52 protein-coding genes and 12 pseudogenes (1 of these 64 running past the window's edge) are annotated in these 57,671 nt (G+C 39.9%); 41 read left to right on the plus strand and 23 right to left on the minus strand.

The window, feature by feature from the left end:
• The 4 genes from HLH14_RS13430 to HLH14_RS13445 form a co-directional block, all read left to right on the plus strand.
• Nucleotides 1-345 (plus strand): FAD-binding protein (locus tag HLH14_RS13430; RefSeq protein WP_214645763.1); only part of this gene is annotated, 345 nt, incomplete at its 5' end.
• Nucleotides 346-437: 92 nt separating this feature from the next.
• Entirely contained in the window at nucleotides 438-1,592 is a 1,155-nt protein-coding gene (locus HLH14_RS13435; RefSeq protein ID WP_067723177.1) for an acyl-CoA dehydrogenase family protein, read from the plus strand.
• A 31-nt stretch (nucleotides 1,593-1,623) separates the two neighbouring features.
• Nucleotides 1,624-2,823 carry an acyl-CoA dehydrogenase gene (locus HLH14_RS13440; protein ID WP_067723176.1) on the plus strand — a complete coding sequence of 400 codons (1,200 nt, stop codon included), beginning with the start codon at nucleotides 1,624-1,626 and terminating at the stop codon, nucleotides 2,821-2,823.
• Between the two features lie 382 nt (nucleotides 2,824-3,205).
• Complete coding sequence (locus tag HLH14_RS13445) at nucleotides 3,206-4,267, plus strand: RNA-guided endonuclease InsQ/TnpB family protein (RefSeq protein WP_171533251.1); 1,062 nt, start codon at nucleotides 3,206-3,208, stop codon at nucleotides 4,265-4,267.
• 153 nt (nucleotides 4,268-4,420) lie between these two features.
• Here the strand turns inward: HLH14_RS13445 and HLH14_RS13450 are convergent, their stop codons facing one another.
• Nucleotides 4,421-4,903 (minus strand): MarR family winged helix-turn-helix transcriptional regulator, encoded by a 483-nt coding sequence (locus HLH14_RS13450; RefSeq protein ID WP_067723172.1) that lies wholly within the window; start codon nucleotides 4,901-4,903, stop codon nucleotides 4,421-4,423.
• A gap of 594 nt (nucleotides 4,904-5,497) precedes the next feature.
• Here HLH14_RS13450 and HLH14_RS13455 point away from each other — a divergent pair.
• The 5 genes from HLH14_RS13455 to HLH14_RS13475 all read left to right on the plus strand — a co-directional run bounded on the left by HLH14_RS13455 (nucleotide 5,498) and on the right by HLH14_RS13475 (nucleotide 11,557).
• A complete protein-coding gene (locus HLH14_RS13455; protein WP_067723170.1) occupies nucleotides 5,498-6,265 on the plus strand; it encodes a glucose 1-dehydrogenase in 768 nt (255 codons plus the stop codon).
• 62 nt (nucleotides 6,266-6,327) lie between these two features.
• The gene (badI, locus tag HLH14_RS13460) at nucleotides 6,328-7,110 is read left to right on the plus strand and encodes a 2-ketocyclohexanecarboxyl-CoA hydrolase (protein WP_067723168.1); all 783 of its coding nucleotides are present in this window, start codon (nucleotides 6,328-6,330) and stop codon (nucleotides 7,108-7,110) included.
• Between the two features lie 11 nt (nucleotides 7,111-7,121).
• The gene (gene aliB / locus HLH14_RS13465; RefSeq protein WP_067723166.1) at nucleotides 7,122-8,279 is read left to right on the plus strand and encodes a cyclohexanecarboxyl-CoA dehydrogenase; all 1,158 of its coding nucleotides are present in this window, start codon (nucleotides 7,122-7,124) and stop codon (nucleotides 8,277-8,279) included.
• 151 nt (nucleotides 8,280-8,430) lie between these two features.
• Nucleotides 8,431-10,080: a cyclohexanecarboxylate-CoA ligase gene (aliA, locus tag HLH14_RS13470; protein ID WP_171533252.1), complete on the plus strand. Its 1,650-nt coding sequence runs from the start codon at nucleotides 8,431-8,433 to the stop codon at nucleotides 10,078-10,080.
• A 139-nt stretch (nucleotides 10,081-10,219) separates the two neighbouring features.
• Complete coding sequence (locus HLH14_RS13475; protein WP_086194088.1) at nucleotides 10,220-11,557, plus strand: DcaP family trimeric outer membrane transporter; 1,338 nt, start codon at nucleotides 10,220-10,222, stop codon at nucleotides 11,555-11,557.
• Nucleotides 11,558-11,708: 151 nt separating this feature from the next.
• On the opposite strand, the pseudogene HLH14_RS16330 reads toward HLH14_RS13475, so the two are convergent.
• Both HLH14_RS16330 and HLH14_RS13480 read right to left on the minus strand, forming a co-directional pair.
• Nucleotides 11,709-11,780: pseudogene (locus HLH14_RS16330) on the minus strand (hypothetical protein); the annotation flags it as partial.
• Between the two features lie 46 nt (nucleotides 11,781-11,826).
• Nucleotides 11,827-12,049: pseudogene (locus HLH14_RS13480) on the minus strand (transposase domain-containing protein); the annotation flags it as partial.
• Nucleotides 12,050-12,667: 618 nt separating this feature from the next.
• On the opposite strand from HLH14_RS13480, the gene HLH14_RS13485 reads away from it, so the two are divergent.
• The 5 genes and pseudogenes from HLH14_RS13485 to HLH14_RS13505 all read left to right on the plus strand — a co-directional run.
• A complete protein-coding gene (locus HLH14_RS13485; RefSeq protein ID WP_171533253.1) occupies nucleotides 12,668-14,518 on the plus strand; it encodes a choice-of-anchor I family protein in 1,851 nt (616 codons plus the stop codon).
• A gap of 463 nt (nucleotides 14,519-14,981) precedes the next feature.
• Nucleotides 14,982-16,208 carry an efflux RND transporter periplasmic adaptor subunit gene (locus HLH14_RS13490; protein ID WP_171533254.1) on the plus strand — a complete coding sequence of 409 codons (1,227 nt, stop codon included), beginning with the start codon at nucleotides 14,982-14,984 and terminating at the stop codon, nucleotides 16,206-16,208.
• Nucleotides 16,205-17,428, plus strand: coding sequence for an ABC transporter permease (locus HLH14_RS13495; RefSeq protein ID WP_131271672.1), 1,224 nt, complete (start codon nucleotides 16,205-16,207; stop codon nucleotides 17,426-17,428). Before HLH14_RS13490 ends, HLH14_RS13495 begins: the two co-directional genes overlap by 4 nt.
• Nucleotides 17,421-18,176 (plus strand): ABC transporter ATP-binding protein, encoded by a 756-nt coding sequence (locus HLH14_RS13500; RefSeq protein ID WP_067723160.1) that lies wholly within the window; start codon nucleotides 17,421-17,423, stop codon nucleotides 18,174-18,176. Before HLH14_RS13495 ends, HLH14_RS13500 begins: the two co-directional genes overlap by 8 nt.
• A gap of 294 nt (nucleotides 18,177-18,470) precedes the next feature.
• Nucleotides 18,471-18,596 (plus strand): annotated as a pseudogene (locus HLH14_RS13505) (IS5/IS1182 family transposase); the annotation flags it as partial.
• Nucleotides 18,597-18,711: 115 nt separating this feature from the next.
• Here HLH14_RS13505 and HLH14_RS13510 read toward each other — a convergent pair.
• The 3 genes and pseudogenes from HLH14_RS13510 to HLH14_RS13520 all read right to left on the minus strand — a co-directional run.
• Nucleotides 18,712-20,346, minus strand: a complete 1,635-nt coding sequence (locus HLH14_RS13510; protein WP_171533255.1) for a SulP family inorganic anion transporter — start codon at nucleotides 20,344-20,346, stop codon at nucleotides 18,712-18,714.
• Nucleotides 20,343-20,759: a hypothetical protein gene (locus HLH14_RS13515; RefSeq protein ID WP_171533256.1), complete on the minus strand. Its 417-nt coding sequence runs from the start codon at nucleotides 20,757-20,759 to the stop codon at nucleotides 20,343-20,345. The genes HLH14_RS13510 and HLH14_RS13515 overlap by 4 nt, the downstream gene beginning before the upstream one ends.
• A 386-nt stretch (nucleotides 20,760-21,145) precedes the next feature.
• Nucleotides 21,146-21,241, minus strand: a pseudogene (locus HLH14_RS13520) (transposase domain-containing protein); the annotation flags it as partial.
• A gap of 179 nt (nucleotides 21,242-21,420) precedes the next feature.
• Between HLH14_RS13520 and HLH14_RS13525 the strand changes: the two are divergent.
• Complete coding sequence (locus HLH14_RS13525; RefSeq protein ID WP_067723151.1) at nucleotides 21,421-21,927, plus strand: cytochrome b; 507 nt, start codon at nucleotides 21,421-21,423, stop codon at nucleotides 21,925-21,927.
• A 153-nt stretch (nucleotides 21,928-22,080) separates the two neighbouring features.
• Here HLH14_RS13525 and HLH14_RS13530 read toward each other — a convergent pair whose 3' ends face one another.
• A complete protein-coding gene (locus HLH14_RS13530) occupies nucleotides 22,081-22,782 on the minus strand; it encodes a VIT1/CCC1 transporter family protein (protein WP_067723150.1) in 702 nt (233 codons plus the stop codon).
• Between the two features lie 247 nt (nucleotides 22,783-23,029).
• Between HLH14_RS13530 and HLH14_RS16290 the strand changes: the two are divergent.
• Nucleotides 23,030-23,113: pseudogene (locus tag HLH14_RS16290) on the plus strand (hypothetical protein); the annotation flags it as partial.
• Between the two features lie 14 nt (nucleotides 23,114-23,127).
• Here the strand turns inward: HLH14_RS16290 and HLH14_RS13535 are convergent.
• Both HLH14_RS13535 and HLH14_RS13540 read right to left on the minus strand, forming a co-directional pair.
• Nucleotides 23,128-23,878, minus strand: a pseudogene (locus tag HLH14_RS13535) (IS5 family transposase).
• A gap of 777 nt (nucleotides 23,879-24,655) precedes the next feature.
• On the minus strand, nucleotides 24,656-24,829 hold the full coding sequence (locus HLH14_RS13540; RefSeq protein ID WP_171533249.1) for a hypothetical protein: 174 nt from the start codon (nucleotides 24,827-24,829) through the stop codon (nucleotides 24,656-24,658).
• Nucleotides 24,830-25,289: 460 nt separating this feature from the next.
• Here HLH14_RS13540 and HLH14_RS13545 point away from each other — a divergent pair, with 460 nt between their 5' ends.
• Both HLH14_RS13545 and HLH14_RS13550 read left to right on the plus strand, forming a co-directional pair.
• A complete protein-coding gene (locus HLH14_RS13545; RefSeq protein WP_214645438.1) occupies nucleotides 25,290-25,913 on the plus strand; it encodes an SOUL family heme-binding protein in 624 nt (207 codons plus the stop codon).
• Nucleotides 25,914-26,125: 212 nt separating this feature from the next.
• Nucleotides 26,126-27,265, plus strand: coding sequence for a catalase family protein (locus tag HLH14_RS13550; RefSeq protein ID WP_171533257.1), 1,140 nt, complete (start codon nucleotides 26,126-26,128; stop codon nucleotides 27,263-27,265).
• Nucleotides 27,266-27,498: 233 nt separating this feature from the next.
• On the opposite strand, the gene uraH is transcribed toward HLH14_RS13550, so the two are convergent.
• A complete protein-coding gene (uraH, locus tag HLH14_RS13555) occupies nucleotides 27,499-27,897 on the minus strand; it encodes a hydroxyisourate hydrolase (protein WP_044109712.1) in 399 nt (132 codons plus the stop codon).
• A 26-nt stretch (nucleotides 27,898-27,923) separates the two neighbouring features.
• The gene (locus HLH14_RS13560) at nucleotides 27,924-28,400 is read right to left on the minus strand and encodes a GlcG/HbpS family heme-binding protein (RefSeq protein WP_235942470.1); all 477 of its coding nucleotides are present in this window, start codon (nucleotides 28,398-28,400) and stop codon (nucleotides 27,924-27,926) included.
• Between the two features lie 121 nt (nucleotides 28,401-28,521).
• Here HLH14_RS13560 and HLH14_RS13565 point away from each other — a divergent pair, with 121 nt between their 5' ends.
• The gene (locus HLH14_RS13565; protein ID WP_131271960.1) at nucleotides 28,522-29,193 is read left to right on the plus strand and encodes a heavy metal response regulator transcription factor; all 672 of its coding nucleotides are present in this window, start codon (nucleotides 28,522-28,524) and stop codon (nucleotides 29,191-29,193) included.
• The gene (locus HLH14_RS13570; protein ID WP_067723135.1) at nucleotides 29,190-30,569 is read left to right on the plus strand and encodes a heavy metal sensor histidine kinase; all 1,380 of its coding nucleotides are present in this window, start codon (nucleotides 29,190-29,192) and stop codon (nucleotides 30,567-30,569) included. Before HLH14_RS13565 ends, HLH14_RS13570 begins: the two co-directional genes overlap by 4 nt.
• Before the next feature lie 427 nt (nucleotides 30,570-30,996).
• On the opposite strand, the gene HLH14_RS13575 is transcribed toward HLH14_RS13570, so the two are convergent.
• Both HLH14_RS13575 and HLH14_RS13580 read right to left on the minus strand, forming a co-directional pair.
• Nucleotides 30,997-31,971 carry a sensor domain-containing diguanylate cyclase gene (locus HLH14_RS13575; RefSeq protein ID WP_171533258.1) on the minus strand — a complete coding sequence of 325 codons (975 nt, stop codon included), beginning with the start codon at nucleotides 31,969-31,971 and terminating at the stop codon, nucleotides 30,997-30,999.
• Nucleotides 31,972-32,389: 418 nt separating this feature from the next.
• Nucleotides 32,390-32,704, minus strand: a complete 315-nt coding sequence (locus HLH14_RS13580; protein WP_131271959.1) for a transposase family protein — start codon at nucleotides 32,702-32,704, stop codon at nucleotides 32,390-32,392.
• A 439-nt stretch (nucleotides 32,705-33,143) separates the two neighbouring features.
• Here HLH14_RS13580 and HLH14_RS13585 point away from each other — a divergent pair, with 439 nt between their 5' ends.
• The 5 genes and pseudogenes from HLH14_RS13585 (at nucleotide 33,144) to HLH14_RS13605 (ending at nucleotide 35,633) form a co-directional block, all read left to right on the plus strand.
• On the plus strand, nucleotides 33,144-33,452 hold the full coding sequence (locus HLH14_RS13585) for a monooxygenase (protein ID WP_171533259.1): 309 nt from the start codon (nucleotides 33,144-33,146) through the stop codon (nucleotides 33,450-33,452).
• A 225-nt stretch (nucleotides 33,453-33,677) separates the two neighbouring features.
• On the plus strand, nucleotides 33,678-33,827 hold the full coding sequence (locus HLH14_RS13590) for a hypothetical protein (RefSeq protein WP_171533260.1): 150 nt from the start codon (nucleotides 33,678-33,680) through the stop codon (nucleotides 33,825-33,827).
• A 140-nt stretch (nucleotides 33,828-33,967) separates the two neighbouring features.
• Nucleotides 33,968-34,358 (plus strand): annotated as a pseudogene (locus tag HLH14_RS13595) (RNA-guided endonuclease InsQ/TnpB family protein); the annotation flags it as partial.
• Between the two features lie 25 nt (nucleotides 34,359-34,383).
• Nucleotides 34,384-35,124: pseudogene (locus tag HLH14_RS13600) on the plus strand (IS982 family transposase); the annotation flags it as partial.
• A gap of 257 nt (nucleotides 35,125-35,381) precedes the next feature.
• The gene (locus HLH14_RS13605) at nucleotides 35,382-35,633 is read left to right on the plus strand and encodes a TIGR03643 family protein (RefSeq protein WP_265733067.1); all 252 of its coding nucleotides are present in this window, start codon (nucleotides 35,382-35,384) and stop codon (nucleotides 35,631-35,633) included.
• Between the two features lie 10 nt (nucleotides 35,634-35,643).
• Here the strand turns inward: HLH14_RS13605 and HLH14_RS13610 are convergent, their stop codons facing one another.
• Nucleotides 35,644-35,745 (minus strand): DUF2256 domain-containing protein, encoded by a 102-nt coding sequence (locus tag HLH14_RS13610; protein ID WP_081406193.1) that lies wholly within the window; start codon nucleotides 35,743-35,745, stop codon nucleotides 35,644-35,646.
• Between the two features lie 45 nt (nucleotides 35,746-35,790).
• A complete protein-coding gene (locus HLH14_RS13615; protein WP_171533261.1) occupies nucleotides 35,791-37,314 on the minus strand; it encodes a cryptochrome/photolyase family protein in 1,524 nt (507 codons plus the stop codon).
• Nucleotides 37,315-37,698: 384 nt separating this feature from the next.
• Between HLH14_RS13615 and nudC the strand changes: the two genes are divergently transcribed.
• Entirely contained in the window at nucleotides 37,699-38,466 is a 768-nt protein-coding gene (nudC, locus tag HLH14_RS13620) for an NAD(+) diphosphatase (protein WP_171533262.1), read from the plus strand.
• Between the two features lie 113 nt (nucleotides 38,467-38,579).
• On the opposite strand, the gene HLH14_RS13625 is transcribed toward nudC, so the two are convergent.
• The 3 genes and pseudogenes from HLH14_RS13625 to HLH14_RS16295 form a co-directional block, all read right to left on the minus strand.
• The gene (locus HLH14_RS13625; RefSeq protein WP_067723124.1) at nucleotides 38,580-38,780 is read right to left on the minus strand and encodes a hypothetical protein; all 201 of its coding nucleotides are present in this window, start codon (nucleotides 38,778-38,780) and stop codon (nucleotides 38,580-38,582) included.
• A 109-nt stretch (nucleotides 38,781-38,889) separates the two neighbouring features.
• Nucleotides 38,890-39,105, minus strand: a complete 216-nt coding sequence (locus HLH14_RS13630) for a cold-shock protein (protein WP_004649268.1) — start codon at nucleotides 39,103-39,105, stop codon at nucleotides 38,890-38,892.
• Nucleotides 39,106-39,485: 380 nt separating this feature from the next.
• Nucleotides 39,486-39,818 (minus strand): annotated as a pseudogene (locus tag HLH14_RS16295) (hypothetical protein); the annotation flags it as partial.
• Nucleotides 39,819-39,912: 94 nt separating this feature from the next.
• Here HLH14_RS16295 and HLH14_RS16065 point away from each other — a divergent pair.
• Nucleotides 39,913-40,062, plus strand: coding sequence for a hypothetical protein (locus tag HLH14_RS16065; protein WP_228139707.1), 150 nt, complete (start codon nucleotides 39,913-39,915; stop codon nucleotides 40,060-40,062).
• 273 nt (nucleotides 40,063-40,335) lie between these two features.
• On the opposite strand, the pseudogene HLH14_RS16300 reads toward HLH14_RS16065, so the two are convergent.
• Nucleotides 40,336-40,598 (minus strand): annotated as a pseudogene (locus HLH14_RS16300) (DUF4236 domain-containing protein); the annotation flags it as partial.
• 88 nt (nucleotides 40,599-40,686) lie between these two features.
• The gene (locus HLH14_RS13640; RefSeq protein WP_067723122.1) at nucleotides 40,687-40,881 is read right to left on the minus strand and encodes a hypothetical protein; all 195 of its coding nucleotides are present in this window, start codon (nucleotides 40,879-40,881) and stop codon (nucleotides 40,687-40,689) included.
• Between the two features lie 724 nt (nucleotides 40,882-41,605).
• On the opposite strand from HLH14_RS13640, the gene ribA reads away from it, so the two are divergent.
• The 3 genes and pseudogenes from ribA to HLH14_RS16070 all read left to right on the plus strand — a co-directional run.
• Nucleotides 41,606-42,211 (plus strand): GTP cyclohydrolase II, encoded by a 606-nt coding sequence (gene ribA, locus HLH14_RS13645; protein WP_171255147.1) that lies wholly within the window; start codon nucleotides 41,606-41,608, stop codon nucleotides 42,209-42,211.
• A gap of 44 nt (nucleotides 42,212-42,255) precedes the next feature.
• Nucleotides 42,256-43,041 (plus strand): MipA/OmpV family protein, encoded by a 786-nt coding sequence (locus HLH14_RS13650; RefSeq protein WP_171533263.1) that lies wholly within the window; start codon nucleotides 42,256-42,258, stop codon nucleotides 43,039-43,041.
• 127 nt (nucleotides 43,042-43,168) lie between these two features.
• Nucleotides 43,169-43,498, plus strand: a pseudogene (locus HLH14_RS16070) (ISNCY family transposase); the annotation flags it as partial.
• A 107-nt stretch (nucleotides 43,499-43,605) separates the two neighbouring features.
• Here the strand turns inward: HLH14_RS16070 and HLH14_RS13655 are convergent.
• Nucleotides 43,606-44,487 carry a LysR substrate-binding domain-containing protein gene (locus tag HLH14_RS13655; RefSeq protein WP_171533264.1) on the minus strand — a complete coding sequence of 294 codons (882 nt, stop codon included), beginning with the start codon at nucleotides 44,485-44,487 and terminating at the stop codon, nucleotides 43,606-43,608.
• Between the two features lie 102 nt (nucleotides 44,488-44,589).
• On the opposite strand from HLH14_RS13655, the gene trpB reads away from it, so the two are divergent.
• The 3 genes and pseudogenes from trpB (at nucleotide 44,590) to HLH14_RS13670 (ending at nucleotide 47,836) form a co-directional block, all read left to right on the plus strand.
• A complete protein-coding gene (gene trpB, locus HLH14_RS13660; RefSeq protein ID WP_171533265.1) occupies nucleotides 44,590-45,801 on the plus strand; it encodes a tryptophan synthase subunit beta in 1,212 nt (403 codons plus the stop codon).
• Nucleotides 45,798-46,583, plus strand: coding sequence for a tryptophan synthase subunit alpha (gene trpA / locus HLH14_RS13665; protein ID WP_131318392.1), 786 nt, complete (start codon nucleotides 45,798-45,800; stop codon nucleotides 46,581-46,583). The genes trpB and trpA overlap by 4 nt, the downstream gene beginning before the upstream one ends.
• A 182-nt stretch (nucleotides 46,584-46,765) precedes the next feature.
• Nucleotides 46,766-47,836: pseudogene (locus HLH14_RS13670) on the plus strand (RNA-guided endonuclease InsQ/TnpB family protein).
• Between the two features lie 294 nt (nucleotides 47,837-48,130).
• On the opposite strand, the gene HLH14_RS13675 reads toward HLH14_RS13670, so the two are convergent.
• Both HLH14_RS13675 and paaZ read right to left on the minus strand, forming a co-directional pair.
• Nucleotides 48,131-49,570, minus strand: a complete 1,440-nt coding sequence (locus HLH14_RS13675; RefSeq protein ID WP_171533266.1) for a spinster family MFS transporter — start codon at nucleotides 49,568-49,570, stop codon at nucleotides 48,131-48,133.
• 191 nt (nucleotides 49,571-49,761) lie between these two features.
• Complete coding sequence (gene paaZ, locus HLH14_RS13680) at nucleotides 49,762-51,873, minus strand: phenylacetic acid degradation bifunctional protein PaaZ (protein WP_171533267.1); 2,112 nt, start codon at nucleotides 51,871-51,873, stop codon at nucleotides 49,762-49,764.
• Nucleotides 51,874-52,134: 261 nt separating this feature from the next.
• Between paaZ and paaA the strand changes: the two genes are divergently transcribed.
• The 8 genes from paaA to HLH14_RS13720 all read left to right on the plus strand — a co-directional run.
• On the plus strand, nucleotides 52,135-53,079 hold the full coding sequence (gene paaA / locus HLH14_RS13685; protein ID WP_067723108.1) for a 1,2-phenylacetyl-CoA epoxidase subunit PaaA: 945 nt from the start codon (nucleotides 52,135-52,137) through the stop codon (nucleotides 53,077-53,079).
• A gap of 31 nt (nucleotides 53,080-53,110) precedes the next feature.
• The gene (paaB, locus tag HLH14_RS13690) at nucleotides 53,111-53,401 is read left to right on the plus strand and encodes a 1,2-phenylacetyl-CoA epoxidase subunit PaaB (protein WP_067723107.1); all 291 of its coding nucleotides are present in this window, start codon (nucleotides 53,111-53,113) and stop codon (nucleotides 53,399-53,401) included.
• Nucleotides 53,402-53,418: 17 nt separating this feature from the next.
• A complete protein-coding gene (gene paaC / locus HLH14_RS13695; RefSeq protein ID WP_171533268.1) occupies nucleotides 53,419-54,174 on the plus strand; it encodes a 1,2-phenylacetyl-CoA epoxidase subunit PaaC in 756 nt (251 codons plus the stop codon).
• 28 nt (nucleotides 54,175-54,202) lie between these two features.
• Complete coding sequence (gene paaD / locus HLH14_RS13700) at nucleotides 54,203-54,703, plus strand: 1,2-phenylacetyl-CoA epoxidase subunit PaaD (protein ID WP_005247163.1); 501 nt, start codon at nucleotides 54,203-54,205, stop codon at nucleotides 54,701-54,703.
• Nucleotides 54,704-54,778: 75 nt separating this feature from the next.
• Nucleotides 54,779-55,837 (plus strand): 1,2-phenylacetyl-CoA epoxidase subunit PaaE, encoded by a 1,059-nt coding sequence (gene paaE / locus HLH14_RS13705; RefSeq protein WP_171533269.1) that lies wholly within the window; start codon nucleotides 54,779-54,781, stop codon nucleotides 55,835-55,837.
• 42 nt (nucleotides 55,838-55,879) lie between these two features.
• Nucleotides 55,880-56,650 (plus strand): enoyl-CoA hydratase-related protein, encoded by a 771-nt coding sequence (locus tag HLH14_RS13710; RefSeq protein ID WP_171533270.1) that lies wholly within the window; start codon nucleotides 55,880-55,882, stop codon nucleotides 56,648-56,650.
• Nucleotides 56,650-57,441: a 2-(1,2-epoxy-1,2-dihydrophenyl)acetyl-CoA isomerase PaaG gene (paaG, locus tag HLH14_RS13715; protein ID WP_171533271.1), complete on the plus strand. Its 792-nt coding sequence runs from the start codon at nucleotides 56,650-56,652 to the stop codon at nucleotides 57,439-57,441. Before HLH14_RS13710 ends, paaG begins: the two co-directional genes overlap by 1 nt.
• 3 nt (nucleotides 57,442-57,444) lie before the next feature.
• Nucleotides 57,445-57,671, plus strand: partial view of a 3-hydroxyacyl-CoA dehydrogenase gene (locus tag HLH14_RS13720; RefSeq protein ID WP_171533272.1) — the 5' portion only. 1,327 nt of this gene lie beyond the right edge of the window; 227 of the gene's 1,554 nt are visible here — the first part of the coding sequence; the start codon lies at nucleotides 57,445-57,447; its stop codon lies off the right edge, out of view.

The raw sequence follows: 57,671 nt of genomic DNA on the forward strand, positions 1-57,671 counted from the left end.
GTGGTTTCTGGTGGTCGCGGTGTGGGTTCAGGTGAAAACTACCACACAATCCTTGATCCGTTGGCGGACAAGCTGGGCGCTGCTCAAGGTGCTTCACGTGCTGCAGTGGATGCTGGCTTCGTTCCTAACGACATGCAAGTCGGTCAAACAGGTAAGATCGTTGCGCCTGACCTGTACATCGCTGTCGGTATTTCTGGTGCGATTCAGCATTTGGCGGGGATGAAAGATTCTAAAGTGATCGTTGCGATCAACAAGGATGAAGAAGCGCCAATCAACGCGGTTGCTGACTACTGGTTAGTGGGTGACTTGAACACTGTAGTTCCAGAACTCGTTTCAAATATATGATCTAAGACATTGTATTCAAAATATTTATTTCGTAATACGAAACAAAAATAATGGTAAAGGAATTTACCGTAACACAGTAAACGGAGATCAATATGATTCGTGATCCAGAAATGCTTGAACAGCTTTTAGAAACGATTCGAAATTTTGTAAAAAATGAGCTGGTGCCGCTAGAACACGAAGTTGAAGAAAGCAATGCCATTCCTGAACATATCGTGAATCAGATGAAAGAGCTGGGTTTATTTGGCCTCACCATTCCGGAAGAATATGGTGGTTTGGGCATTACCATGGAAGAAGAAATTCTAGTGGCACTGGAATTGGGTAAAACCTCAGCCGCTTTCCGCTCTTTGATTGGGACCAATAACGGCATTGGTTCCAGTGGTATCCTGATTGACGGAACAGAAGAACAAAAACAAAAATATTTGCCTCGTTATGCCAGCGGTGAATATATTGGATCCTTCTGTTTAACCGAACCAGATTCAGGCTCAGATGCAGCCTCATTAAAAACCACGGCCACCAAAGATGGCGATCATTATATTTTAAACGGAACCAAGCGCTTTATTACCAATGCGCCACGTGCGACGACTTTTACTGTCATGGCACGCACCAATCCAGAGATTAAAGGCGCCAGTGGCATTTCTGCATTTTTAGTTGAAGCCGGTACCCCGGGTTTAAGTCTAGGCAAAATTGATAAAAAAATGGGGCAGCATGGTTCTTATACCTGTGACGTGATTTTTGATCATTGCCGCGTACATCAGGATCAGTTGATTGGCGGACAAGAAGGAATTGGCTTCAAAACCGCTATGCGCGTGCTCGATAAAGGCCGTTTGCATATTGCTGGATACAGTGTAGGTATGGCCGAACGCATGCTGGAAGATGCACTGAATTATGCCGTTGAGCGTAAACAGTTTGGTCAGGCGATTGCAAACTTCCAGCTCATTCAAGGGATGTTGGCTGATTCTAAAGCAGAAATCTATGCCGCAAAATGTATGGTCATGGATGCTGCACGTTTACGTGATGCAGGCCAAAATGTGACGACGGAAGCCTCTTGCGCAAAAATGTTTGCCACTGAAATGTGTGGCCGTGTTGCAGATCGCTGTTTACAAATCCATGGCGGTGCGGGCTATATCAGTGAGTATTCGATTGAGCGTTTTTACCGCGATGTGCGTCTGTTCCGTTTATATGAAGGCACCACTCAAATTCAGCAGATTATTATTGCCCGTGAAATGATTAAACAAGCCACAGCATAAATACACGATCTAAATTTTTGGAATATAAAACATGACTTCAAAAACTAAATTTAACTGGCAAGACCCGTTTTTAATCGAACAGCAACTGACAGAAGAAGAGCGCATGATTCGCGATTCTGCACATGCCTATTGTCAGGGAAAATTGTTGCCTCGCGTACTCGAGCAGTTCCGTCATGAACAGACCGATGCTTCAATTTTCCGCGAGATGGGCGAGCTAGGTCTGCTTGGCCCAACCATTCCTGAACAATACGGTGGCGCAGGGTTGAACTATGTCAGCTATGGCCTGGTGGCACGTGAAATTGAATATGTCGATTCAGGTTATCGTTCCATGGCCAGTGTACAAAGCTCGCTGGTGATGGTGCCGATTAATGAATTTGGCTCTGAAGAACAGAAACAGAAATACTTGCCTAAACTGGCCACAGGTGAATACATCGGCTGCTTCGGCTTGACTGAGCCGGATCATGGTTCTGATCCAGGCAGCATGATTACTCGTGCTAAAAAGGTGGACGGTGGTTATCGCATATCTGGTGCGAAAATGTGGATTACTAACAGTCCAATTGCCGATGTGTTTGTGGTGTGGGCCAAAGAAGTATCGAAAGAAGGCAATGTCGGCGAGATCCGTGGCTTTATTCTGGAAAAAGGCTGGGAAGGGCTATCTGCACCAGCGATCCACGGCAAGGTCGGTTTGCGTGCCTCAATTACCGGTGAAATCGTGATGGATAATGTCTTCGTTCCTGAAGAAAATGCCTTCCCGGAAATTCGCGGCTTGCGTGGTCCATTTACCTGTCTCAACAGCGCACGTTATGGTATTGCCTGGGGTGCCATGGGCGCCGCAGAATTCTGCTGGCATACCGCCCATCAATACACCATGGACCGCAAGCAGTTTGGTCGTCCGTTGGCAGCAAACCAGCTGATTCAAAAGAAACTGGCAGACATGCAAACCGAAATTGCCTTGGGGTTGCAAGTCGCACTCCGTTTCGGCCGCATGAAAGATGAAGGCATCGCTTCGGTTGAAGGCACTTCACTGATCAAGCGTAATAACTGTGGTAAAGCCCTGGATATTGCACGTTTGGCACGTGACATGCTCGGTGGAAACGGCATCAGTGATGAGTTTGGTGTGGCGCGTCATCTGGTCAATCTGGAAGTGGTGAACACCTATGAAGGTACCCATGATGTGCATGCCTTGATTCTGGGTCGTGCACAAACAGGTATTGCTGCATTCTGTAATTAATTTGCTAAAAATAAACCATGTTTGGATTGGTGTCATTCACTGATTCAAAGTTTTTAGCATGCAAGTATGCTGGTTTAGCATAGCTAAACCAGCTTTCCCTTGAAATATGGATGATTTGTTTTCTTGCAGATTGAAAGGTTGTTATATTGTTTGCAAGAAATTGATTTAATGTAATTTTCTTTAAAGTGGCACGTGTGCCATTGCTTTAGCTCTCTTGATTCGGGTTGCCACATATTTCTTAGACGGGCTGGATCGTAAATTTTTATCAAATGGAGCGTAAAACTCTGTCCTTCAGGTCAGAGATATAAGCGACACGACATGAAATGTCGTTTAACTTTTAAATGATCAATACTCCTAATTTAATATGAGCTAATATAAGCCTATGAAAACGCTTAAATTACGCATAAAAGACAGACACGCAAAGGTGCTAGACCAATTGGCATCCGAAGTGAATTTTGTCTGGAATTATGTGAATGATTTAAGCTTTAAGCACCTCAAAAGAAAGGGTGAATTTCTATCAGCCTATGATGTTGCCAGGTACACCAAAGGCGCATCCAAAGAATGTAATTTACATAGCCAAACCATTCAGGCTGTGACAGAAGAATTAGTCACCCGAAGAAAACAGTTCAAAAAATCAAAATTGAGATGGCGTGTTACTAATAAGAAATCAGCAAGAAGATCACTTGGATGGATACCCTTCAAAAAGGTAGCTGTTAAACATGCCGATGGATATGTTCAATACGGCAAGCATCAATTCAAGCTATGGGATAGCTACGGATTAAGCCAATACAGCGTTAAAACAGGCTCATTCGTTGAGGATGCTCGTGGCCGTTGGTATGTCTGCCTTGTGGTGGATAGCCCTAAAACTGAGAAACCCACCGCCACCAAAGCCATTGGCATTGATCTTGGCTTAAAGGATGTAGCTACCTGTTCGGATGGAACCGTTATTTCAAATCCCAAGTTCTACCGTCAATATGAACAGAAATTAGGGATTGCTCAACGAGCAAAGAATAAAAAGCGTGTCCGTGCATTACACGCCAAGATTGCAAACAGTCGTAAAGACCATTTGCATAAGGCCAGTACCGAACTGGTCCGGGAAAATGCACTGATTGTCGTTGGTGATCTAAGTGCGAATAAACTGGTAAAAACTAACATGGCAAAGTCTGTTTTGGATACTGGATTTTCAGCACTCAAAACAATGCTCAAGTACAAATGCGAGAACGCAGGGGTATTGTTTGAAGAAGTCAGTGATAAATTCACAACCCAAATCTGTTCGTGCTGTGGTGAAATCACCGCAAGCAGTCCGAAAGGTAGAACAGATTTGCGAATAAGAGTATGGGAATGTGAAAATTGCTCAAGTGTCCTGGATAGGGACTTGAACAGTGCTAAGAACATACTTGCGCTTGGGCATAAGCGTCTCGCAGGAGAAATCTCCCTCTTTTAAGGGGGAGAGGATGTCAATAAAGATCGTCAATATGACCCGAGAAACCATATAAAACTGTAGCAATAAACTAAAAAAATGAGCCCTGGAAAGGACTCATTTTTAAATATAAGTTAAATTACGATATAGCCGATTTTTTAATTTGCACTACATATCTCAGGTTTCATTCTCGATTTTAATACTTTTTAGTCCATCGTTGACTTTATTTAACAGGTGAATCAAGGTCACCACATCATCAAAAGAAATCTTGTTTAAAGCCTGTCCATAAAAATTAAAAAAATCAACTTGTAACTTATCCCAAACCTTAATACCTTCGGCAGTAAGTGCGACAGTTTTTGCACGTCTGTCATTTTCATTAATGATACGTTGTACTAAGCTATCACGTTCCAGTCGTTTCAAAACAGCATCTAAATTCTGACGACTGACGCCAAGATATTCAGTCAAATCTGAAAATGACATTCCCGATTTCACATGCGGTCGAGACAAAGCACCCAGTACGGCCCAATGTACAGGAGAAATACCTAATTCATTCGAGCACTGTCGGTCTAAGGTATTTCCGACCTGAAACAGCCTGAAAAAAAGTCTATTGTGGGCAGAGTATAAGGATTGATCATAATTTCTTGGTAGAGAATCACTCATTATAAAGACCAACCTGAAGAGAAAAGCGTTTAAATAAGAAAGAGTATACCTTATAGGTATTGATCATAAAACTAATTCCTTTTTTTCTATAACCCTTAAAAAATTTATATGATGATTTTATAATTGATATTTAAAATCATAAGTTTAAATATTTAATTCCATTCTTATATCCAGACTCAATCTGTTCTGTATGCCTGGAATATCACTCTCATCAAACCACTTAAAATTAAATTTAAAATACCTCATGATCAAGAGTTTTACTCTCCACTTACTCCAGATGGCTTTTCATGAAAAAAATTCGGGCAGCGGCTGGCTGACGAGATGAAAAATTAAAGGTTCTTTTTCATGAAAACTTCTTTGTTCTGTAATAAGCCCGCAACTTAAGTGAAATCTAAAGTTAAAAGTGAATGTGTGTCAATGCATTTAATTTATTAAAATATTATATTGTTGATAATATTGAATAAAATAAATTTATAAAATTAATTTATGTAAATATATTGACATAAAAACATTATAATCCTATTTTAGTGATTACAGGCGTTAAATGAACAATAGCCAACCAAAATTAGATAAAAATAGAGTAGGGAGACAGAGATGAAAGGGTTGAAGGATAAGGTCATTATCGTGACGGGTGGTGCAGGTGGAATTGGTTCTGCAACCTGTCGACGTCTGGCTGAAGAAGGTGCCAAAGTGGCGATCTTTGATATGAATATTGAAGCCGCAGAAAAACTGGCTACCGAGATTAATAACCAGAATGGTCAAGCTTTGGCCGTGCAGTGTGACATTACCCAAAGCGATGTCGTGGAGCAGGCCGTACAGAAAATAGAAGCAGAATTTGGGCCTGTAGACGGTTTAGTCAATAACGCTGGCTGGGATATTTTCAAACCTTTCGTAAAAAGCAATCCGCAAGAATGGGATAAACTGATTCAGATCAACTTGGTGGGTATGCTGAACATGCATTTTGCTGTACTTAAAGGCATGGTAGAGCGTAACTCTGGAAGTATTGTCAATATTGCCTCTGATGCTGCACGTGTGGGTTCTTCGGGTGAAGCGGTTTATGCGGCATGTAAGGGCGGACTGGTTTCATTTTCTAAAACACTGGCCCGTGAACATTCTCGCAACAACATCAAAATTAATGTGATTTGTCCAGGACCGACCGATACCGCTTTACTTGCAGGTGTGACTGAAGGTGCTTCAAATCCAGAGAAACTGCGTGAAGCCTTTGTACGCGCGATTCCACTTGGCCGTTTAGGTCAACCAGAAGACCTCGCTTCTTCAATCGCATTCTTCTTAAGTGATGACGCGAGCTTTATTACCGGACAAGTGCTGAGTGTTTCCGGCGGTTTAACCATGAACGGTTAAGCAAACCAGATCACAGTGATTAAAAATAAAAGTCAGATAGAGAAATATAGGAAGTAATAAAAATGATTTTTGAAGATATCTTATATGAAGTAAAAAATGGTGTAGCTTGGATCACCATCAATCGCCCAGAAAAAATGAATGCCTTTCGTGGCACCACCTGTGATGAATTAATCAAAGCCTTAAACAAGGCAGGCTATGACCGTGAAGTCGGTGCGATTGTACTGACGGGTGCCGGTGATCGTGCTTTCTGTACTGGTGGTGACCAATCTGCACATGATGGTAATTATGACGGCCGCGGAACCATTGGATTGCCGATGGAAGAATTACACACTGCGATGCGTGATGTACCCAAACCCGTGATTGCACGTGTACAAGGTTATGCCATTGGTGGCGGAAATGTATTGGCCACCATTTGTGACCTCACCATTTGCTCAGATAAAGCTATTTTCGGTCAAGTGGGTCCTAAAATGGGTTCTGTGGATCCAGGTTATGGCACAGCATATTTAGCTCGCGTTGTTGGCGAGAAAAAAGCCCGTGAAATCTGGTATATGTGCCGTCGTTATACTGGCCAGGAAGCAGTTGAGATGGGGCTTGCCAACAAATGTGTGCCGGCCGATCAACTGGATGCGGAAGTACAGGCCTGGGCAGAAGAAATCTGTCAGCGTAGTCCGACTGCCATCGCGATTGCCAAACGTAGCTTCAATATGGATACCGCGCATCAGGCAGGTATTGCCGGGATGGGCATGTATGCACTGAAATTGTATTACGATACAGAAGAATCACGCGAAGGGGTAAATGCGCTTAAAGAAAAACGACAACCTGAATTCCGTAAGTACTACAAATAAGGAGCTATGTCATGAGTAAAAATCCTTATATCACGGAAGAGTTAGAATTCTTAGCTGAAACTGCTGAAAAATTTGCCCAAAAATTTATTGCACCCGGTTTTTTAGAGCGTGATCAGAGTCGAGTATTTGATCGTGATCTGGTTAAAAAAATGGGTGAAATGGGCTTTATTGCACCGGAACTTCCTGAACAGTACGGGGGTCAAGGGATGGGGCGTCTTGCTGCGGGGATTATTCATGAAGCAGTGGCCAAAGCAGATTTAAGCTTTTCGTATATTAACTTGCTGGCCTCTTTAAACGGTCAGATCTTGGCTGAACATGGTCACCCCGAAGTGGTTGAGCCATGGCTGAAAAAACTGACCGCGGGCGAAGCTATCTTTTCAATTGCTTTGACCGAGCCACGTGGTGGTTCAGATGCTGCCAACTTGCGTTTAAAAATCGAACGTGAGGGCGATGAATATGTCATTAATGGCGAAAAAACTTCTATTTCCGCTGCCGATCAGGCCGATGCTTCGGTGGTGTTTGGCCGTACTGGTTCAATTGAAGATGCTGCACATGGCGTAACGGCACTCTTGGTTCCGATGGATTTGCCAGGAATCACGACCACACGTTTTGATTGTCATGGTCAGCGTGCGATTGGTCGCGGTTCGATTTTCTTTGATAATGTGCGTGTACCGGTCAATCATCGTCTAGGTGATGAAAACAAGGGTTTCGTTCAAGTCATGCAAGGCTTTGACTTTTCACGTGCTCTAATTGGGTTACAGGTTCTGGCGGTTGCCCGTGTCAGCCTGGATGAAGCCTGGGAATATGCGGCACAACGTGAAGCTTTTGGTCAGCCCTTAACCGCCTTTCAAGGGGTTTCGCATCCATTGGCCGAGTATGAAACTCAAGTGGAAGCAGCACGATTATTGTGTCTGCAAACCTTATGGTTAAAAGACAATCATCTCCCGCATACCTCCGAAGCCGGAATGTGTAAATGGTGGGGGCCAAAATTGGCTTATGATGTGATTCACCAATGCTTACTGACCTTTGGCCATGCCGGTTATGATCGAGGTGTGATGGAACAGCGTATGCGCGATGTGCTCGGCTTTCAGATTGGTGATGGTACTGCACAAATTATGAAAACTATTATTGCACGTAAAAAAGCAGGCCGAAAAGCAGTCCCAGCCTAATAAGAGCCACTAAATTATGTAAAGTCCTATTTCTAATTGCTCAAATGTTTATTTGAGCAATATAGCAAAGCTCTACCTAAGATTTGGTGGCCAATGTCGATATTGTGATTTGAAATAAAATAATTGGATAATTATAAATTGGAGTTATGGAATGGATTTCGATGCGGTTCTTTTACCCCCACGCAGGGAAAAAATGTTACAAGAAGGGTATTGGTTAAATAAAACGATACTTGATTCATTGAATGAAGCAGTATATCAATACCCGGATAAAGTTGCTTTGGTCAGTTATAAAATAGAAGATCAATCTGAAAAAAGCTTTACTTATCGGGAAATGCTCCATACTGCTAATAAAATTTCATTAGGTTTGAAGCGTTTAGGTGTTCAAAAACAAGATATCGTATCTTGCCAATTACCCAATTGGTGGGAGTTCACTTTATTGTATATCGCTTGTCGTCGTATAGGTGCTGTACTTAATCCGTTAATGCCAATTTTTAGAGAGCGTGAGCTTTCATTTATGTTGAAACATACCGAAACTAAGGTGCTCATTGTACCTAAAGTCTTTCGTAAGTTTGACCATGAAAAACTCGCCTATCAATTACAGAAAAATATTGAAAGCCTAGAGCACGTCGTTGTAGTGGGTGGAGAGGGTGAGAATAGTTTTGAAAAATTATTATTAAATCACGGTCTAGATAATGACCCACAAATCTTAAATACCCTGAATGATGTCACCATCACTGCTGACGATATTGCTCAACTTGTGTTTACCTCAGGTACTACAGGCGAACCTAAAGGGGTAATGCATACAGCGAACACCTTATTTTCCAATATTGTACCGTATGCCAAGCGTTTACATTTAAGCAAAGACGATGTGATTTTTATGGGGTCGCCAATGGCGCACCAAACCGGCTTTATGTACGGCTTAATTATGCCCGTACTGTTAAAAGCAAAAGCGGTGTTACAAGATGTTTGGGATGTAAATACTGCCATCGATTTGATTCATAAGCATGAAGTTACATTTACGATGGCCTCTACACCATTTTTAAATGATTTATCTGAAGCGGTATTAGATACCCACCAATCTTTAGATAGCTTGAAATTATTCCTATGTGCGGGTGCGCCAATTCCAAGTACGCTGGTTCAAAAAGCACGTCAAAATATGGGCGTTAAAGTAATTTCAGCTTGGGGAATGACCGAGTGTGGCGCTGTCACGACCACTCGCCCTGAAGATGATGACGAGCGTTCATTTAATACGGACGGACTTCCACTTCCAGGTGTTGAAGTTAAAATCGTGGATGATCACGGAGAGGTATTACCACCGCATCAATCGGGCACGCTCATGATTCGTAGTTGTTCGAATTTTGGTGGATATATGAAACGGCCACATTTGAATGAAACCAGTGAAGATGATTGGTTTGATACGGGTGATATTGCCTATATGGACGAGCATGGCTATATCCGTATTGCGGGTCGTAAAAAAGATGTGATTATTCGGGGCGGTGAAAATATTCCAGTTGCCGAAGTGGAATCATTAATTTATTTACATCCAGATATTGCCACAGTCGCTTTAGTGCCTTATCCAGACGAACGAATGGGCGAAAAAGCCTGTGCAATTGTGAAGCTAAAAGAAGGTGCTCACTCAATTAGGTTAAAGGATCTGGTTGATTTCTTGAAAGTGCATAATCTGGCCAATCAATATTTGCCAGAGCGTTTGGAAGTCTGGGATGAAATACCAATGACGCCTTCAGGCAAAATTCAAAAATTTAAGCTTCGTGACTTGTTGCAGCAAAGTGCAAAAGTATAAAAAGCGTTAGGTTCAAGAATGAATGAAAAACTTTCGTTGATAAATATCGCTGCTGATATTTATCAACAGAAAGGCTGATTAAAAAAGACGATTTTAAACAGGAATGTGGAAAAGTCCTTATTCAAAATGGAATTTTAGAATGACAAAAAATGTAAAATTTTTAGCGAAGACAACCCTTAGTTTATCGATTTTAATGCTGGCGACCTCAAGCTATGCCGCAATGACTTTAGAAGAACAAGTCACTCATCTGCAGCAGCAAGTACAGGAATTGCAGACTTTAATGCAGCAGCAAAAGCAGGCCAGTGAAAAAATTTCTGCCGAACTGCCAAAATTAAAAGAAAATACATCAGAAAAATCGGTGCTCAAAAGTGATCTGAAGCAGCTAGTGACAAAAGGGGGCGCTGAATTTGAATTGTATGGAAATGTGCGCGCCGATGCGAGTTATCAGTTCAAAGGGCCAAGCACCATGTATAACTATATTAGTGCTGTACCCTTAGAAGGCAGTGTAAATGAAGGCAATAATTCGGATAAATTTCAAAGTACCTTAAATGCAACGCGATTCGGTTTTAATTTTAAAACGCCAAAAATTGGTGATCACAGCGTTGGTGGTAAAGTCGAAATGGATTTTTTTGGAGGGGCCGGACGGGATTCCTTCCGTATCCGTCATGCATATTTAACTTATGATGAGTGGTTAATTGGTCAAACTTGGTCAAACTTCAATGCAGTTGAATATTTCCCTGAAACTGTTGATGCCTCTTTATCTGTGGGAGGGTCTTTAACGCGGGTTCCACAAGTGAAATACAGCTATCCCGTGGATAAAAATATGAATCTTGCATTTAGCTTAGAAGATTCTAAAGCTGAAACTGTAACGACATCGGGAACGCAAGATTTTAAAACAGATGCCAATGCTAAGCTGAAATTGCCATCTGCTGTTGGGCGTTTAAACTATAAATTCGAAAATGGTTCTGCACTTTCAGGGCGTGTGTTTTTAACGCAAAAAGCCACCAATCATGAAGGAAATGATGATTTCTTGGCCTGGGGTGCTGCATTAGGCGGAAAATATCAGGTTACAGATAATACTTTAGTGCGTTTTGATTATAATCACATCAAAGGTGATACCAAAAATGTACTCTGGTCTAATTATGCCTATGTCTTCGATGCCAATGATAAGATGAAACCCAATGAGTTTGATACGGTCACTTTAGGGTTAACACAGAAGATTACCCCTAAAATTCGTTCTACCTTAGGGTTTGGTTATATGAGAGCAAATGATAATAATAGTTTTGCCGATTTAGTACGCAATGGTAAGGATTCAACTCAAAACAAAGAGTTAAAAGAGGGTTGGATTAATATGTTCTATAATCCTGTTAAACCTATTAATTTGGGCATCGAATATATGTATGGTGAGCGAAAAACCTTTAATGATCAAAAAGGTATTGATAATCGTGTGAATTTAACGGCAATTTATGACTTTTAAACGTTATTTAGATTTTATGTGAAATTATATTTAACGGTTGATCAGAATATAATTTTGGAAAAAATAAACTAACACCTCAGTGGAAATTTAAGAGTTAGGTTTGATGTAATTGAAATTAAACACACTAAAATTTAGCTTGAGTTTATCGATTTTATTTCGCTATATGATCACACTTACAGCAAGTTTGGCTGGTGTGTCGAGGATTTACTCTGACAAGCGAGCCACCTTGCTAATGTTGCGTAAGCGTCCGGTGAACCGAGTTCCTATTTTTAATTTGGATTGGGTTTGCAGCGATGTGGCCGCAATTCTTCAATCTGGCTGATTTTCTGTGTCGGCATCTTTTCAGCACATCACTTAAATAGGCATATGGATCCAGGCCATTCAGTTTTGCTGACTGTATGAGGATCATGTTGGCTGCACATTGACCACTGCGAAGTGACCCAACAAACAGCCAGTTCTTACGCCCCGAGGCTTAGGACGCATTTGGTTGTCGGCTAGTCAGACTCGGTTACCCACGTCTAACCCCTTAAAAACCGTGCATGCGAGTTTCCCAGCACACGGCTCAAGCCTCTGCTAATGCGCCATTGGGCACCCGGTTATACATCGTTGACATTGGCACATTGCACATCCCTTGGGCAATGCTGGTGGTAGATATCAAGATTAGTGGCCCGTCCGTCCCACCATGACTTACCTTCACAATATGGCGGTTGTGCCATGGTGTGTTTTTGGTGACCGGTTTAAGGCAGGCGCAGCAGCTGCCTACTTGCTGTAGCCACAACTCGATACATCTTGGCTCGCCCCTTTGCGCAGATAAGCATTCTTTTGTCCCCCTGCGGGAGTCAAACTGTAACTCTATTAGGTTGAAATATATATGGAGAGTTTATGATCTGATTGATTTGTACCGCATAATGTAGCGTAAAAAATAAAAGTACTATTTAGAGAATATGTATTTTATGAAAACATTTTTTCCTTGCATTTCTATTATATCTGTTACCTAAAGGTACTCAACCTTTTATATTTACAATTAAACTAAACTGAAATAAGCGGGTCATAAATTATTCATCTTGAGTATGTAAGTTGGGTAAATTTATAAAATTCAATGAGAAAATAGTGAAAAAACAACTTTCTACATTAATGATCGCTTTGCTTTCAGTGGGGATAGTCGCATGTAATGATGACAATAATGACAGCGTCAGTAATGCACCGATTAAACAAGAAGCAACCCCTAATTCAATTCAGTTGGAGCGAATGGGTACGTATGATGCACAGATATACGGTGCAAGCGCAGCGGAAATACCAGCTTATGATGCGGCAAGTAAGCGCTTGTTTGTAGTGAATGCACAAAAAGGCATGATCGATGTATTGGATTTAACTAATCCGAATCAACCTGTTTATTTACAATCCCTAGATGCAAAACAACATTTAGCCAACTCGGAAGTGAACAGTGTTGCAGTACATAATGGAATTGTAGCACTGGCAGTTCAAGCAGAACAGAAAACGGATCCTGGTATCGTGGCTTTCTTTAATGCCAAAGATGCAAGTTTTATCAGTAAAGTTGAAGTGGGTGCTTTACCAGATATGCTGACGTTCACGCCAGATGGTAAAAAAATTCTGGTCGCGAATGAGGCTGAGCCAAGTGAAGGCTATGCCATTGATCCAGAAGGATCGATCAGCATTGTTGATATCAGCGATATTAAAAATCCAAAAGCTAAAGTAGTTGGTTTTAGCGCATGGAATGACCGTAAAGCCGAACTGGTTGAGAAAGGTATTCGTATTTTTGGACCAGCTGCAACTGTTGCTCAGGATTTAGAGCCTGAATATATTACAGTGAGTGCCGATGGTAAAACTGCTTGGGCAAGTTTACAAGAAAACAATGCGATTGCTGAAATTGATTTGAGTAAAGATCAAGTCATGGATATTTTCCCAATGGGTTATAAAGACCATAGCCTTACTGAGAATGCATTAGATGCGGGTGACCGTGATAGCGGCATCAATATTAAAGCGTGGCCAGGATTAAAAAGCATGTATATGCCAGATGCGATTGCCCAATATCAGGTAGATGGTCAAACTTATTTGGTGACTGCTAATGAAGGTGATGCTCGTGAATGGCTAAAGGATGAGGCCGTTTATTTCACCACGAATGATTTAAGTTCGGGGTATGCAGAAGAGATTCGAGTCAAACATTTATTCAATAGTAAAGGCTTCCGTACTAACGGTGATTATGCGGCACATTTACGTCAGATTACTCCCGGGGTCAAAGGTGCGAAACTCAATCCAGCGATCTTTGGTGAATGTAAACTGGGTACGAACGAGGAAGTGTGTGTAAATAACTTAATTGATGATTCTCAACTGGGCCGTTTAACCATTAGCTGGACGCAAGGCTATCAGAAAGATGCGAGTGGTCAGCCTGTACTTGATGAAAATGGACTAATGACGTACAACGCGCTTTATGCATATGGTGGTCGTTCATTTAGTATTGTTGATTCTAAAACCAAAGCAATTATTTGGGATTCGGGTAATGAATTTGAACGTAAGGTAGCAGAACTGTTTCCTGAAAACTTTAATTCCAACCATGAAGAAATTGGTATGGATAACCGCAGTGATAACAAAGGACCGGAACCAGAAGGGGTTACTTTAGGTAAGATTGGTCAGAAAACTTTTGCTTTTATTGGTTTGGAGCGGGTAGGTGGAATTATGGTGTATGACATCAGTAATCCCAAAGCCCCTAAATTTGTACAATATTTTAATGACCGTAGTTTCAAGCAAGAACCTTTGTTGAACTCAGCTAGTCAGCCTGTTGTAGATAAGGATGGGATTCAAATTATGCGCGAAAAATCAGATCTAGGTCCTGAAGGCCTAGTCTTTATTGCTGCTAAAGACTCACCAAATGGCAAGCCATTACTCGTAGTTGGTAATGAAGTTAGCGGTACGACTACGGTTTATCAAATTAAAGTGATGTAAAAAACCGAATAAAAAAGGACTCATGAACTGCACTCCGAAAATTGGTTATTTTATTCTAATTTGAAGAGTGCTTTTCTCTGTCTGGGTATTCTAAAAAATTTCAACCTCAATCAGGTATAAGAGGGCGATGCTGATCTATTTAATTTTTAAATCAGTAATATTTTCAAACATTACCTTATTTCTGAATGTGTCTAAGATCACTTAGACAACAGCTTCAATTTAAAACTGGTGTTCAAAGTTTATGAACTTATGTACTATCAAATAATCCTTCAGGGAAGGCTTTTATCCTGAGCCAGGAATATGCTGGATTTAGATTAAAAAATCAGAGCTGAAATTTAGATTTAATCAAAGCTCTGCAAAACTGATAAGTAAATTTTACGTCTTTATCAAAGTATAAAAGAATAGGAATACAGCTGCTCTGCCAATTGCAGTATGATGCTTTTAAACTGAACTGGAGAGGCTCTTGCGCGTTGTTCGCTATAAATCTGTGGTTATTATTATACTGCTCATACTTGCAGCGGGTTTTGCCCTGTTTCGATGGTGGCAGGGACCGCTATTGCCAGCTTATACCATTGCGTCGACGCCTCTGGTGCAAACTGTGGTGGCAACCGGGCGAGTAGCGACAGTATCACGCGCTCAGGTTGGCAGTGAAATTACTGGTGTGGTCCTTGAGCGGCTTGTACAGGAAGGTGATCAGGTTTCGCCAGGTGACCTGTTATTGGTTCTGAAATCGGATGAACTAATTGCTCAGGCGAGGCAGGCTGAAGTTGCACTGACCGAACTGGCAACCAGCAGGCGTCCACAGGCAGCAGCAGAATTAGCTAGTGCTAAAGCACAACTAGAACAGGCCAGCCGAGAAGCAGCACGTAGGCGTAATTTAGAAGCAGGAATACTGTCGGCTGAAGAAATAGAGAAGGCTGTTGAGACTGAAAGAGTGGCCCGCAACAACTTTGATGCGGTACGTTTAAGGGCGACAGCATTGGCACCGGGTCAAGTCGAGGAAGCTAAGCTTCGTGAGCAACTTGCTGCGACACAAGCTCAGCTTGCCAAAACAAAAATACGTGCTGGAGTAGCAGGTACGGTGCTGACACGCGATGTGGAGCCGGGCGATCTGGTACAGCCCGGTCGGACATTATTTACCATTGCACTGAATGGCAATACGGAAATTCGAGTGCCGCTTGATGAAAGAAATTTATCACGGCTTGCCTTGCAGCAAAATGCAGCAGTGATTGCCGATTCGTACCCTGATCAATCTTTTCCTGCCCGTATCAATTTTATTGCACCGAGTATTGATCCACAGCGAGGTACGGTAGAGGTTCGGTTAGCGGTTGATCCAGTACCCGACTTTCTACGTCAGGACATGACTGTCTCGGTCAATGTCGAAACTGACAGACGTGAGCGAGCATTGACCATCCCTAATGATGCTTTAAGCAGTATAAAGGGAAATAAGGCAGTAGTGCTGTTGGTGCGTGATGGAAAAATACAGCATCAGCAAGTTACCTTAGGTTTACGTGGCTTAGCCATGTCGGAAGTGGTTTCAGGTTTGAGTCAGGGTGATCATGTACTTGCCGATGCCGAATCCTCATTAAAAGAGGGAGCGCGGGTACGCTTAAAACTGCAAAAAATACCATTGAATAATCAAGCTGGTGACACAGACAGCAAAAATGAATTACCGGTGAAATTCGATTGAAAAACTTTTTCGGGCGGCTTTGGACCGAGTGGACGATCGCAATCAGTTTTTTGCGCGAGGGCCGTGCACAGTCCATCATGATCACTGTGGGCGTCGCAGTGGGTGTGGCGGTAATTGTGTTTATTAGCGCTTTAATTCAAGGATTGCAGTCGAATATTGTCGAACGTACTTTGGGAACACAGGCGCATATTCGTTTGCTGTCACCGGATGAGGTGAATCAGATTGTGCGGCCTGCAGCCGGTACTGTACAGTTGCTGCAGGAAGATAAACGGGCACAGCGGCTGCGCTCGATCAATAACTGGCAGCAGATTACCGAGACCTTGGATCAGTTACCCATATTGACTGCTGTTTCACCCGTAGTGTCTGGACCTGCCTTTGTGCAACGCGGTGATGCAGTCGAATCGGTCGCATTGGTCGGTATCAATCTAGAACGTTACCAACAGATCATCCCCCTGAAAGAATATTTGCAGAGTGGTCAGTTACGAGTGGGTGCTGACGAGGTACTGATTGGCAGCCAGTTAGCCAAAGATCTGGGAGTACAAGTCGGGAGTAAGTTACGATTAGATACCGGTCAGGAGAACAGTGCCGTGGTCAATATCTCCGGGATATTTGAACTGGGGGTACGCGAACTAGATGCGCGTTACGTCTATCTGGACTTAAAACAGGCACAATCGCTACTCAGTTTGCCTGGGGGAGTCACGGTGATTGACCTGACCATCGCAGATATTTTTGAGGCAGATAACATTGCTGCACAGATAGGACGCTTGACCTCATTAAAAGCCGAAAGCTGGATTGAAACCAATGCCCAGCTTATGAATGCGATTACAGCGCAAAGCCTGTCGACCAACATGATTATTGTCTTTGTGGCGATTTCTGTGGCCTTTGGGATCGCCAGCGTCATGTCGGTCAGTGTGGTGCAGCGAACCCGGGAAATTGGCATTATGCGTGCGACAGGTGCGACCCAATCACAAATCTTACGAATTTTCTTATTTCAGGGTGCAATATTTGGCTTGCTGGGTTCGGTTCTAGGTAGTGCTGCCAGTTATGTGTTGGTATGGGTATTTAATACTTTTGGTCCAGGTTTATTTTATATTCCTGTGTCTACAGAGCTAGTGATGCTGGCAGTGTTACTTGCTACACTGACTGGCGTGCTGGCTGCAGCTGTACCATCGCGCCGGGCAGCCGCACTCGATCCAGTGGAGGCGATTCGTCATGTCTGATCAGTCTCAGGAAGTGTTACGTCTGGAAGCACTGCGTAAATCTTATAATATTGGTCAGCCCAATGAGGTGGAAATATTACATGGGATTGATCTGTGTATTGAGCGCAAGGATTTTGCTGCGTTGATTGGTCCGTCTGGTTCGGGTAAAAGTACCTTGTTGAATATTCTGGGCTTGCTGGATAAACCCAGCAGCGGTGAGCTTTATTTACTGGGTCATGCGACGAGTAGTATGGATGATGCCGGACGCACTACGTTACGTGGCAACAGTATCGGGTTTGTTTTTCAGTTTCACTACCTTATCCAGGCCTTTACCGCCTTAAATAACGTGCTCATGCCGTTGATGCTGACTCAGGGCAAACCCGATAAGCTTGCACTACAGCGAGCGCGTGAATTGCTTGCTGCGGTGGGTTTGGAAAAGTTTGCCGACCGTAAACCCAATGAACTCTCGGGTGGTCAGCAACAGCGGGTGGCGATTGCCCGGGCTCTGATCACTCAACCCGCGTTACTGTTAGCGGATGAACCTACAGGTAATCTTGATACTAAGACAGCTGCAGAAATGTTTGAACTATTTCGTAAAGTACATTACGAACACGATTGTGCTGTGCTGCTGGTCACCCATGATCCGCGCCTGTCAGCAACCTGTGATCGAACTATTAATCTGGTGGATGGTCGTATTGAAAGTGATTTGAGAAATAATAAATCAGATGTGTCATCTCGAGTGCCAAGCGATAAGAGCGACGGGGAGTGACCACTTTATTATTGCTGTTTATCATAAGTTCTTATAATTACATGTTGCTGTATAGCGATTTAATCAATATGCAAAGCTGATTTGTCACGTGAAGCAAAAAAAACTTCATTTTTAGCAGGTACCAATGTACTTGTACTTTTAGTGAGCATTATCCTTGAGCTAAAGGAGAATGCTCACTAAAAGTGTTCAAACTGTACGGTTCTTCGCTGCACTAAGCTCAGGATTTTCATCAAATAGCTTTATCCATTATTCGGGTTAAATAAATGATTTAAATATTAGGGACTGTTCTCATTTGTTGAAAATGCCTTTGCCCTATTAAAGCACTTTCGTGGTATTGCAACTCGTTTTGAAAAGTTAGCTCGTAATTATAAGTCCATGTTGTTCTTGGCTTGTTTGTTTATTTGGTGCAAAGTCAAATGAGGACACGCCCTAAATCACCCTGAATAACGGATAAGAAATTGACTTGAAAAAGGTGTTACCAGAGTCATTAGTTGAGTTACCAAACCTAACTACTCACTGAACAAACTCCCTCTGATTAAGTCGCAGCTGAAGGGCTGCTTTCTAACTGATGTACGGCATCATCGACACTTTGTGAATGATAACTAGACTGGGGAAATAATGGACTGTTTACATACAATAAGGTTTGTGCGACTGAACGACGTACTCGTGCCAGTTGCAGGTCAATCCGCTGCTCTTGCAAATGCTCAGCCAACGATAGCAACTCTTCAATACTGGTACTATCAAGGCTTGGACATTCTTCAAGATTCAAAATCACATGTTTATAATTTTGCTCAGAAACCTTCTTTAGAATCGCATGACAGATTTTTTCTGCATTGGCAAAAAACATGGGATGATCAGGCCGTGCAATTAAAATAGCATAAGGTGCTACAGCTTCAGGAAAACGGTTTATGTCAACAAAATCATGCCCACCATCTAGACGTCCAAGCCATGCAATTCGAGGGACAGAGTAGCTTTTCAATAACATTAAAACGCTCACAATCACCGCAATCAATAAACCATTGAGCACCCCAAAAATAATCACCGCCCAAATCGCAATAATCGACAACAACCGATCTTTATGCCAAATAAAATACTGCTTAAATGGTGCAAAACGAATATGTCCACTTACTGCATACATCACAATACTTGCTAAAACTGGTTCAGGAATATTGGCAATATACTGGCGAAAAAATAGCAAAAAAATCACCACGGCCAGTGCTGCCACCCAGGCTGATTTTTTGCTTTTTGCTCCTGCAGACTCATTGGCTGAAGTTGCTGAATAGCCTGCGCCAACCGCCATTCCCTTAAACAATCCTGAGCAGATATTACTCACCCCCAATGCAATCAGGTCACGGTTTGGCTGGATTGAATCATTGTATTTTAGGGCAGAGGTACGAATTGAAGTATAAGATTCGGCATAAATAATCAGAGCAACTGCCAGCGAAATTTCTACCAGTTGCAACCAGCTATTCATATTCAAATGAGGTAAGCTAACACTCGGTAGAACAAACTCAAAATGCCCAACAGAACGGATTCCCCATTCTTGGGTATATCCCATCACATTGAAACTAATACCTAAAATAATCAGCAACAAAGCCACTGGAATAGTTTTATAGCGCTGGGTGAATTGTAGAGCGAAGAAGGCACAGAGTCCCATGATCAAAGCATGCCAGTTCCAGTTCGAATAAGCTTGTAACATTTCCCACAACTGACGGAAAAAATCACTATGTTCGAGATGCACCTGTAATACTGAAGGGAGCTGTTTAACCACAATGCTGAGTGCCAAGCCAAAGGAAAAGCCTTTCAGCACCGGTTTTGCAATAAAATGCGTCACATCTCCAAGCTTAAACAACCCTGCGATCACCAGTAAAATGCCCGACAGAAATACCAGTGCATATGCCAGACTTGCCCGTTCTGGCGAAGAAAACATCACTATGGTTGCCAAACCTGAACTCATGACTGCGGCAGAAGATGATGTCGAAGACACAATTGCAAGACGGCTATTCCCGATCAGACCATAAAGTACTAAACCCAGCACTAGCGCCACCAAACCGCTTTGCGGTGGCAACCTGACCATATTGGAATATGCGACTGCTTCAGGCAGCAGCAAACCTGCGATAGATAATCCCGCAATCACATCAGAAATCGGGAATTTTTTAGCAGCGGTCATGCACTTGCCAAATCTTGTACAGTCAGTGAAATAATCTGGCAAGGAATTAGGGCATCTTCATCATGCAGATACACCGCACATAATCGATGATAACCATCCGCGATAATTAAATGGCGTCGTCCTAAATCACGTACCAACAATAAAGGTGAAAGTGCTTTGTTCTGCTCAATTTTGCTCAAATCACGTGCCACATGAAAATTGTGCTCACCTAGGAGTGGAAGTTGTGCTGCACGAAAAATATCTTTGGCTTTAAACTGAGTTACTGTTTCGGCTTGTAACTGGCTCACCAGTTTTTCAACCTGTGAAGGATGCAACACCAAACACAAATAAGACCTCGCAGCAGGATAATCATGTGCTTCTGGCTGCTCGAGCCAGATAATTGAATGTTTAGGTTTTTTATTATTGCTATCCATGGTTTCAGATTGCTTATTATGGTAATAAATCATCTGACAGCATAACAAATCAGTCGAATAAAAGTCTGTAAAAAAGTGGTTTTACTGAGAACTTGGTTACCTGATAAATATTGATCACGATTTGAATAAATCGTAATGATTAGATAGGGTCCATACCAGCCCCCATTAGGTATTTTTTGTCAAAAAATCACTGATTCGATCAAGATATAATAATATTTTAACCAATCCTGTTATTCGCCCATTTGAGTTATTCAAAAAAGTATCTATTCTGAAATTGCAGATTCAGCAATAGGTAAAAATTCATTTTCTGGATAAGCATCCGGTGAACCCCTTGCTTAATTTCAATTTTAGGCGAGCTTCCAGTGATGTGGTAGCAGCTCTTCAATCTAGCTCATTTTCTCCGTTGGCAGTCTTTTCAGCACATAACTTAAATAGATATACGGATCCAGTCCATTCAGTTTTGCTGATTGGATTGAGGTCATAAAAAAGTTGGTGGCTTGCTTTAGCTAGATAAAGCAAGCCACTGAATGCTGACTTATAAGCTGTATTATGTTGATTTTATAATATTTTTAAAATTTATAGCTATTTATTTTAGTTTTAATATCTAATTCAGTTAGATTGTATTTTATATAATATCAGTATCTGACATTCAGGAAAAATCATGAACAATAACTATCCAAAACCTATAATAATAATGCACTGGATTACCTTTGTTTTAGTTGTAATTGTATATTTGACGAGTGGAGATCCAACAAGAACAGGCTTGCAGGGCCAGATTCATGTCGTAGGTGGAATTTCAATATTTATTTTATTTTTCGTGAGATTAAGTTTTGTTTTTATCTATAAAAGAAGTATTCCTCAAAATGAGATAATTAGTTCGTATCAAATCAAATTATTTAAAATTGTCAGATTTACGCTTTACTTAAGTTTATGTGTCGTTCCAATAGCGGGCTGGCTTGCATTATCGAGTTTGACTGATAACTTCCAAGTATTCTCTTTAAACTTGCCACTTTTAAGCAGTGTTAAAGATCTTAAATTTATTGCTGAATTACATCAATTTTTAGGTAACTTTTTTATTGTAATTGTAGGTTTGCATGCCTGTGCTGCATTAATCCACCATTTTCTTTTCAAAGATAATGTATTAAAAAGTATGCTTTTTAAAAAATGAAGTGATTCAGATCTAAAACTATAAAAAATAGCGATATTGTTCACCCAGAACAACATGCTTTATCGATATAAAGCATGTCAAATATTTCTATAGAGCTATTATCTATACCCCTCATGGGGTTGGACGTGTTCAGATTATATAAAAAAAGAGATCTTACGCCACCGCAACATTAAATAATGATCCGATCCAAGCACTGAATAACATGGCGATAATACCCCAAATCATGACCCGAATTGAACCTCTCCAAATACTTGCACCGCCAGCATAACTGGCCAAGGCCCCCATAATTCCGAGGCTTAATACCCCAATCAGTATGACGCCTTTCTCCAGGTATTGCTCAGGCAAAAGTATAATTGAAATTAAAGGAAATAATGAGCCTATAGTAAATGCAATGGCTGAAGAGAATGCAGCGCGAAAGGGCTGGGCAGAGGTATGATCTGAAATACCAATTTCATCACGAGCATGTGCATCTAAAGCATTGTGTTCAGTCAGTTGTTGCGCGACTTCTTGTGCTAAAGCGGGTTGCAGTCCCCGCTGTATGTAAATATTCTTTAGTTCATTTAATTCATGTTCAGGATGGCGTTGTAGTTCACGTTCTTCCATCTCCAGATCATTCTTTTCAATGTCTTGTTGTGATTTAACGGAAATATATTCACCTGCAGCCATCGAGGCGGCCCCAGATATTAATCCGGCAACACAAGTCACCAGTAAAGTATGGGTGGATGCTCCACTGGCTGCTATTCCGACCACGAGACTTGTTACTGAAATAATCCCGTCATTTGCCCCCAGCACAGCTGCACGCAACCATCCCGCACGTTCGATGTAATGTTTTTCAAGATGATAAGAATGGCGCACAAGGTATATCCTTTTTTGTTATCATGCTGATTATAGTTAAATTTATTTCATTTGTAGACATTATTATTGGCTAATTTCAAAAACCGTGCTTAACAAGAGGGGCGAATAGTTAACAGCTCAGCACCCTACATCACACGTACATGTTAAAAATAAAAGGCTTTTATCAATAATCTTGATTACCATAAACCTTTGTCTTCAATGCTTCAGCGTTTATTGGGGTGCTGATGTAGTAAAACTAGCTCAATTCTCTAAACCTCCTAAATTGATGGTTTTAGTGGTAGGAGAAACTGCACGCGCTGAAAGTTTTTCATTAAAGGGCTACGCAAAAAATATTAGGGCGTGTCCTCATTTGGCTTTGCACCAAATAAACAAGCAAGCCAAGAACAACATGGACTTATAATTACGAGCTAACTTTTCAAAACGAGTTGCGATACCACGAAAGTGCTTTAATCGGGCAAAGGCATTTTCAATAAGATGCCTTAAGCGATAAAGATAGTCATCAAAATCTACGTTTGGCTTTCTGCTGTTTGATTTTCTTGGAATAATAGGAGTCATCCGATGATTACGAGCGACTTCACGAATATGCTCTGAATCATAACCTTTATCTGCAATTAAATAGTCGGCTTCACCTACCAACTCAATCAAGTCACTTGCAACTTGACTGTCGTGGACTTCACCCCCAGTGATTTCAAAATCAATCGGATGTCCATGCGCATCAACAGCAAGGTGAATCTTTGTAGTCGCTCCGCCTCTTGATCTTCCAATTGCTCTATCTTCACCACGCCGAGCTCCACTTGCATGCTGATGCGCGCGAATGTAGCTTCCGTCAATGAAGACCCATTCTTTATCCAATATGCCTCGTAGTTTAAAAAAAATTCTCCCATAGCCCTTTACTCGCCCAATGATTGAAACGGTTGTAGGTTGTTTGTCATGGACAAAGATCCTCAGGAATATCACGCCAAGGCGCACCTGTTCGAAGTTTCCACAAAATGGCTTCCATGATATTTTTGCTATTACGTGAACGGTAGCAGCCATAAAATTGCATGGTATTTTGGATTTGCACCCAAATTTCATCAGTAATGACTCTGCGTGACATGTTGGAAAACATAATTTTAGAAGGGAGATAGAAGATATTTTAATTGAATAGATAAGAAGAATGAAATATGTACATCAAATGAAAACAGCCCCTAGTCTTCCCAGGGTAAATAATATCCCGCAATTTCTACGGATAAAGCCGGGATAATTTTTAGCCAACGTTGTAAGCATTTTCTCACATTAATTCAAGTATGTGGGCTACTAGACCGCATACTTGAAAATTCATATGATCAATACATCAGGAACAGGACGTTATTCCGCTCTTTAGTTTTAAATTACGCTTGGATGTGCATCTAAAACGCAGATTAAAGTCACTGCTAGCCCAGTAGGGGAGCGACGGCCTTGTTCCCAGTTTCGCGGTGTTCTAGAACTGATAAGATTTACTATAAAATTCCACTATTTTTGTTTTTTTGATAAATTTAAGCTACTGTTTGTAAATGATAATTATTAAAAAAATAAATTTTTGTAAGTAAAATCGTACACATATTAGAGATATTAACGTATATCTTCTTTATCAATTTTTTGAGAACATGTTTCGCATAAATAGGCTGGCAGGAAAAGCTGGCAATAAACCGCACTACAACGATAATAAAGTCGAAAGACAGCGAAATTACACCGGAACGTAAATGATAAAAGAAGAAACTTACAGCCGCTAAGCCTTATAGTTTTGGGAGAGACTATAAGGCTTTTTATTTGACATAAAATCTCTTATTCGAATAACAACTGTTATTCACCAATTAAAATGTCTATGTGATAAATCATTTAAAATGTTCTGCTTTTAACTACAAGAGTCAAGCAAAGGATTTAAATTTCTTTGTTCAATAACAGCTTTCTGAGCTTTACGACTCGGCATACTTTTCTTGGCACGAGAACGTTTATTCTGCTTTTCTAATTCCTCATGCTGTTGCTGATTCACAGAAGCGTAAATGCTGAAATTTTCCTGCGGCATCATCAATAAACACCTATCACAAAATTTTACTGAATTTGATCAAAAAGTAGGTATAGTTTTATATTATCTACTCCAATAAAATAGGCGAGTTAGAGTTTATAGCAGAGAATATTTTTGGCCAAAACTAACGATTTAAACAGTGATAAGGTTGAAGATTAAAAGTATTTATTCCCTCTAAGTAAAGTCTAAAAATACAACGAGTCTCATTGGTTTAGATTTAGCAATCATTCTTCTAAACTAAAACTCAAAAATATTGTATTTATAATTGGTAAACCCAATACAGGCTTTTTTATTGATGAATTATTTTTGGCAGCAGTGTTATTAATTCAGGTGAATTCACAATCGACTCTATCGTTTTAGAGACTTATCTCATTAATATTCTTGCATTCGTTTTAAGCAAAATATCTTATCTATTACCAGTAGGGCGTAAAATTTTGTAGGGGCACACTCAAAATAGGAGCAGATGCATATCAAAAAATTGCTGGGAATCATTGTTGCAGTATTTCTAATTATAACTGGGATACAAAAAGCCATGGCAATCGAAGAAGCGAGTTACGTCGTCACAATGAAGGAAAATAAGTTTGAGCTTCGTGAATATGCTCCTCACGTTGTTGCTACAACCCTTGTAGAGGGCAATATGGAGCAAGTCAGTAATAAAGCATTTATGAAATTATTTCGATATATCTCGGGTAGCAACGTTTCACGTCGTAAGGTCGCCATGACCGCCCCAGTTTCGCAACAGCCGATAGGTGAGAAAATACAGATGACTGCCCCCGTCGAACAACAGCGTGCTGAGAACAAATGGATAATAAGCTTTATGATGCCGAAGGCGTATACATTAGATATGCTTCCGCAACCAGAAGATGCCAGCATTACATTACGTCAATTTCCTGCACAACGTATGGCTGTGGTTCGATACTCTGGAACTTGGAGCGAAAAGAATTATCTCAGTCATGAATTGAAACTCATTGCATGGATGCATACAAAGGGTCTAACACCTATAGGAAACGCTATATGGGCTCGATATAATCCTCCTTTTACGCCATGGTTCTTAAGACGAAATGAAATTATGATCCCAATCAATTAATGTTATTATTAATGATTAGATTATAGCTGCGCCTTGGTCACTCCTCCCAGTTTGAGAAATATTTTTGGATCAAATATAGTTTTCCGGCATTCTATACTGTTCAATTGTGTTGCATAGTAATCGGCTTACCAGAAGTGATTGTTGAATATTTTTTTTCGACTAACGTAATAAGTCTATTATAGGTAATACTTATTCTAAGTAAGAAGTTATCAATGAGAAAACTAATAAGTTATATAGGCTTAGGTCGGCTGTTACAGCCTGTGATTATTATCAGTATATGCACTACTGTACATGCTAATACTGTACCTAGTAGTTCTCCAAATGATATTACCTATCCAAGTACAGATTATGGCTTGGGCGAACATCTCTCTTCAAATGAAGCAACCGCAGCTGTAACAATTGCAGATTTAATTGAAACATCAGTTCGAAAACAATATGCAACAGGTATCGCTCTGCGAGATGTGCACTCCAAAGCACATGGTTGTGTACAAGCAGAATTTAAGATAAATAAAAATCTTCCTAAAAATATAGCTCAAGGCATTTTTATTCCTGGAAAGACCTATCAATCATGGATTCGCTTTTCTAATGGATCTAGTGATTCTACTCAAGCAGACATTAAACGAGATGCTCGTGGCATAGCAATAAAAATTTTAGGAGTCCCTGGAAAAAAGCTTTTAGATAATGAAGCATCCACTCAAGATTTTATTATGATTAACCACCCTGTTTTTTTTGTGAATGATCCTGTTCGCTATATGTCGTTAATGCAGGATATAAATAGTGATCGTTTTTTTAAAAAACTGCATATTCCTTTTGTATTGGGTGCAAAAGGTACTTGGATTGCATTAAATTCAAAAACGAAAATTTCAAATCCTTTGCATACGAGGTATTGGTCTATGACACCTTACCAGTTAGGGATAAGTCCAAATCGCGAAGCAGTAAAATATTCTATTCAAGCATGTTCAGCAGTTAAAGAAGCTATTCCACATGCCCCTAACCATGATTTTTTAAGAGAAGCACTCAAAAGTAGTTTAAAAAAAGATGATGCTTGCATGGAGTTTTTAATACAACCTCGAACATCAAATAAGATGTCAGTCGAGGACTCAATGACTGAATGGAAAGAAAGCGATGCTCCTTTCTATAAAGTCGCAACTATTCGTATTCCTCAACAAATTTTTGATACTCCTGCACAAAATGAATTTTGTGAAAACCTTTCTTTTTCACCATGGCATTCACTTCCTGAACATAAACCACTCGGTGCAGTAAATAGAATGAGAAAAGTGATTTATGAACGTATTAGCCTGGTGAGACATGAGATGAACTCTATTCAGAGAGCAGAGCCACATTCTAAATAATTTATGTGAAGTTAAGAATAGGAGCCTATAGCTCCCATTCGAAATGTTTTATAACTCAAAACGAAGACATGGTTCCAATGAGCAACGTTCTCCATTAGATTATGAAAAGGCCCATCAAAAGATGGTTAGGTGTGTCTAGAATTTTGGTGGCTATTCAAAGTCTCCGATAAACCCGATAGTGTTAACCATGAAGCTCTAATCTTATACAAGTTAGAGCTTCTGTTTTTCTCAGCTTAGTTACCTCGATAGGTTGAATATCCATAAGGACTAAGAAGTAAGGGAATATGATAGTGTTTTACCGAACCATCGGTCTGGAAAATCACAGGAACTTCTGGAAAGAAAGAATTTTGCTTATTTTTCTTAAACCATTCACCTGTTTTGAAGGTAACTTTATAGACGGCATTGTCGAAAGTTTTATTTTCTGGAAATAATGCGGTTACACGACCTTGCTCATTGGTTTTAGCTTCTGAAATCTGTATCCATTTTCCATTTTTTTGTTCTTCCAAAGTAACTTTTACATCGGGTGAAGGCAATCCACTTTCCAAGTTAAGGACATGCACACTTAAAGGATTTTGCGCCATTACCCAACTTGAAATAAATAAACTGCCAGCGAATAAAAATAACTTGTTCATATGAATTTATCCTGAATTAAATTGATTTAAATTTGTTTGAGTGTGATTTCTATACCCTGTTGTGCACATTGATCATCTTGAATTGACCCACCTGCACCGGCTACACCAACCGCACCTAATAGCTGACTTTTATAAACTACGGGCACTCCTCCACCTAAAAGTAATAATTCAGGTAAGCTGGTTAAATTCTGTGAATCAACATTCTTCTGAGCATTACGCATAAATTGTAAGGTAGTCACCTTGCTTGAATATGCGGTAAAAGCTTTCCTTTGCGCTGCGATTAAATTATGTATACCCACAGTTTCATGCCGTTGACTTGCTAGGACATTGCCACCCTGATCTAACACCACTACAGCCGCAGGTTTAGCAGTAGTGCTACATGCCTGCATGACATTGGTGACCAGTTGATTGGCGAGGTTTAAATCCATGACATAGCTGGTTTTAGGAGCTGAATATGTGATTGAACTACATAGAAGTACCGGAATAAATAGAAGTTTTTTCATCATTTCTATTAAGCTAAATTAAGAGATAAGCTAGCTTATATAAAATAAAGTCATTATTGCATGACAATCAGATTACGAATTTGTAATGTAGTAACAGACAAATCCATATAATATTATTTAGATGCACATACTTATTGTTGAAGATGAAACCAAAATTGCTGAATTTCTAGCAAAAGGGTTAAATGAATCTGGTTATCTATCCAGTATTGCTCATGATGGATTAACAGCGTTAACGTTGTTACAAGAAAAAAACTTTGATTTAGTAATTTTAGATGTCATGTTACCTGAAATTGATGGTTGGCAAGTATTAAAGACCTTAAGGACATTTTCTAAAATTCCAGTACTCATGCTGACTGCAAAAGATCATGTCCTGGATCGAGTTAAAGGCTTAGAACTAGGTGCAGATGATTATTTAATTAAGCCCTTCTCTTATATTGAACTATTAGCACGGGTCAAAAGCCTATTGAGACGCAGTGTAAAAACCGAGTCTGAATATTATCAAGTTGAAGATTTAATTTTATACCGGCTTGAACGTACTGTTTATCGGAACCAACAAAAAATCGACTTAAGCTCTAAAGAGTTTTCGCTTTTACACTTATTAATGCAACATCAAGGTGAATTATTAACCCGATCTCAAATTGCCTCTGAAGTGTGGAATATTAACTTTGATACAGACACCAATGTGGTGGATGTCGCTATCCGTCGTTTACGTGCCAAAATTGATGACCATTTTCAGCCCAAATTAATTCATACTGTTCGGGGTATGGGATATCGTTTAAGCATAAATAAATGAAAAATCAGCTAAGACATCTGAGTTTAACAACCCGCTTAAGTATTTCCTTCAGTATTATTTGTTGTACTGTATTTTTTGCTATTGGTTTACTTTCTTATCACAACATGCAGCACCTGTTAGCTAAACAACGTGATCAGAATTTAACTGCACGTGTTGAACGCATTGAAATTTTTTTACAAGATCAAGAAAGTTTTCAGATTTTAGTTCAACACCCACGTCTGTATGAAAATATGCTGGGAAAAGAAGATAATCTTTTAATCTTAAAAAACCAGCAACTAGCCTTAATTGAGATTAATCCACTGAAAGTCCATATTCCAGATATGGCCGAATCAAAAACCATTACCTTTCTGGATAATCAATCTGAATTTGCCACAACCCGTTTGGCCTATAAAACTGTTGTTTTTAATGATCAACATTATCAACTGATTGCTGGCACACAACTTGATGAAGCTCAATCTACTTTAGATCAATATTTATGGAAATTGATTCTCTATAGCTTATTGGGAATTGTAATGGCAAGCCTACTCGGACGTTGGGTGGGTTTGTATTTACTCAAATCTTTAAATAACTTGATTGAGCAAACACATAAAATTCAGGGTACTCAACCACATCAGCGAATCGAAGTTAAAAGTACTACGGTTGAAGTTGATAAACTCAGTTCAGCAATGAATGCTATGTTAGAAAAAATTCAAATTAATTATGATCAATTGGCACGGTTTTCTGAAGATATTGCCCATGAACTAAGAACCCCCTTAAATAATTTAATGGGTCAAACACAAATTATGCTCATGCAATCTCGGTCACAACAAGAACTGGAGCAGCTTTTATATTCTCATCTTGAGGAATATGAACGACTAAGTAAGATGATAGACAATATGTTGTTCATCGCTCGTTCTGAACACAGTGATTATATTATCGAAAAAGAAAATATTGACTTATCCAACCTTATTTTAGAATTGGTCCACTATTTTGAATTCTTGGCTGAAGATAGGCTCATGAGATTTGTTTTAGAGTTAGAAAAGGGAATTCAAATATATGCTAATGCAGATTTGTTAAAAAGAGCGCTGTCTAATCTTATAATTAATGCGATTGATTATGGATTTGAAGATCAAGACATTGTGATTTCAACAAAATCTACGGAAAATCATATCGATATTGAAGTATTAACTAAAAATGTTTTTATTGACAAACAACATTTGAAGCATTTATTTGAACGTTTCTATCAAATTGAGAGTAGTCGACATGCCAAAGCAAAAACTGGTGGTTTAGGATTATCAATCGTTAAATCTATCATGATGTTACATAATGGAGAAGCAACCGCTTATAACACTCAGGAAGGAATTGTATTTAGTTTAAAAATTAAATATTTAACTTGAAGATGTTATTAAAAAGTTCTTAAAAATGAGAGATTGCAAATTGTTTAGATGCCCTAAAATTAATATATTATAACTTATACAGAATTTAATTAAATTATCATATAAAATCAATATGATATGTCAATGTAAAAAGCTAATCCACTTTAGTACGCATTTAGTCACAACAATTCCAGCCTCTTGCGGCTATACGACCTCATTGCAATTTCCTATTATGGTGACATAAGAAACTGAAAGTTGCAGAACAAAAAACAATAATCATAAGTCTCATTAACTAGAAGTTGAATATAGTATTTGTTGAGTAAACATGGTCGTACATAAAAAACCTGACAGGATGCCAGGTTTTTTATGTTTCGTTTCTTAGCCACAAGTAAAGCTTGTATAAAATTTAAAATTACACCTTGAGTTCACTGAAAGTGACTATAGGATATCAGCTACCTGAGGTAACTACTCTTATGTCTGATTTAAGATCAAATTTGAATTGACGCTTATGCTCAAACATTTTTTTATCGGCCTGTTCAGCTGCAAAAAGCAGCCCACGGGCAGGATGACGCATTGAAAAACCAATGGCTATACTAATTTTCGCTTGTGCAAAAGCATCTATAATTCTCTTTAAAAGTCTTTCTGCACCGGTCTTATTATTTTCCACACTTAGAATGACGAATTCATCGCCACCCAGGCGAGCTACAATATCATTACTACGGACAGTATCACTTAACACGTTGGCAGCCTGTTGAATGAGGTGATCTCCTACAACATGCCCTAAGTTATCATTTACTTCTTTTAGATTATTAATATCAATAAAAAACACCGCAGCGGAATGACCATAACGCTTACAGCGTTCCTCTTCTTTACTAATTAATTCGTCCCAAGCTCGACGATTATATAATCCAGTTAATCCATCCCTGAAAGCTTTCGTCTTTAAACGCTTAACTTCACTAAATTGTTGGTTTTGACGAAGCTCGGCTTGAAGAATTTTACTCAGTAAGTTTCCAAGTAATTCTATTATTTCAATATCTTGAACTATCGTTTCAGGTTTTGGATGAGGATCAATTGCACACAGTGTACCAAATAAGCTGCCATCTTCATTAAGGATGGGCTGACCTATGTAGGATTTAATACTTACTTGTTGACTAATTGGTGCAGTGGCATATAAGGGAATATCTTCACAATGAGGGGCAATTTTAGGTGCTTTTCCTTTAACCATATGAGAGCAGAAAGAATCTGCCCATTTAAATACGTGTCCGGGTTTAATATCATAACCATGATCTTCACTTTGCAGTACAATCCAGTCTTTACCTTCTACCCGAGTGATCATCCATAAATCAAATCCAAAGCGTTTATGGAGAAATTGTAAAATAGCTTGACCTGCTTCTTCAAAGTTTTTAAAGTTTATAGTATTCATCTAATCAACCTATGATAATGATTCGAAAGTAATTTATTTATATGATTTAATTTAAAATATTATATAATCCATATTCAAAATAAAATTTTAGACATAAGCTGATGAAGTACATTGATCAATTTAAAGAAGTTCATCTGTAATATACAGTAAAATTAAAAAAATCTTAATAGCCCTACAAAATATCAGGAATATATACATATAAGAAAACTTGATTATTTATTTTTTATAATATAATTAATCTAACTATAAAAATTGTTATTTCTATATATTTTCTTTAATTATCATAGTTTTATTTATAATTATTTGTTTTTCATTTTTTCAGGGCCATTCTTTGTTATTTTTAAAGTTATAATCAGTCAATAAAATGGCTAAAAATTATTAAAAAAATCAGTAGGATTTATTAGACTTCTTTCATAAATCATTTTTTACTCAGCTCCTGGTTATAAATTCCAGCAATTAAATTGAATCTCAAACCGAGTCTTTTGCCTCTATTTCGATAACGCTCAGCAAGGATTTTGAAGGTTTTCAGCCTGCCAAATACATGCTCTATGCCGATTCTTTTTTTATTGATTTCCCTGTTATAGACTTTTAATTCAGCATCCAATTTACAGCATCTTTTGGCTTTTAATGGCAACAGGCTATTGGGAGAAAAAGTATAAATCCCTTTCCAAGTTTTATATAGTTGTTTTTGTTCGTGCAAGGGATTGCACAGGCAAGAAAGTACATATCGCACAAGCCATTACTACCACCCGACCATATCTAACGCAGTACATACTTTAAGTGTATCCAGATCGAATCTCTATGGGTAATTGAATCAGCCAGAATCTGCTTCTCATTTAAGATATTGTAAGAGTGATCAAAGAATAAACATAAACGGTAGAAAATCATAAAAAAACCCATCCGGGCTAGAATGGGTTGTTAAGTCTAGACTATACCACTGAAATTAAATAATAAAATATAAGCATTTCGTATAAGGGGTATTATGTTGAATTTATAAAATCTAAAAAAGGAATAGTTAAAAGCTATCCTTTTTTCTTTTTGCAATCTATAAATTGGAATATTTCATTTTTCCAAAAGTAAAGCCTACGTCAAAGAATTTTTTTATTACTTGCACAAAAATTTATAAAATGTTCAAGTATTAAGATTGGTATTTGATTATAAAGGATAAAACAATGACCGTTATTCTTCAGGTAGATTTCCCATCTCAAGGCCCATTTGGTGAAGCAATGAGCCAAGCCTATAAAACTCTTGCTGAAAGCATTAATCAAGAAACAGGCATGATCTGGAAAATCTGGACAGAAAATAGGGATACTGAAGAAGCAGGGGGTATCTACCTATTTGATAATCAAGAAAATGCAGAAAAGTATTTAAAAATGCACACTGCGCGTCTGACGAGTTTTGGGGTAAAAAATATTCGTGGAAAAATATTTCAGATCAACTCAGCATTATCTGATATTAATCAAGCAAACTTCTTAAAATAACTGAATTGCACATGTGGATTACAATATGCCTGATCTTAACTAAAAAAGATCAGGTATATTTAAACCTCCCTTGCTCTAGCTTTACTCCTTATTGCGTTGCCGCTATGAATCGTCAGTGAATCCTATATTTCATAAAATATAATAATTATATTCATATAAATTAAACATTTATAATAAAAAATAATGTCATTAAATTTGGTTTAAGAACTTGAGGGAAATAGCAAAATGATGAGTTTATTCAAAAAATTACAAGGTTTATTGGCATATGAGCAGTCACACTTAACTACACAAGCGATTTCTAAAATGGATGTGACAATTCGTCGCCAATACCATGCCCAACAGATCTCTCTATTACGTACAGATTATTTAGAATAAGCGTTAAACAGAATATATTTTTTGAATAGGAGCTATAAATAGCTTATTTTTTTATAAAAATTTAATGAGTTTTTTGGAACAGAATAGATCTTTAATAAATCACTTTTTGCTCAGTTCTATATTATAAATTCCAGCAATTAAATATGTCGAAATCTGCAAGCGGTACACTTGAGCAAAAAGGAAAGAATTTTAAAGCCAAGTCAGGCTTGAACAAATCAATCCTAGATCAAGGTTGGTCGATGATGATGAATATGCTTGAGCACAAGCAAGCATGGAAAGGTGGTTTACTGCTTAAGGTAAATCCTCAGTACACCAGTCAAACGTGCAACAAATGCGGTCATGTAGCAAAAGAAAATCGACAGACTCAAGCTAAATTTGAGTGTGTCGAATGTGGTTATGTTGCAAATGCAGATATTAAAGCTGCATGTAACATACTTGCGGTGGGACACACGGTTTTGTCTGTGGAGAGGATGCGGTAAAGGTCGCTCGAAGAAGCAGAAAACTAGCGAAATCTGTGAGGGAATCGCTTAAGAGCTGACGCTTTTAGAATCCTCCACTTTCTGAAGCAATGACCATTGTCATTTTATTTCATCAATTCGGGTTTAGATTCTTCAAATATTTTTATTGCCAAATGATCGTTCCATTCTGGAAACCTACTTTTCCTAAACTTCTTAGCTACAACCGCTTTATTGAAATCATGCCCTGTTGTTTGCAAGCTTTGAGTAGTTTCTTCCATCAAGTGAAAGGAAAAGATACAGGGATCAGTATAATTGATTCCACTTAATTGGTGGTTTTCCATAATCTTCGAATTAAAAGGCATCGTGTATTTAAAGATTTAGCTGGTCGTGGGAAAAGTAGTACGGGTTAGTTTTATGGTTTTAAATTACATATGATTATCAATAATTCAGGTGAAATTATTAATCTCAAGCTTACATCAGAAAATGTTCATGATGTTGCTGTACTGGACTCTTTAACTCAAGAATTAAAAGGGATTCTACTCGGAGACAAAGGCTATTTGAGCAAAGCAAAAGCTGAAGCTTTAGCAGCAAGAGGACTCAAAATATTGACCCCATCACGCAGGAATATGAAAAATAAATCCATCCAAACTGAAGAAGAACAATTGCTTTGCAAAAGAGGATTGATCGAAACAGTGAATGATCAATTAAAAAAATTTACAGCAACTTGAACATTCACGTCATCGTTCGGTGAATAACTTCATAGTGAATATCATGGCTGCTGTGTGGCTTATTGCTTGAATCCCAATAAGCCAACTTTCCAAAATATGCTAAAAGGCTAAGCGGATTTCATCGAACTCAGGTTACTTAAAAAGATATGCAAAGTGTTATATGTGGCCTACACGTGAATAGCATTGAATAAGAAAAATATAGAGCAGCCCAAAAAATCACAAATTCTTCATATTCCTTTTCATACAATGACATCCGTCAGTTTGATCTGATCAGGAAATATAGATAGATATTCGTTTGAACTTAATCAATCAACTTTCTATATTTTTAAACAAATTAAAGGAAAAAGGGGCATGTTGTGCGTAGTGTAATTGAATATGTGGGAGCGGATCTGTCACGGATTATTGAAATGGCTTGGGAGGATAGAACACCTTTTGAAGCAATTCAGCGTGAGTTTGGTTTGGATGAATCTGCAGTGATTCGCTTAATGCGTCAGAATATGAAACCAAGTAGTTTTAAATTATGGCGTGAACGAGTAACAGGGCGTAAAACTAAACATTTGCAACTGCGTTCACCGGATGTCATTCGGGCCTATTGTTCGCGGCAGTACAAACGTTTCTAGCAACGTTACTCTATGGTCGGCGCTGTTTGGATTGACGTTTGCATCTTTCAGAACAATATCGGACCTCATCCCAGCAGCGTTGCCATTTCTTGCGCCAGCTAAAGGGACGCAGGCAGTGAGCACAGGTTTTTTCCGGTAAATGCTTTTCTTCATGCTGCTATAACTCATTAACCTGACTGAGTAACTGTTGGGCATGCGTAATGATCTGATCTTTGTCCTGCAGTTTATCCAGCTGTTGATAAATCATGCCCATGCGTGGATTGGAGCGGAAGACTCCCTCATGCCTAATCATGAAATACCAATACAGGCTGTTAAAAGGACAACTATCGGCTTCAGTCCTTGTTTTAACATTGTAAGGACAGTGCTTACAGTAATTGGACATTTTTTGAATGTAATTTCCAGAAGCTGCATAGGGCTTGCTCGCCAGTAAACCGCCATCGGCATGCATCACCATGCCCAAGGTGTTTGGAAGTTCCACCCATTCATAGGCATCGGCATAGACAGCCAGATACCATTCACGGATCTGCTGAGGATCCACACCGCTTAACAGAGCAAAGTTACCGGTAATCATTAGACGCTGGATATGATGGGCATAGCCATGATCAAAGGTATTGCGAAAGCATTCTGCCATGCAGGTCATTTTGGTTCGGCCCGTCCAGTAAAATTGCGGCAAGGCAGCGGAATAGTTCAATACATTACTGCTAGCGTATTCGGGCATGCGTAGCCAGTAAATGCCACGGACATATTCCCGCCAGCCGAGAATTTGCCGAATAAAGCCTTCTACCGCATTGAGTGGGGCATGACCACTATGATAGGCAGCTTCTGCTGCATCACAGACTTCTTTTGCTACGAGCAAACCGCAATTTAGATAGGGCGACAGTAGGCTGTGAAACAGGCTATCTTCACCATAGACCATGGCATCCTGGTAATCGCCAAAATGAGGTAAATTATTGGCAATGAAATGCTGCAGTGCAAGCAGGGCATTGCTGCGAGTGGTTGCCCAGCTAAAATTTGCAACATTACCCATGTGTTGGGGGAACTCGCGTCTTACCAGCTCAATTACATCCAAATCAATCTGATCAAGCTTAAACCGTAGCGGAGCAGGCAAGGAGGGCTTGCCTGACCAAGTCTTGCGGTTGGCACTATCATAGTTCCATTGTTTACCCAGTGGCTGCTGTTGCTGCATTAAATAGCCGGTTTGCTTGCGCATTTCACGGTAGAAATATTCCATGCGCAGGGTGTGGTACCGGTTGGCCCATTGCCGGAACTGGGCAGGACTGCAAAAAAAGCGATCATCATCTAGGCAGTGCACTGGCAGTTGCAGCTGGCTACTCCAGTGATTTTCAATGTCATGCTGCAGCCGGTATTCACCACAATGGGTAATGACCAGTACGGTTGCTGGCAACAGTTGCTGCTGTACATGAACGAAATCAATCAGTTTGCAGATCCTGCTGTTACGTTGAAAGGGATGGTAGCGGACACGCCACCCTTGAGCTTTGAGCTCCTTGGCAAAGTGGCGCATAGCGCTGAAAATCAGGGCTATTTTTTGTGGATGATGGGCGACATAAGTACTTTCCTCCAGCACTTCCGCCATTAAGATGACGTCTTGTGCACGATCCAGGAATTTAAGTGTCGCCAGCTGATGATGAAGTTGATCACCGAGGATTAAACCAAAACGCATAAACATCATTCAGGACGTGGATGAAACAACAGTGTAAATACTAAGTGTTCAATTTTTTTTGAAAATACAGAGCTCAGCAACCATAATTGAGTGACAAGTTTCTACTGCGTCGAGAGAGATCATTAGCAAGCCAGATCACTAGGAGGAAAAGCCTTCAATAATCTATGGCTCAAGTCATTTTTACTATTACTTTCCTCAGGTCTCTGGTTCAGAGCATGTGTGAAAATTATGTGATTTTAATCAAAAAGATACAAATTATTATGGTTGTAATTCAGGCCGGTTACGCCTAGTATTTTCTATGAAGTTACTCCATGTAAGCTTCCTTAGTTTTGTCCCATACGTCCCCTGTATGGGATTTTTTTTAATCCAGGGATCTGAATCGGCATGCACTCAAAAGCTTATATTTTTAGACAGCAGCAACTGCTGGTTGACGACGATTTTCAGTTGCCTCAGGTGGAAAAGCTTCAGCATGACCTGAACTTGTCTGAAGATGGTGAAATCATTGCTCGGGATCTGCAGGAGGATGAGTCTGTACCTGAAGGCTATCAGCTCGTTCCGATCCGGCAGCTGGTGCAGGTGTGGAGTAGACAGCAGTTCGAGCAGGCAAGCCGTGCGGTTCAGTTACTGGAATGGCGTCGTAATCATCAGTTCTGTAGTCATTGTGGCCATCAGACGCAGCAGCATGTTAGCCAGTATGCGATGGTCTGTCCTGCCTGTGGCTATAATCAGTATCCAAGAGTCAATCCCTGTGTCATTACCATCATTACTCGCGGGACAGATGAAATTTTACTGGCGAAAAATGCCCGCAATAAAACCCAGATGTACAGTTTAATTGCCGGGTTTGTGGAGGTGGGTGAAACACTTGAGGAAGCTGTGCGTCGTGAAACGCTGGAAGAAGTGGGGCTTCAGGTCAAAAATATTAAATATCTAGCAAGTCAGCCGTGGCCTTTTCCGAGCAACCTAATGATGGCATTTAAGGCAGAATATCATGCTGGCGACATTCAAATACAGGAAAATGAACTGACTGATGCTCAGTTTTTCAAGTTTAATCAGTTGCCAGAGATTCCATTTCAGGGCAGCATCGCTTATGCCATGATCATGCATGTAATGAATGGAACGCCTGTGGCAGATGATACCAAAGAATGGCTTTGAAATAGAGGTATTCGCATGCATCTTCCTTTTCGAAGAAGAAAGATATGAAATTTATGCCACCAAGAAAAGTAATCTTTATTGTCAACACTTGCGCAGGAGCTAGCTCGTTTCCGTCATCTATCAATCTTGAAAATTTTTCCACTTAAGGTACTTTGAAAAAACATTTCAAAGCTGGGCCGAATATCTTCGCCATCCACTGTAATATGTTTTACATGAGAATAAGATTGCGTATTCTCAAAATGATGATCTACAGTGGCTTGAATTGAGTGTTTAACCCCAAATTGATCTTTTACACTGATAAGTTGTTTAAGCATTAATATACCTGGAATAAAATTATGATTTTGGAAAACAAATTTAAAATTAAATTTTAAATTATAAAAAAAGCACTAATTAGTGCTTTTTTTATTACTGGCTATTATTTGCTTAGATAGCAACAATATTTACAGCATTCGGTCCTTTTTGACCTTGTGCTACACTGAATTCGACCATTTGACCTTCAAGTAAGGTTTTGAAACCTGAACTAGCGATTTCGCTGAAATGAGCAAAAACATCTGGGCCTGATTCTTGTTGGATAAAACCGAAACCTTTAGTTTCATTGAACCACTTTACAGTACCTTTAACAACATTCGAGTTTGACATAATAAATCCTACTGATTTTTTAATAATTTTTAGCCATTTTATTGACTGATTATAACTTTGAAAATAATAATAAAGAATGGCACTTAAAATCTGAAAAAACGAAGGATTATGACTAAAACGACGATACTTAAGAAAGATTTACCGGAACAAGACTTTTTTTCTAGTTAAGTAAACTATACACTAAAAATAAAAATAATCAAGTTTTCTTATATGTATATTTATTTTTCTTGTAATAAAATAAGGTTAGTCTGGCTTAACTAGTAGGTTTGGCAAGGAAAATGAATGGGATTGTATAGTTCTGTCAGGCTTTGTTGCACTAACATTTAGAAGTTAAATTTTCCTCCTATTATCCAAATTTAAGTTGCAACTCGATCCTTGGAAAGAGTAGGTTTCATTGACCAACCGATCCCTTTTCTCGAATATAAATCAAGAACTACAGCCAGATATAACCCCCTTGCCAGATCCGAATATATGTAATATCAGTCACCTGAGAAACTGTTTCGTAAGGTATCCGTGATGTTCACAGCAAACTCTAGATTTAAGTGATTTGGTGACACAATCTGAGGACGACCACGACCATAGCTTTTATGCTTCTTATATCCTCGAACAGCTATAATACCATTATTTTTAATGATCTTGAGTACACGATTTTGTCCGCAGCTTTCACCCAACTCTTTAAGATCCAGCGTGATGCGATGATAACCATAGATGCCATTTAATATGATTTTGATTCATCGTATTGAAATATTGGTGTTACATAATAGCACTATTCATGTGATTGATTTAAATCGAATAGGGGATTGAAAAATGAAGAGTTTACTAACAACATTACAAGGCTTATTAGTACGTGAGCCGTCAGATTTAACCTCACAAACTCTTGCTAAAATGGATTTAACCATTCATCGCCAATATCAAGCTCAACAGGTTATACTGTTACGTACTGACTATTTAGAATAGTCTAAGAATTTAAAAAACCACAAAATGATGAAGCTATAAAAAAAGCTCCTTTAAAAAACCAAAATTCATTAAAACTAGAACAAAATCCACTTTTAAGTTGTGGAATCAGCAATATGATGAAGCTTGATATATTAAGCCCCAGTTGCCTATTTACATAACAGGTATAGTTGTAGAAAGAATCGCGCTGTAGTTTCTGAATGATCGTAAGATCCTTGGTTTGCCTACTCAACCATGGGGGCGTTTTTTTTTGATCAAAATACAACGCTATTCTTGCTAAAAAATGAAAGCACCCACCATAAAATAAAATATTCCAAAAATGACCCAAAGCCAGACATTTGATCTGGATGTTTCCATACTTGGGCTATTCAATGGTGGTGGTTGCTGAGAGGAGTTCAGTGGGGGTATTCGACCTGTTTGTATAGGGACACACGATGTTTGGAATAAGAGAGACCTGTCCCTAGAATACCCACGCTAGTTTAGGTGTCTTTTTTGCCAATATTTAGAAAAGCACCGGGTTTGCCAATAGTGGCGCTGGTGAATTCAGGGCAGTTCTTCTATTGATTAGCATTTAAGGTATATTCTACCCAGTCTTACCCTAATATTATTTATTAAAATAAATATTTTTCATTCAAGTAATTGACCTATTTCAAGACGGGTATAGCCCCGATCTTTAAAAATATAAATAATAGCTTCTTTATAGGCTTTTGACTTTGCCGTTTTATATTTATTGATGAGTTGAATTTCAGTATTTAACTCTAAGTCATTTTTTATAGATAAGACTTCTGTAGAGATTGCTTTAAAAATATTGAGATTAAACATACAGGTACTCTTTTCCTATGTTGTAGCGGCCCGACTACAACAAATACCTGCCTAAGCAAATGCCTGACACCCTTAGCCAAAGCATTACAGAAGATGGAGGAATCTGCAAGTTTTTCTAAATTAGAAGCATGAATAATCATCTAAATTGCTGCCCCTTTAACATAAAAGCTCTTATGTAAATTCAATAAAGTGTGGGGGCATCTAATAAGCAAATAGAAATTTGCTATATGGACGTTTCTAATTTCAAGCACAGGATATCTAAACCTCAATGTTGAATTACTTTTTCTGCATTCGTCCGCTTGATATCTTTTGAGAAAAATATCATTTTTTCCAATTATTCTAAATTTCTTTAAGTATTCTTATTTTGGTTATATCGCTTCACAAAAAATTCACTATGAAAGAACTATTATTACAATTGAAATTTAATATCTAAAGATATTTTCAGTCACCCTTATCCGGACTAATTTCGGAAATACTTACTACATTAGATGTAGTAAGTATTTTTTATTTGATACCTGTTTTAATGATTTATATTAATGTATTTTAATTTAAATCTGATATCAGCTGAATTGTTTTATTTTTTGGTTTTATAAAACAAGTATTTGGTTTTTATTATATTTAGTTTTGTGTGGTTTTGTTGGTTAATTATTTTCTATTTGTTTGTTTTTTTTGAATAGAGAATATTATAATTTTATTGGCTTTTAAAATATAAATGGATGAATCTGTGGCTATAAAATTCGTGGCTAAATCTAAATTACCGACTGCTTTTGGTGATTTTGAAATTATTGTATTTCAAGATCCAGATACAGGTGAAGAACATCTTGCTCTTTCTCAAGGCTTGGACGCTACTTCAATGAAACCAATATTAGTCCGAATACATTCTGAATGCTTAACTGGCGATGCTTTCGGTTCATTAAAATGTGATTGTGGTCCACAATTACATTCCACAATGAAAATGATTAGTGATGAAGGTCAGGGAGTTATTTTATATTTACGTCAAGAAGGTCGTGGTATAGGTTTGACGAATAAAATTCGTGCCTATGCGCTCCAAGATCAAGGACATGATACCGTTGATGCAAATTTGATTTTAAACTTACCGGCAGATGCACGTCACTATGATATGTGTACGATTATGCTTGATTATTTAAAAGTTAAAGAAGTGAGACTAATTACTAATAATCCTCTTAAAATTAATGCCTTAAAAGGTTTAGGTGTAAATGTAGTTGATCGTGTGGCTATAACAGTAGGCTTAAATATATTTAATCAAAGTTATTTACAAACCAAACAAGAACGCATGTCACATATGTATGAAAAATATGACTTTTTGTAGATGTAAATTTCATTAATTTCCTAAATTAATATATTGGACTAAAAATGCTAAATAAAATCATCCTACTATCAATTTTTTTTATACCCTTAAGTGCAATTGCAGGTGAAAGTCAGCCTACCATCAAAAAATCAACAGGCTTCAGTGCAGGCTTAGGTCTTGTTGGAAGCACAGGTCTATATATTGGTGAAGATACAGACCTTACACCAGTTCCCCTATTATCTTATGAAGGAGATCGCTTCTTTTTACGGGGGCTCTATGGAGGTATGAAGCTCTATAAAAATGAGTTATTCACATTGAATGGCATCGTAAACGTCAATATGAATAAACTTGATGTTGAGGATTTAAATGAGTCGAAGTTAGCTCAAAAAAGTTTAAGTAGAATGCAATTAGAAGACCGTGATCTCAGTGCTGATGCTGGATTAGAAGCGATATTGAAAGCACCTTACGGCATTATTTCCGTGCAAGCAGTCAATGATATTGGCAATGCTAGTGATGCTGCAGAAGTAAAAGCCAACTATCAATACTTTTGGAGATTAAATAATAAATTGACTCTTATGCCAAATGTGGGATTGGAATGGTTGTCGGATAGCAGAGCCAATTATTATTATGGCACACTCGATAGCGAAGTCGCTAAGGGCGTAGAAAAATATAGACCTAATAACCTTATTATTCCGTATGTTTCCTTAGCGGGAAGTTATTCATTGAATCAAAAATTGAGAGTAACTTCTGCTGTAACACATAAATTTTTACCCGATAAAATAGTAGATAGCCCCTTAATTGATAGTACTTCAATAACCAACTTCTTTATGGGGCTCACATACCAATTCTAAATTTATCTAAAATTAACATAGTACAGTTGATACCCAGTCAAAATGTAAGTCCCCAATAAAAATGTCAGGTTTCTCCAAAGTAGAAATTAGAGATTTTCTTAGCGGGCGGTTTAATAGGTTGAGGTTTATGTCGGATAAAAAACTTAAACGATTACCAGTCTTGCAAGAAGTTGGTCATCAATGCTTAACCCCGTTCCTAGACTGCTGATACTTCATATCTCAGAACGTCAGATCAGACGCTTGCTGCAAATATATAATGTTCAAGTAGCTGCTAGCAGATGCTGAACGTGGTCAAACCAGCAATTCCAGGCTTCCTGAAGAGCTTAGACTCAAGTGCCTCAATAGTAAGCATCCGCTGAACCTCAATATAGTTGCTGATCAATTCCATGGTTTCGGGCCGACCTTAGCACATGAAAAGCTCACCATCCTTCCTGAGTTTAATATATCAATAGAAACAAATTGTTATAAAGCATTTAACGTGTCTGGAATTTAACTAACCTCTAGTTTTGGTATACACCTTTTAGTTGGATATGGACTTTTACCGCTCTCCTAGATGAATTTTGTCTAATCTTTGGCTTCGGCCTTTAACCAATTAACAATATTTATAACATCACTGTTAGAACTATTTTTTCTTGTTATCGCATAAAAGTTATAGTCGCAATATATAAAGCCAAAAGGTGCTATGACTCTTCCATTTAATATTTCTTTTTCTACTAAAATTTGAGGTGCTATTGCAATACCTAACCCGGAAACAGCTGCCTCTATCATTAAATTTAGACTATCAAAATAACGTTCACTTGATTTATGGGGAGAATGAAGCCTTGATCTATCCAACCATATATGCCATGCGTTTTTATTGGAATGGGTATGAAGTAGTGGATAATTCAAAATATCATTTATCGTGTTTAGATTATATGTTTTACGATTACAAATAGGTCCCATGTTATCAGGAAATAAAATGTATTTATCTAGAGACTCCGGAAGAGTTTGAGCTAGATTCAAACTATTGATAAAAATATCAATTTTTTCTTTTTCTAGTAACTTTAAATCATTGCATGTCATTAATTTAACATGGATATTCGGATAAATTATTTCGAGTTTTTCTAATCGTGGAATTAACCAGTTAGCCATAAAACTATGAGATGCTCCAATAACAATTTCAACGTCAGAAGCTTTATTTGTTAACTCAAAGACACATTTTTCTAGATCGTTAAAAAAGTGAGTACAAAGGTGGAATAGTTCTTCTGCATCTCTTGTTAAAGAGATAGTTGATGAATGTCGAATAAACAATTTTTTATCAAACCATTCTTCCAACTGTTTTATTTGATGGCTAACAGCACTATGGGTTACGCATAGTTCTTCTGCAGCTAAGCTGAAACTTCTATTTCTAGCCACCGCTTCAAATGCTTTCAAAGCATTTAATGGTGGTAACTTTCTACCTTTCATAGTGTGAATTTTTCTAACATCATGATCTAAAAATATATCAATTATATAAAAAATGGAAATCTTTTAAGATTAAGAAAATTTTGATTCTTCAAGTGATATAAAATGACAACACTTTATACAGGTAATGGTCCTGATAAATCAGGCTTTTTTGGAAGATTTGGCGGGTGCTATATGCCTGAAAGTCTTATGCCTGCCCTTCAAGATTTAGAGCGGGAATTTAATATTATTCGAAATAAAGCCGAATTTTGGACTGAATATCGACAAATTTTAACCGATTTTGTTGGTCGCCCTAGCCCTCTTTTTTATGCAAAAAATCTAACAATGTATGCTGGAGGAGCCAAAATATATCTTAAAAGAGAAGATTTGAACCATACAGGTGCCCATAAGATTAATAATTGTGTTGGACAAATCCTATTGGCTAAATTAATGGGTAAAACAAGGATAATTGCAGAAACAGGTGCTGGACAACATGGTGTTGCAACAGCAACAGTATGTGCTCTCTTTAAGCTTAAATGCACCATTTACATGGGTGAAACGGATGTTCATCGTCAGCAAATGAATGTTGATCGAATGAAATTACTAGGAGCTGAAGTTAAAAGCGTTAAGAAAGGTCGTGGAACCTTAAAAGATGCTATGAATGAGGCATTACGTGACTGGATCAGTAATGTAGACACGACCTATTATCTCTTAGGAACCGGTGCAGGCCCTCATCCCTATCCGACCATAGTGAGAGAGTTTCAGAAAATTATTGGTATAGAAGCTAAAAATCAAATACTGCTGAAAGAAAATAAACTACCTGATGCTTTAGTTGCCTGTGTGGGTGGCGGATCCAACGCACTGGGGCTAATGCACCCATTTCTACAAGATACGAATATCAAAATGTTTGGGGTTGAGGCTGGTGGAAAAGGAACAAACAGCGGTGAGCACGCTGCATCTATTTCAAAAGGTAAAGTTGGCGTCCTGCATGGTAATTTGACTTACTTATTACAAGATTCAGATGGACAGATTCTAGACGGACATTCGATATCGGCAGGATTAGATTATCCTGGAGTTGGTCCTGAGCACGGTATCCTGTTTGAAACAGGGCGCGTTACTTATGTAACTGTAAATGATGAGCATGCAGTCAATGCATTTCAGATTTTAAGTCAACAGGAGGGAATTATACCGGCGTTAGAGAGTGCTCATGCTATCGCATATGCAATTAAGCTGGCCAAAGAAATGCAGCCTGAACAGACCATTATTGTCAATTTAAGTGGAAGAGGTGACAAAGATTTAAATACAGTCAAAAAATATCTCGCAGGAGTAACCGAATGAACCGTTTAGACCAAAAATTAAGGGAACTAAAACAGGAAAAGCGAAGCGGTCTGGTGTGTTATTTTACTGCCGGAGATCCTGGTTTCGTAGAAAGCTCTAATTTGTTTAGTCAATTAGGCCAAGCTGGAGCAGATATTATTGAAATTGGCATTCCATTTTCTGATCCTGTTGCAGATGGAGAAATCATTCAAGCTGCCCATATCAGAGCTTTAAGTGCTGGTCAAACAGTGAATAAAACTATCGAATTGGTCAAAGAAATAAGGTTGAAGGATAATAAGACACCAATTGTATTCATGACCTATTTAAATCCCATTCTGCAATACGGTTTTGAAAAACTTGTATGTGAAACAGAAAATCTTATTGAAGGTATCCTTATTCTAGATGCACCGCTTGAATATCAAGATCATTTTAAATTGATATTAAATGCAAAAAATATGCACTTAATATCTATGACGGCTCCAACTACTCCTGTTGAGAGGTTAGAGCAAATCTCAGCAAGTGCGACAGGGTTTTTATATCATGTTGCGGAAAATGGCCTAACCGGAGGAAATTTAAATCTGCCCAATCTTGAAAAAAAGATTGCTGAAATAAAACCAATCTTTAATATTCCTATTGCAATTGGCTTTGGGATCAAAAATGAAAGTCATGTTAAAGCTTTAGCGAATAAAGCAGATCTAATCGTTGTAGGTTCAGCACTTGTTGATACTTTTTTTAAGAAAGGGGTTAATGCTACTTTAGAAAAAGTAAGAGCTTTTTCACAGGTACTTAAACAAACTAAATAATTTTGTATAAAGGGAGAAGAGAATTCTATTCTCCCATTTTTTACTTCTAAGATTAGTCACTTTTTATCAAATGGAGCGTAAAACGCTGTCCTTCAGGTCAGAGATATAAGCGACACGACATGAAATGTCGTTTGATTTTTAAGAATCAACACTTTTAATTTAACATGAGCTAATATAAGCCCATGAAAACGCTTAAATTACGCATAAAAGACAAACATTCCAAGATGCTAGCCCAATTGGCATCTGAAGTGAATTTCGTCTGGAATTATGTCAATGATTTAAGCTTTAAACACCTTAAAAGAAAAGGTAAATTTCTTAGTGCTTACGATATTGCCAAATATACGAAAGGCACATCCAAAGAATGTAATTTACATAGCCAAACCATTCAGGCTGTGACAGAAGAATTAGTCACCCGAAGAAAACAGTTCAAAAAGTCAAAATTGGGATGGCGTGTCAGTAATAAGAAATCAGCAAGAAGATCACTAGGTTGGATACCATTCAAGAAAGTAGCAATCAAGTATGCGGATGGATACGTCCAATATGGCAAGCATCAATTTAAAATATGGGATAGCTACGGACTTTTAAATTACAGTATCAAGACTGGTTCATTTGTCGAGGATGCGTGTGGCCGCTGGTATGTCTGCTTGGTTGTGGATAGCCCTAAAACTGAGAAAACGACTGCAACTAAAGCGATCGGGATTGATCTGGGCTTAAAGGATATAGGCACATGTTCCGATGGAACAGTGGAACAGTGATTTCAAATCCCAAGTTCTACCGTCAATATGAACAAAAATTAGGGATTGCTCAACGAGCAAAGAATAAAAAGCGTGTACGTGCATTACACGCCAAGATTGCAAACTGTCGCAAAGACCATTTGCACAAAGCAAGCACTGTGCTTGTAAAAGAAAATGCACTGATTGTTGTAGGTAATCTGAGTGCGAAAAAACTGGTAAAAACCAAAATGGCGAAGTCTGTTTTGGATACCAGATTTTCAGCACTCAAAACAATGCTCAAGTATAAATGCGAGAACGCAGGGGTATTGTTTGAAGAAGTGAATGAAAGTTTCACAACCCAAATCTGTTCGTGCTGTGGTGAGATCACCGCAAGCAGTCCGAAAGGTAGAGCAGATTTGCGAATAAGAGTATGGGAATATGAAAACTGTTTAAGCATCAATGACCGTTATCGTAAACAGTGCGAACAACATACTTGCGCTTGGGCATAAGCGTCTCGCAGGAGGAATCTCCCTCTTTTAAGGGGGAGAGGATGTCAAGGTGTTAGAAGGGTATAAAGGGTGGCGTGATCTGGGAACTAAAGTGGCAGAATTGATGCTGAATGCTAAAGAAGCCTTTGAAATTGCACGCTTAGATTTGCCGCATTTAAATGAGTTATAGGTGTTTTTATTTTAGTTATTACACGAATCTAAAAAAGCCCAAATCTAGGGTCTGTTGAGAATTAACCAGAGTTAATTCTCAACAGACCCTAGAGAGGAAATATTTAAAGCTTTAAAATTGGAGCTAATAAAGTTTTATTGGCATTCATTGATTATCTTATTCAATCAGTTTTTCAACCTTCATGCTTTCTCGATAATATTTACAGCCTTTGAACAGTAAAAACATTCCAATTACACCTGCGACAGCATTCACAATTGAAATGGAATTTCCCACCATTACGGTGTTTTGGAAATATTTATCAGTAATTAAAGCAACAGCGGTGGTTCCTATCCCAAGGGCAATCATATTTGAGATAAGCAGGAATTTGGCAGAAACTTGTGCACGTAGTTGGTTTGGTGTCAGCATTTGAGTTGCGGCTGCAGATGCCGGAATCGGGAATGTTGAGAAGAACATAGCCACAGATATCAGGGCAAATGATAAATAGATGTTGTCGACCTGGGTAAACAATACACTTGGAACGATTAAGGCTGCACAGCCGATTGCACCGGAACGGATAGCAGCATCACTGTATCCACGTTTAGAGAAGAAGTCGATCAACCAGCCACAGAATAAGGCACCAGAGGTATTCGCCACTAAAATGATGCTACCTAAGATATAACCGGTCTGGCTTGCATCAAGGCCGAAGTTACGCATGTAATAAGCAGGTGCCCAGCCCAGAAGTGAATACAACATCATGGTATAAAAAGAAAAACCAATAAAATGACAGAAGAAAGTCTTTTTATGCGTCTTAATAAAGCCAATCGAGTTCTTGAAGGAAGCCTTAACAACCTGACCATCTTGACCAACTTTCATACCCTTACGAGCAGGTTCACGTACCGTCAGCACCATGAGAAGTGCAAGCAATACACCGGGTAAGCCCACAATCATAAAGGTGAGTTGCCAGGTCTTCACTTCACCAATCACCGGTAAAGCCACGAAACTGATGTCTTTTAATAGCCCAATCACATAGCCGCCAATCAGGAAAGCTAAACCTGAACCAATAAAGGCGCCAATGGCATAAACACCGAGTGCACGGCCTAATTTTTCTTTAGGAAATAAATCAGCGACAATCGAATAAAATGCTGGGGAAAGTGCGGCTTCACCTGCACCCACACTCAAACGTGCCAAAAACATTTGAATGAAGTTTTTAGTTAAACCACAGGCTGCCGTGGCAAGACTCCAGAAAGCAATACCTGTCGCAATAATTTTAATCCGGGACTTTCGATCAGCTAGCGCGGCAATAGGAAGACCCATAATCGCATAAAATAACGAGAACGCGAGTCCTTGCAATAAGCTGAACTGGGTATCACTCAGCATTAAATCGGCTTTAATCGGCTCAATCATTAACGATAAAATTTGACGGTCTACAAATGACAAAATGTAAGCCAGCATACAGATCACCACCACATACCATTGATAGGTACTACTTTCTTTGGGCGGCTGAGTCTGTTCAGAAAAAGGCGATCCTGTTTCTACAGAGGTAGGCTCAAAACTTTGATTTTCGGGTTGAAGCGTCCTTTCAACCATTTCTATGTCCAGCGATTTATCATTCATCATGCAACATCCTATGTTGATCGTTTGAGATATTTTGATACTTATAATATTGATATTATTTTTATTATGTATCGTATCATCTAATCTAGAGTTTAATTTTATTTGCGTCAATCAATTTCCATAAAAGGATACAAATAAATTTTTATAATAAAAAAAAGGAATCATAATGATTCCTTTTTTTTGAGTTTGAATTTTTAGCCACGTTCAACCAGGGTCAAAATATCATAAGTTGCGACCAGTTCATTGCGCTGATTTTTGACTTTAATATCCCAGACCACCACACCATGTGGTTTTTGTGCCGGATCGCGCAGCGCTTTCGGGGTTTTCTGCTTACAGGTCAGTTCCACCTGAAGGGTATCACCAATTTTCACAGGTTCCACAAAGCGCAAGTTGTCCATGCCATAGTTGGCAATGACCGGACCCGGAGCGGCATCAACGAATAAACCGGCTGCAGCAGACACGACAAAATAACCATGTGCAACACGTTCACCAAACAGGGATTCTGCCGCAGCAATTTTGTCCATATGCGCATAGAAGAAGTCACCACTCAGACAACCAAAGTTAACCAGATCGGCTTCTGTCACGGTACGTCGCGCAGTCAGCAAACGTTCACCAATACGCAATTCATCAAATGATTTTTTAAAAGGATGCACTCGGTCTTCAAAGACCTGAGCTCCGGCAGTCCAGCTATGGCCAACTTGGGTCATAGCATTTGGCGAGCCTTGAATCGCAGTACGTTGCATATAATGTTTGACTGCACGCAAGCCACCGAGTTCTTCACCCCCACCGGCACGACCCGGTCCACCATGAACCAGTAAAGGTAATGGAGAACCATGTCCGGTACTTTCTTTGGCACTTTCTGCATCCAGAATATGTACACGACCATGCCATGGCGCAATTTTGCTGAGCAGTTGTTCAATATTTTCATCGGTATTGCGTACGATGGATGCCACCAGGCTACCTTCGCCACGTGCCACCAAGTCAGCAAGCTGAACCAGATCACCATACGGCATTAAAGTGACCACAGGCCCAAAGGCTTCGATCTTATGAATGTTTTCTGCCTGAGCCGGTGCTTTGCATACCAAGACCGTCGGTGGATAACATGCAGACTTCTCGGTATCTTGTACTTGAAGAATAAAGTCCTGACGCAAGTGGCTACCGAATACGATCTCTGCATCCTGACTCAGCTGTTCAACTTTTGCCGCGACATCATGTTTCTGTTTGACGCTGGCCAAAGCCCCCATACTCACGCCTTCTTGAGCAGGATCGCCCACGACCACTTTTTTCAGTTTTTCAATCAGACGACTTTGCACTGTATCCAACAGCTCGGCTGGCACAAAGGCACGACGAATGGCGGTACATTTTTGTCCGGCTTTGGTGGTCATTTCACGGAAAACTTCACGGACAAATAAATCAATCGTTTCACCATTGGCTTGCGTCGTCAAAATCGCACTGTTGACCGAGTCTGCTTCCATGGTGAACGGAATTGAGTAGGCATTTAAGTGTGGATGCGAACGCAGTTTTTGCCCTGTTGAAGCAGAACCGGTAAAGGTGACCGTATCTTGAGGATTCAAATGATCAAATAAATCATAGACCTGTCCGCAAATGAGCTGCAGTGAACCTTCTGGCAAGAAACCGCTTTCATGAATGGCTTTGACCACGGCATGGGTCAGCTCGGCACCTTCAGTGGCCGGTTTGACAATACAGGGTACGCCTGCCAGTAAAGATGGTGCGATTTTCTCCAGCATGCCCCAGATCGGAAAGTTAAAGGCATTGATATGGACAGCGACACCGGCTTTAGGCGTCAGAATATGTTTCGCGCCAAAGCTACCTTGCTTAGAAAGAGGAATCCAGGCATCTTCGACCCACGCTGTTTCATCACTTAGTTCGCGACGCACCAAACTTGAATAGGCATATAAGGTCCCAACCCCGCCTTCAATATCAATCCAGGCATCTTTACGGGTACAGCCGGTTGCTTTGGCAAGCTGGTAAAATTCTTCTTTGCGTTCCATCAAATACTGTGCCACTTGCTTCAGTGCATTGGCACGTTGATGGAAAGTCCATGTAGCAATAGTCGCGCCTTTTTGTTTGGCATACTTCACCACGGCTTGGGTATCGATGCCCTGACTGCCGACCTGATAAACAGCTTCACCGCTAATGGCATGATAAACCGTACGTAAATCGGCTTGAGCGGTGTATTCCTGACCATAGACCAGTGAAGCTAAGCTTTTGATGAAAATAGGATTATTTTGTGACTCAGTATCTTGATAATCCATTGCGCTCGAGCCGCTATCTAACTCTAACATTGTAAAACTCCATTTATGATACGTTTTGGGAAGTATTTTAATTTTGATGTTTCATAATTTGTGATTAAAAAGCTGAAATGTCAATCACAAATGTGTGTTTAAAAATGATTAACAATAAAATAAAAAATATTTAATTATATAAAACATATACTTGTTATGAATATGTTGTAAAAATTAAATGATACCAATAAATATGTATTGATTTTAATTATGTATCGTTTTAATTTAAATGTATCAACACTTGGGATAAGTGAGGGAACAATGAATAATCAACAACAAATCTTTGATCAAAAGATTGAAAAGGATATTTCTATCGAGCCGAAGGACTGGATGCCGGATGCTTATCGTAAGACCTTGATTCGTCAGATTGGTCAGCATGCACACTCTGAAGTGGTGGGCATGTTGCCAGAAGGAAACTGGATTACCCGTGCACCGACCTTGAAACGTAAAGCCGTGCTGATGGCAAAAGTCCAGGATGAAGCCGGTCATGCTTTGTACCTGTACAGTGCTGCAGAAACCTTGGGTGCAGATCGTGACGACATGATGGATAAACTGATTGCCGGTCGCATGAAATATTCTTCAATTTTTAACTATCCAACCCTGAGCTGGGCCGATGTTGCAGCGATTGGCTGGCTGGTGGATGGTGCAGCAATTGTCAATCAGGTTGCGCTTTGCCGTACTTCTTATGGTCCTTATGCACGTGCCATGGTGCGCGTCTGTAAAGAAGAGAGTTTTCATCAGCGTCAGGGCTTTGAAGCCATGATGGAATTGGCCAATGGTACGCCGGAACAAAAGCAATTGGCACAGGATGCAGTGAACCGTTTCTGGTGGCCAGCACTGATGATGTTTGGTCCAAGTGATGATAATTCACCGAACAGTGCACAAAGTATGCAGTGGAAAATTAAATTATTCAGCAACGATGAGCTACGTCAGAAATTTGTCGATAACACTGTATCGCAAGTCTTACAGCTTGGTTTAACCGTTCCAGATCCAGACCTCAAATTCAATGAAGCAACCGGACATTATGAATTTGGTGAAATCAATTGGGATGAGTTCTTTGCGATTCTTGCAGGCAAGGGGCCTTGTAACCATGAGCGTATTGAAGCACGCCGCAAAGCTTGGGAAGGCGGCAAGTGGGTACGTGATTCAGCAGCAGTCTATGCGCAGAAACAGCAGCAACAGTCAGAAGCACAAAAGGTTGCTTAAAACAGTTTGATCAATATAAGGAAATTTGCTCATGAATAACAAAAAAAACTGGTCACTTTATGAAGTGTTTGTGCGTAGTAAACAGGGTCTAAGTCACCGTCATGTTGGCAGCCTGCGTGCACCGGATGAGGAAGTCGCACTACAAAATGCCCGCGATGTGTATACCCGCCGCAATGAAGGCATCAGTATCTGGGTGGTGAAATCTGAATTGATTACTTCTTCACAGCCAGATGAAAAAGCAGAATTTTTTGAACCGGCTTTGGACAAGGTTTATCGCCATCCGACCTTTTATAATATTCCAGCTGGCATCGAGCACATGTAAAGGGAAAGGTGAAAATTATGACAAATCAAGTATTGGCAGAATTTCTTTTACATGTGGGTGACAGTCAACTGATCCTGTCACATCGTTTGGCAGAGTGGTGCGGTCATGCACCTGAACTGGAGCTGGATATTGCCTTAGCCAATATTGGACTGGATTTATTGGGTCAGGCACGTACCGCACTCAGTTTGGCGGGTGAAGTGGAAGGCTTGGGCCGTGATGAAGACAAGCTGGCTTACTTCCGCACTGAGCGTGAATACCGTAATTTACTGCTGTGTGAACAGCTGAATGGTGACTTTGCCCAGACTTTGGTACGCCAGTGGTTGATGGACCACTACCACGCTTTATTGTTTAGTGCCTTAAGTGAAAGTCAGCATCCTAAGTTGGCGGCTTTTGCAGTGAAGTCACTCAAAGAAGTGAAATATCACCAGCGTTTTTCCACCACCTGGATGGAACGCTTAAGTTTAGGTACAGCAGAAGCCCATGAAAAAACTCAGCAAGGTTTAAACCAGTTATGGCGTTTTAGCGAGGAACTTTTTGTACTGACGGCTGATGAAAGACAGCTGGTTGATACCCGTGTAATTCCAAATATTGAAAATTTAAAAGCACAGTGGCTGGAGACGATTACAGCCGAGTTAGCTCGATTTGAATTAAGCCTGCCAGAGCTGGGCACTTATCGTAGTGGTGCTAAACAGGGTTTACATACAGAGCATCTCGGTTTTGTTTTGGCCGAACTGCAATATATGCAGCGCTCATATCCAAACATGAGCTGGTAATTCAGCATAATCACAGGGAGTGAGTCGCATGAATCTGATTCGACACGTAGAAGATCAATGTTGGGACGTTTTGCAGCAGGTTTCTGATCCAGAGATTCCGGTATTGTCAGTGATTGATCTGGGCATGATTCGTGGCGTCGAGCTGAATCAGCAGGATGAAATTGTGGTGCGACTCACGCCGACCTATAGCGGCTGTCCGGCCACGGATTTATTAAAAGCAGAAATTACCCAGGCTTTCGAGGCGAACGGTTTGACGCCGGTCAAAGTCATTGTGGACCTGTCTCAAGCCTGGACCACGGACTGGATGAGTGAATCGGGCAAACACAAATTACAGCAATATGGTATTGCCCCGCCGCAAGGTCAGTCACATAGCTGTGGTACGCATGTGGCATTGACCGATGGCATCACCTGTCCACAGTGCTTAAGTAACAACAGCAAATTATTAAGTGAATTCGGTTCGACCGCCTGTAAAGCTTTATATCAATGTCGGGACTGCTTAGAAACTTTTGACTATTTCAAATGTATTTAATTGTAACGATTGCGCGGTGGGCAGGGTAAACCAATAAGAAGCCTGAACACCGCCACCTAAAAGAAGGATTTTGCCATGAGCCAATTTATACCATTAACCATTAAATCGATTCAGCCACAAACCGAGCAGGCGATCTGCATTGCCTTTGATCTCGCGCCTGAGCAGTTGGATGCTTTTCAATATCAGCCGGGTCAGCACCTGACCATTCGTCATTTAACCGATGACGGCGAGCTGCGCCGCTGTTACTCGATCTGCAGTGATACGCAGGAAGATATGAGCATTGCGATTAAAAAAATTGATCAGGGTCAGTTCTCGACCTGGGCCAATGCGCATTTGAAAGCGGGCGATGTACTGGAAGTCATGCCACCGCAAGGGGTGTTCTTTCAAAAAGCAGCCAAGGCCGGTGGCCAGAATTATTTAGGGTTTGCAGCAGGCAGTGGCATTACGCCAATTTTATCGATTGTAAAGTCGGTGCTGAACCGTCAAGCGGAAGCAACATTCACCCTAGTATATGGCAACCGTTCCTGGAAACAGACCATGTTTTCTGAGCAGATCATGGACCTGAAAGACCGTTTTAAGGAACGTCTGCAACTGGTGAATATTTTTTCACGTGAACTGAATGACAGCGAGATCTTTAATGGTCGGATCGATGCGGACAAATTACAGCAGCTGTTTCATGCCAATCTGATTTCAGCCGACACCGATCACTGTTTTGCCTGTGGTCCGGAAGAAATGATGGCAGCGATCGAAACGGTATTACCGACTTGGGGCATTCAGCGCAGCAAGATTCATACTGAACGCTTCAATACGGGTACTGCACCGAAAGCAACCGCCCAGCAGATGGAAAGCCGTAGCGAAGAACGCGTCAATATTGTTCTAGATGGTCGCGAGCTGATTGTTGAAGTCTCCAAACAGGATGACAGTATTTTAGATGCTGCGCTACGTGCCGGGGCAGACCTGCCATATGCCTGTAAGGGCGGTGTTTGTGCAACCTGTAAATGTAAGGTGTTAGAGGGACAGGTTGAAATGGCTGTGAATTACAGTCTGGAAGAAGATGAGATTCAGAAAGGCTATGTGCTCAGTTGTCAGGCACGTCCAATCACGGCCAATGTCCGACTCAGTTTTGATGAATAACAGCTGAATTTACAGCACCGCGAGCATAGCAGGAGTTCAAGGATGACCTACATTAAAACCAGCTCACCCAAGCCAGGTGTGGTACTGATCGAGCTGAATCGCCCAGAAAAGCGCAATGCCTTAAACAATGCCACCTTGCAAAACATTGCAGCCTGTTTACAGGACTTGGAAACAGATGCTGCTGTGAAAGCCGTGGTCATCACCGGAAATACACAATGCTTTGCTGCCGGTGCTGATTTAAATGAGCTGGCACAGTTAGATGTGGTCAGCATCCAGCAGGATCAGCGCCCACTGCTTTGGAAAAAAATTGATGAATTTTCCAAGCCTTTAATTATGGCCGTGAATGGTTATGCTTTGGGTGCAGGTTTCGAGTTGGCTTTGCATGGTGACATGGTGCTGACTGGAGAAAATGCCCAGTTTGCCTTACCTGAAATTGGTTTAGGGATGCTGCCGGGTGCCGGTGGAACACAGCGCCTGGCCCGTCTGGTCGGTCAGCAATTGACGATGCGCTGGGCCATGACCGGTGAAATGATTTCGGCACAGACCGCATTGCAACATGGCATTAGCAGCCAGGTTTGTCCGGCAGGATTGACCGTGCAATACGCACTGGAACTGGCAGAAAAAATTGCCAAGCAGGCACCGCTCGCCATTCGTGCCATCAAGCAATCTTTAAAGTCGATTCATGAAGTGACTTTAAGTCAGGGATTGAAGCTTGAGCGTCAACATTTTGTCTGGCTGGCGGCGACCCAAGATCGCCAGGAAGGCATCAATGCATTTTTAGAAAAAAGAAAACCAGAATTTAGAGGTGTGTAATGGATTATCAAACAATTATTGTCGAAGAAAAAAATGCAGTGGGCTACCTGACCTTTAACCGTCCAAAACAGCTCAACAGCTTTAATGAAACCATGCATCAGGAAGTCTCCAAGGTCATCAAGGCCTGGGCCAAAGACAGCCAGATTCGTGCCGTGGTGATTTCAGCTGAAGGCCGTGGTTTCTGTGCCGGTCAGGATCTGAATGACCGCGTGGTCGATCCGAATGCCGATGCACCGGACTTAGGCCTGTCCATTGAAAAATATTACAACCCTTTGATCAAGCTGATTACCGAAATGCCTAAACCAGTGATTTGTGCGGTGAATGGTGTGGCAGCAGGAGCAGGCGCCAATATTGCCTTGGCCTGTGACATTGTGGTGGCAGCAAAATCAGCTTCTTTTATTCAGGCCTTTTGTCGTCTTGGTTTAGTGCCAGATTCAGGCGGTACCTGGTTCTTGCCGCGTCTGGTTGGACGTGCTCAGGCGATGGGCCTAGCGATGCTTGGCGATAAAATTTTGGCTGAGCGCGCAGTACAACTCGGCATGATCTGGCAGGTGGTTGAAGATGAGCAACTGCAAGCAGAAGCGAAAAAACTGGCAGAACATCTGGCACAGCAACCGACCTATGGTCTGTCCCTGATCAAAAAAGCCATCCATGCCGCAGCTGCCAATAATCTGGATGAGCAGCTCATTCTGGAACGTGACCTGCAACGTCTGGCTGGACGTTCAAGCGATTATAAAGAAGGTGTACAAGCCTTTATGCAGAAGCGTACCCCTGAATATAAAGGATGCTAAATCATGCAACAGATCAATTTAGAGCAAGTAAAAGTTGCTGTAGTCGGTGCTGGAACCATGGGGATTGGCATTGCACAACTGGCAGCCATGCACGGGCATCAGACCTATGTGTTTGATCTCGATAGCAGCAAAGTTCAAAGTGCCTTGACTGCTTTAGAGGCGCAGCTCAGTAAGCGTGTACAAAATGGCAAAATGACCCAGAAATTGCTGGAGAGTACCTTCGCTAATCT

This window comes from Acinetobacter terrae, from assembly GCF_013004375.1.
GTDB classification, from domain to species: Bacteria; Pseudomonadota; Gammaproteobacteria; order Pseudomonadales; family Moraxellaceae; genus Acinetobacter; species Acinetobacter terrae.

What these genes read in the sequence shown, in the direction of transcription:
- HLH14_RS13650 (WP_171533263.1), top strand. Translation starts at nt 42,256, where the DNA reads ATGCTAAATAAAATCATCCTACTATCAATTTTTTTTATACCCTTAAGT.
- HLH14_RS13550 (WP_171533257.1), top strand. Translation starts at nt 26,126, where the DNA reads ATGAGAAAACTAATAAGTTATATAGGCTTAGGTCGGCTGTTACAGCCT.
- nudC (WP_171533262.1), top strand. Translation starts at nt 37,699, where the DNA reads ATGCACTCAAAAGCTTATATTTTTAGACAGCAGCAACTGCTGGTTGAC.
- HLH14_RS13500 (WP_067723160.1), top strand. Translation starts at nt 17,421, where the DNA reads ATGTCTGATCAGTCTCAGGAAGTGTTACGTCTGGAAGCACTGCGTAAA.
- HLH14_RS13525 (WP_067723151.1), top strand. Translation starts at nt 21,421, where the DNA reads ATGAACAATAACTATCCAAAACCTATAATAATAATGCACTGGATTACC.
- paaE (WP_171533269.1), top strand. Translation starts at nt 54,779, where the DNA reads ATGAGCCAATTTATACCATTAACCATTAAATCGATTCAGCCACAAACC.
- HLH14_RS13565 (WP_131271960.1), top strand. Translation starts at nt 28,522, where the DNA reads ATGCACATACTTATTGTTGAAGATGAAACCAAAATTGCTGAATTTCTA.
- uraH (WP_044109712.1), bottom strand. Translation starts at nt 27,897, where the DNA reads ATGAACAAGTTATTTTTATTCGCTGGCAGTTTATTTATTTCAAGTTGG.
- HLH14_RS13615 (WP_171533261.1), bottom strand. Translation starts at nt 37,314, where the DNA reads ATGCGTTTTGGTTTAATCCTCGGTGATCAACTTCATCATCAGCTGGCG.
- paaC (WP_171533268.1), top strand. Translation starts at nt 53,419, where the DNA reads ATGACAAATCAAGTATTGGCAGAATTTCTTTTACATGTGGGTGACAGT.
- HLH14_RS13585 (WP_171533259.1), top strand. Translation starts at nt 33,144, where the DNA reads ATGACCGTTATTCTTCAGGTAGATTTCCCATCTCAAGGCCCATTTGGT.
- HLH14_RS13475 (WP_086194088.1), top strand. Translation starts at nt 10,220, where the DNA reads ATGACAAAAAATGTAAAATTTTTAGCGAAGACAACCCTTAGTTTATCG.
- trpA (WP_131318392.1), top strand. Translation starts at nt 45,798, where the DNA reads ATGAACCGTTTAGACCAAAAATTAAGGGAACTAAAACAGGAAAAGCGA.
- HLH14_RS13455 (WP_067723170.1), top strand. Translation starts at nt 5,498, where the DNA reads ATGAAAGGGTTGAAGGATAAGGTCATTATCGTGACGGGTGGTGCAGGT.
- HLH14_RS13510 (WP_171533255.1), bottom strand. Translation starts at nt 20,346, where the DNA reads ATGACCGCTGCTAAAAAATTCCCGATTTCTGATGTGATTGCGGGATTA.
- paaA (WP_067723108.1), top strand. Translation starts at nt 52,135, where the DNA reads ATGAATAATCAACAACAAATCTTTGATCAAAAGATTGAAAAGGATATT.
- HLH14_RS13590 (WP_171533260.1), top strand. Translation starts at nt 33,678, where the DNA reads ATGATGAGTTTATTCAAAAAATTACAAGGTTTATTGGCATATGAGCAG.
- paaZ (WP_171533267.1), bottom strand. Translation starts at nt 51,873, where the DNA reads ATGTTAGAGTTAGATAGCGGCTCGAGCGCAATGGATTATCAAGATACT.
- paaD (WP_005247163.1), top strand. Translation starts at nt 54,203, where the DNA reads ATGAATCTGATTCGACACGTAGAAGATCAATGTTGGGACGTTTTGCAG.
- HLH14_RS13625 (WP_067723124.1), bottom strand. Translation starts at nt 38,780, where the DNA reads ATGCTTAAACAACTTATCAGTGTAAAAGATCAATTTGGGGTTAAACAC.
- HLH14_RS13675 (WP_171533266.1), bottom strand. Translation starts at nt 49,570, where the DNA reads ATGATGAATGATAAATCGCTGGACATAGAAATGGTTGAAAGGACGCTT.
- HLH14_RS13640 (WP_067723122.1), bottom strand. Translation starts at nt 40,881, where the DNA reads ATGTTTAATCTCAATATTTTTAAAGCAATCTCTACAGAAGTCTTATCT.
- HLH14_RS13515 (WP_171533256.1), bottom strand. Translation starts at nt 20,759, where the DNA reads ATGGATAGCAATAATAAAAAACCTAAACATTCAATTATCTGGCTCGAG.
- aliA (WP_171533252.1), top strand. Translation starts at nt 8,431, where the DNA reads ATGGATTTCGATGCGGTTCTTTTACCCCCACGCAGGGAAAAAATGTTA.
- HLH14_RS13630 (WP_004649268.1), bottom strand. Translation starts at nt 39,105, where the DNA reads ATGTCAAACTCGAATGTTGTTAAAGGTACTGTAAAGTGGTTCAATGAA.
- HLH14_RS16065 (WP_228139707.1), top strand. Translation starts at nt 39,913, where the DNA reads ATGAAGAGTTTACTAACAACATTACAAGGCTTATTAGTACGTGAGCCG.
- HLH14_RS13540 (WP_171533249.1), bottom strand. Translation starts at nt 24,829, where the DNA reads ATGATGCCGCAGGAAAATTTCAGCATTTACGCTTCTGTGAATCAGCAA.
- paaG (WP_171533271.1), top strand. Translation starts at nt 56,650, where the DNA reads ATGGATTATCAAACAATTATTGTCGAAGAAAAAAATGCAGTGGGCTAC.
- HLH14_RS13560 (WP_235942470.1), bottom strand. Translation starts at nt 28,400, where the DNA reads ATGAAAAAACTTCTATTTATTCCGGTACTTCTATGTAGTTCAATCACA.
- aliB (WP_067723166.1), top strand. Translation starts at nt 7,122, where the DNA reads ATGAGTAAAAATCCTTATATCACGGAAGAGTTAGAATTCTTAGCTGAA.
- badI (WP_067723168.1), top strand. Translation starts at nt 6,328, where the DNA reads ATGATTTTTGAAGATATCTTATATGAAGTAAAAAATGGTGTAGCTTGG.
- trpB (WP_171533265.1), top strand. Translation starts at nt 44,590, where the DNA reads ATGACAACACTTTATACAGGTAATGGTCCTGATAAATCAGGCTTTTTT.
- paaB (WP_067723107.1), top strand. Translation starts at nt 53,111, where the DNA reads ATGAATAACAAAAAAAACTGGTCACTTTATGAAGTGTTTGTGCGTAGT.
- HLH14_RS13710 (WP_171533270.1), top strand. Translation starts at nt 55,880, where the DNA reads ATGACCTACATTAAAACCAGCTCACCCAAGCCAGGTGTGGTACTGATC.
- HLH14_RS13545 (WP_214645438.1), top strand. Translation starts at nt 25,290, where the DNA reads ATGCATATCAAAAAATTGCTGGGAATCATTGTTGCAGTATTTCTAATT.
- HLH14_RS13570 (WP_067723135.1), top strand. Translation starts at nt 29,190, where the DNA reads ATGAAAAATCAGCTAAGACATCTGAGTTTAACAACCCGCTTAAGTATT.
- HLH14_RS13445 (WP_171533251.1), top strand. Translation starts at nt 3,206, where the DNA reads ATGAAAACGCTTAAATTACGCATAAAAGACAGACACGCAAAGGTGCTA.
- HLH14_RS13435 (WP_067723177.1), top strand. Translation starts at nt 438, where the DNA reads ATGATTCGTGATCCAGAAATGCTTGAACAGCTTTTAGAAACGATTCGA.
- HLH14_RS13450 (WP_067723172.1), bottom strand. Translation starts at nt 4,903, where the DNA reads ATGAGTGATTCTCTACCAAGAAATTATGATCAATCCTTATACTCTGCC.
- HLH14_RS13440 (WP_067723176.1), top strand. Translation starts at nt 1,624, where the DNA reads ATGACTTCAAAAACTAAATTTAACTGGCAAGACCCGTTTTTAATCGAA.
- HLH14_RS13655 (WP_171533264.1), bottom strand. Translation starts at nt 44,487, where the DNA reads ATGAAAGGTAGAAAGTTACCACCATTAAATGCTTTGAAAGCATTTGAA.
- HLH14_RS13575 (WP_171533258.1), bottom strand. Translation starts at nt 31,971, where the DNA reads ATGAATACTATAAACTTTAAAAACTTTGAAGAAGCAGGTCAAGCTATT.